This is a genomic window from Pseudomonas azerbaijanorientalis (assembly GCF_019139795.1).
In the GTDB taxonomy this organism is placed as follows: Bacteria; Pseudomonadota; Gammaproteobacteria; order Pseudomonadales; family Pseudomonadaceae; genus Aquipseudomonas; species Aquipseudomonas laurylsulfatiphila.
The window spans coordinates 4291240-4347696 of sequence record NZ_CP077078.1 but is presented as its reverse complement, the minus strand read 5'-3'; the positions used below and the strand labels follow the sequence as shown (position 1 = coordinate 4347696).

The following is a 56457-nucleotide window of genomic DNA, read 5'->3' as shown; positions in this document are numbered from 1 at the left end:
GGCCTTTTCTTCGTTGCCGAAAGGCTTGTCGTCACGTCCGCGGCTGATGCGAATGCGGCACTGGGCGCCGTCGACGGTGTTGATGTCAGCACCGAGGATGTGGAACACGTCTACAGGTTCAAGGAAATTCTTGTAGAACTCGGAATTCTGCCAGTCGTCGTTGGAGACGAATTCGGCGAGGGTCACGACCTGGCGGTTGGGCAGGTCGACAAAGGGGTCGAGGCTGAAAAAGTGTTTATTGTACGACGCGGTCGCCTCGGTCGAGGTGCCGGTGGTGTTGACCATCAACCCGTCCACATGGGCGCTGGGCGGACGCAGGATGAAAGTCACGTACTTGCTGTTCAGATGCACATTGAGCTGATTGAGGAACGTCGCCCAGGGAATGTTTTCCAGCGGACCCTGATAGAGGTTGCCGATCAAATCACTGAACGTATCGAGGCTGAGGCTCTGCTGCATAGGGAAAAACCGTTTTTATTATTAGCGTTGGCGGTGGCCGAGAATAAGCGCCGGTATCGACTCCTTGCAACGCTCGGGCTCAGGGCCTGACAGGCGGCTGCCAATCAGGCCCGGGGCGGGCGAAAAGCCGCTGGCGTCAGACCCGTTCGCTGGCGCGCACGACATACTTCTTGTGTTCGGCAACGTCTGCCGACAGCGCCTCGACGTCGGTGTAGAACTGCTCGTACCAACGGCGCAACTGATAGACCGGACCGTCGCCGTCGCACAGCAGCGGATTGTCGACGCGGGTCTTGCTGTGCCAGATGGCCACGTCTTCGTAGAAGGCTGCCTGGGCCTGTGCCACGTAGGCCTTGGCCATCGCCTGGTTCTGCTCTTCGCTGAGCCCCGGGATTTTTTTCACCAGCACGCCGTAGCGCAGGGTGAAGCTGTCCAGATCGATCGGCACGTGGCAGTTGAGCAGGATCGAATGGATCGGCTGGCCATTCATGGCGCCGTTCATTTCGGTAATCTGATAGGCCGGACCGAAGTAGGTGGCTTCGGTGGTCAACACGCTGTCGCCGGACAGGCGTTCGCTGCGGGCGCGCATGATCTGGGTGGCCAGGTGGCCTTCGAAAATGTTGATGAACTCATCGACCGGCGCGCCGTGCACTGTGCCGAAATGCGCCATGTCGGCGATGTTGTCGATCAGTTCGCGGCAGTTGGTGCCAATCTGCAACTCGGCGACTTCCCACTCGGCCCATTCGTCGCTGTAGCAGGCGTCGATGCGCGGAATGCGTTGTTCCGGCAGCGGCGGGTTGCCTTCGGGGTCATTCCAGACGAACAGCAGCTGGTTCTCTTCCATGATCGGCCAGCTCTTGATCCTGGCCCGTGGCGGAATGCGTTTGGCGTAGGGGATGTCATCGCACACGCCGTCGGCGCCCCAGCGCCAGGCGTGGAACGGGCAGCGGATCGAGTTGCCCTCAACGCAACCGGTGCTCAGGTCGGCACCCATGTGCGGGCAGTAGCCGTCAAGAATATGCAGTTCGCCGTCTTCACCCTGGAACGCCACCAAGCGGGTGCCGAACACCTCCAGGCGATGGGCCTTGCCGTCGCGGTATTGCGCAGCCAGGCCCAGGCAATGCCAGCCACGGGCGTAGCGGTCTTGAAGCAGTTTGGCTTCGATGCGGTGCAGGGTACTCATCTTATTATTCTCCCAAGGGATCACGGGGTTGGCGCATGCAAGGGATTCTGCCGCCCCTGTAAAAGCGGGCATCGTCTGAATGGACGATGGCTGCTTCAAGCCGGCCCGCTCTACTGGCGCCATTGGACCCATGGCAGGAGTTGGCGATGAGCAATGAACAAGGGCCGGTCGCGGTGATTACCGGGGCCGCCAGTGGTATTGGCCGAGGCCTGGCCGAGCACGCGGCGACACTGGGCATGCGCCTGGTGCTGGCGGATCGGGATGCGGCGGGCTTGCAAGCGCTGTGCGACGAATTGAAGGCCGGCGGTGCGCAGGCGATTGCCTGCGTCACCGATGTCGGTGAGGTGAAGCAGGTCGAGCGCTTGCGTGACCGGGCTGTCGAGCACTTTGGCGGGGTCGACCTGCTGTTCAACAACGCCGGTGTCATGCAAACCGGTTTCAGCTGGGAAATCACCGAGGCGCAATGGCAGCGCATGCTCGACGTCAACCTGGGCGGCGTGATCAACGGCATTCGCAGCTTTGTGCCGCTGTTGCTCAGCCAGGGCCGGGCGGCCCATGTGATCAACACCGCGTCCCTTGCCGGGCTGGTCAGTAGTCCGCTGATGGCACCGTACAACGTGACCAAGCAGGCCGTGGTCGCGCTCTCGGAAACCCTGCATTACGAACTCGCCATGCTCGGTGCACAGGTGTCGGTTTCGGTGCTGTGCCCGGGGCCGGTGGCCAGTGAAATCATGGCATCGAACCAGGTGGTGGACACCGCCGGATCCGACTTCAGTCAACTGCTCGACAGCACTATTCGCCAGGGCATGACCCCGGCGGAACTGGCCGCGCTAGTGTTCGCCGCCGTCGCGCAAAAACGCTTCTGGATCCTGCCCCACAAGGGATTCAAACCGGCCCTTGAGCGCCGGGTACAAAGCATCCTGGGCGAGACCAATCCGCAATTTCAAATGACCGACGTAGAGGACGATGTCCATGCCGCTCGATAAGCAGATCGCCGGGGTACTCCAGCAATTTCGCGACATCCCTGAACCCGATTTCAGCCAGGTCGATGCCGCTCAGTACCGGCAGTTCTCCGACAATATGTTGCCCGCCATTCCTGGAGATCCGATGAGCGAGGTGCGCGATCTGAAAGTGGCCGGCGCGGACGGTGATCTGGATGCACGGCTGTACCGGCCATCGCAAGCGCCCGACCTGCCGTTGCTGGTGTTTTTCCATGGCGGCGGATTTGTCATGGGCAATCTCGATACCCACGACAATCTTTGCCGTTCGCTGGCGCGCCAGACCGAGGCAGTGGTGGTGTCCGTGGCTTATCGATTGGCCCCGGAACACCCGTTCCCGGCGGCGCCCCTCGATTGCTATGCGGCCACCTGCTGGCTGGTTGAGCACGCGGCTGAACTGCGCGTCGATGGCAGCCGGCTGGCCGTGGCCGGCGACAGCGCCGGTGGCAATCTGGCGCTGGCGGTCAGCCGACTGGCGGCGCAAGGCAAGGGACCGAAGATCAGCTATCAGTGCCTGTTCTACCCGGTCACCGATGCCGGATGCGACAGTCAGTCCTTCGAGGCATTCGCCGAAAGTTACCTGCTTTCCGCCAAGGCGATGCGCTGGTTCTGGCAGCAATACCTGCAAGCGGATGGACAAGCGGATGATCCGTTGGTCTCGCCATTGCGAGCCAAAAGCCTGGCAGGCTTGCCGCCGACCACATTGTTCACCGCCGGGTTCGATCCGCTGCGGGACGAGGGCGAAGCGTTGGCCGAACGCCTGCGCGAAGCCGGTGTGGCGGTGCGTGTGCAGCGTTACGAAGGCATGATCCACGGTTTCATCAGCATGGCGCCGTTTGTTGAAGCAGCAGCACAAGCGTTGACAGACGCTTGCGCCGATTTGCGTGGAGCACTCCAATGAGCGGCCTGGCTTTCAACACGGTGCCGCAACTGATCGAGGCCATCGGCGCCGGTCAAATGGTGGTGATCACCGACGATGAGCACAACGGCGAAGGCTCGCTGCTGATGGCCGCCGAACAGGCCGGGGCCGAGGCCGTCACCTTCATGGCGGTGCAGGCACGCGGGTTGATTTGCCTGGCCTTGACCGAGCAGCGCTGCCGCGCGCTGGGCCTGGACCTGATGGTGCCCAACTCCCGGGCGCAACATGGCGTGGGGTTTACCCGCTCGATCGAAGCCGCCACCGGGGTGTCCACCGGCATCTCGGCGGCGGACCGGGCGCGGTCGATCCAGGTGGCGGTCGACCCGGCCAGCGTACCGGCGGACCTGGTGCAACCGGGGCATATCTTCCCGGTGCAAGCCTTGCCCGGTGGCGTGATGCAGCGCGCCGGACATGTCGAGGCCGCTTGCGACCTGACACGGCTGGCGGGGCGGCAACCGGCGGCCACCCTGGTGGGCATTCTCAACGAGGACGGCGAACTGGCCCGGGGCGCCGAGTTACATGAATTTGCCCAGCGTCATGACTTGCGGATCGGCACCATTGCCGACCTGATTCACTACCGCATCCTGCATGAGGGCACGATCGAGCGCGGCGGTGAGTATCCATTACAGACACGCCATGGCGAGTTCCAGGTGACGACCTATCAGGACACCTACCAGGGCGCGTTGCACCTGGCACTGGTCAAGGGCCGGATCGACAGCACGCAACCGGTGCTGGTGCGGGTGCAAAGCATCGAGACGTTGCGTGACGTGCTGGGGTGTGAAAGCGAAGGCGGGACACAGCAGTGGACCCTCGAACGCTCGCTGGCGAGCATCGCCGCCGCCGGTAACGGCGTTCTGGTGTTGCTGGCACAAAAGGAAACCGCCGACGGCGTGCTCGAACAACTGCGCCAGCGCAGTAGCGCCAAGCCGCGCACACCGCAGTTTCCGCAACGGACCCTGGGCATTGGCGCACAGATCCTGCGCGACCAGAACGTGCGAAAAATGCGTTTGATGAGCTCGCCGGTGCCCTACAAGGCCGTGTCCGGTTTCGATCTGGAAGTGACGGAGTTCGTGCCGTTTCAACCCGCAAACTAAAGCCAACACCTGAACCTGTGGGAGCGAGCCTGCTCGCGAAGGCGGTCGGTCAGTCAACATCCATGTTGAATGTGCCGGCCTCATCGCGAGCAAGCTCGCTCCCACAGTAATTTCGGTTGGTTGCGTATTTTGTGTACACCCACGAACCCTGTGGAAGCGAGCTTGCTCGCGATGACGATCTATCAGACACATCCAGTCAAAAGCTGACCCAACTCTCAAGTATCCACCGGTCTAGCCTTTCTCCTGAACTCACCATGTAGAGGGCAAAGGAATGCCGGATTTACCCGCCTCACATCGCCTGCGCACAGGCCGCTATCCTGAACCCAACAGGATTTACCTGCTGACGAGCAACACGCTGGGCCGAGAACCGGTTTTCAAGGATTTCGGTTTGGGCAGGTTGGTCGTCAAGCAATTTCAATATGCACAGGAACAATACTGGGCGAACTCTTTAGCCTGGGTCGTCATGCCCGATCATTTTCATTGGTTGATCGAACTGCAGCAGTGCTCACTCAGTCAACTGATGCAAAAAACCAAATCATTGAGTACGCGAGCCGTGAACATGTCCGTCGGACGTCAAGGCAGTCTTTGGCAGCAGGGCTATCACGATCGGGCGTTGAGGCGGGATGACGACCTGGTAAAGCTTGCTCGATATGTCGTCGCCAACCCGCTGCGCGCGGGATTGGTGGGGAAGCTGGGCGATTATCCGCTGTGGGACGCGATATGGGTTTGATCCGTAACCGCGTTGCCACCATCGCGAGCAAGCTCGCTCCCACAGTAGATTTGGTTGCCCACAGATGTTGCGTACACCCGCTAACCATGTGGGAGCGAGCTTGCTCGCGATGGCGGAGTGTCAGTCGACATCTCTTTTGAATGAGTGCGCTTAAGGCTTGATCCCTCGCAAGATTTTCTTCGCCTGATCCTGCACCGCCTCCGGTGCCGTCATGTTGCCGTCGATCACGGTGATCACTGCATGGCCTTGCCACAGTTGGTACGCATCGGCCTTTTGCTGGACGTCGGTCGGTGTCGACGGCGGGGCCAGGTTGACGTGGACCACGCCATCGGCGCCACGTTGTGAGGTGAAGTTCACCCGGTCCCAGTTGCCGATCGGGGTAAAGCTCACGCCCTTGACCTCATCGGGTTTCAGCGGTGGGTAGTTGAGGTTCAGGCCGCTGACACCCGGCAGGCCCAGCACGTTCAAATCACACTGGTGTTTGCTCCTGGCGCAGGCCTGTCTGGCTTCTGTACCGGCCAGGCTCGCCTGGTCTATCACCTTCACGGCAAAGTGCGCCGTGTCGTCCATCGCGCCGAGGGTCTTGCGGTACCCGGCCTGCTGGTCGCGGATGATCAGGTCCATGTCGATGGCCGTGGACACCGCCACCGCCGGAACCCCTTTGAACATCGCCCGCACAGCCGCGTTGAGGGTGCCGGACATCTGCGTCAGCGGGCCGACGTTTTCGCCAAAGTTGCTGCCCGAGACCACCAGGTCCGGCGGTGAATCCCTGAGGATCACGTCGAGGCCGACGTTGACCGCATCCACCGGCGTGCCGATGGCGGAAGTCTTGCCGGCAGGCGGGGTGTAGCCCTCCGGTGGTCCGACGCAATACCGACCCGGCGCCAGTTCGGTCACCGCCAGGGCCTGGCCGGGCACGACCACGCTGGCGGCACTGATGCCGCTGCTGTCATTCAACGGACCGACCAGGGTGACTGTGTGTCCGGCAGCGGTCAGGGCGCGGTACATCGCATCGATGCCGGGTGCGCGGCAGCCATCGTCGTTGGTCAGCAGGATGTTCAGGGCGCTGGCTTGCATCGACAGGCCAACGCTGGCCAAGGCAATGACGCCGGTGAGTAGTGTGTTCATGGAGACTTTTCCGTGGGAGGCGCGGATTTTACAAAGCACAACGCCCCGACCGAAGAAATCGGTCGGGGCGCGGTGAGTTTAGCGGGTGCCGAGTTTGCGCAGGTTGCCAGGGGTGAATTCGTCTTCGGTGAAGGCGGTGGCGTTGAGCTTGGCCGGTTTCTGATCGACCAGCATGCGGTCAACCAGGTAGGAGCCGGCGATCAGGTCGTGGTAGATGCCGAGGCGAGCGTGGTAGCGCTGCATCTCGTAGGCGTAGATCGAGGTCTGCATGTTGGTGCGCCACAACTGGCCACGGCTGTCGTAGTTGTCGGCCATGGTTGCCGACCAGGTGTCCTCGTCGAGGTACAGCACGCGCTTGGCGTATACGTGGCGGGCACCTTCCTTGAGGTTGGCCTGCAACACCCAGACGCGGTGTTTCTCGTAGCGCATGTACTGCGGATCGACGTGACCGGTGGTGTCCAGGATCTGGTCGGTCGTTACGCTCGGGTCATCGATCTTGTAGTTGTGGTACGGGATGTAGATCTCTTTCTTGCCGACGATGGACCAGTTGTAGCGGTCCGGCGCACCGTTGAACAGACGGTCTTCGTCGTACACGCGAAAACCTCCGGCGCCGGTCGGCGAATCGTAGCCTACGGTCGGTGCGCGACGGACCCGGCGTTGGCCCGGGCTGTACTGCCAGGCCTGGCGCGGGGAGGCGGTCGGGTTGATGAACTCGTGGCCGACCACGATCTCGCCTTTCTTGCGCACCGGCTCCAGCGTGGTGATCAGGAAGTTGGTGAGCACGCCGTTGGCGGTATCCAGGGTCTTGTCCGGGCTCGACCAGATCGAGAAGATCTTGTAGTTGACCTCTTCGAGCACCTTTTCCTTGTTGGAGTAGATCACCGCCTGGCCATAGTTGGCTTCTTCGGTGTTGGCGCGCCCTTGCAAGGTATGGTTGAACATCAACTCGCTGCCGTTCTTCGGAATCGGGAACGGCGAAGCACCCCAGGCGTTTTTCGTGTCGTTGTTGTCATTGTCGAGTTCGGCAGTGACGGCGTTTTTCTTGATCTGGTCTTCCAGGCGCTGATCGAAGCGGAAGTCGCGGTGGCTCGGGTACACCGGGATCTTGAAGGTATCAGGGTAGCGCTTGAGCAACGCTTTCTGGCCATCGGTCAGGTTGTCGGCGTACTTGTCCATGTTCTTCGAATCAATCACGAACAGCGGTTTTTCCGCGGCGTACGGGTCCGGGTACGGCGTGCCCGGGCCAGCGTATTTGAGGCCGGGCGGCAGGCCGCGCCATTTGCCGGTCCAGGCCGGGATGCTGCCGTCGGCGTTGCCGGCTTTTTCGGCACCCATCGGGGTCAGGTCCTGGCCCAGGCGGGCGGCTTCTTCGGGGCTGACCTTGGCGTAGGCCAGGCCACTGCCGAGCAGGCCGACGGTCAGCGCCGTGCTCAATAATGTTTGGGTGAATCTGGACATGCTGTGCTCCTCCGACAGGGGAATCAGAACCGGTACTTGAAGTTGAGCGCGACGTTGTCGCGGTCGGCCAACGGGCTGTTGTTGGCACTGGCGAGGTAGGCGTTGTAGCGGGCCTCGACGGTGAAGTTGCCCAGGTAGCGCCACGAACTGCCGATGCTGGCGCGGTTATCGTTCTGGCCGGCGTTGATCGAGCCGACCATCGAGCTGTCGCCGTGGGCGGCGGCGCTGAAGGTGACAGGCACCGACATGTCCCATCCGCTGAACACGTCGTTGTAGTCAAAGTTCGCCTGCACCGTGTAGCCCCAGGCATCGCGGTCATAGACCAGACTGTCGGTGCCCGGCAGCGCGAAGCCCGGCGCCAGGGTGACCGGCTGCGATTTGTCGTTGCTGACCACGGTGTTGTAGACCACCTCGCCGGTCAGGGTGGTGTTGTCGGCGAAGGCGGTCGGGCCGAGCACGTAGATCAACGATGTTTGCGCTTGCACGGTCTTGCCACGCACGGGGCTGGAGAAACCGTTGTCGACCATCACTGGCGTGCCGTCGCGGTAGCTGACTTCACCGGCCCAGCTGACGTCGCCCAGCACGGTGGCGAAGCTCGCGCCGAACAGGTCGATGTTGTCGAAGTAGCGCACCTGGTAGCGACCCAGGGTCGAGGCAAAGTCCAGCGACGGGGTCTTGTCGTGATAGCGCGAGTAGTAGATGCCGAACTCGGTGTTGTTCAACGACTCGGCGGCGTAGGTGAAGGCCAGACCGTACTGGCCGCTGTCGCTCGGCTTGTCGTCCTTGAGGCGGGTGACGAAACCGGAGGCGTCGTTGAAGCCGCCCTCATCGATGAAGTCGGTGGTGGAGAAGTAGCTACCCACGCCGAACAGCTCGGTCTTTTCCCATTTGTATTGGTAGTACGCCTGGATACCCAGGCTTTCGGTCAGGGCGAACTGGGTGAACAGTTGGCCGACCGGCAGCAGGATTTCCTTGACCTCGACGCCCGGGGTGGTCGCCTTGGTCGCATCGACCGGGCTCTGCGCTGCGGAGATACCCGGGTAGAACAGGCTTTCACCCCAGCTCACCACCTGATTACCCAGGCGTGCGTTGAAGGCGTGGCCGCTCACGTCCCAGGTGCCGTAGGCGTAGTAATCGAGCATGCGCAGTTCATTGCGGTGCTGGTCGATGGTGTCCTGGGAGAAACGGTCGGGCTGGCTGCAATGGCCACCGGCGAAGCAGTTCGAGGTGCCGGTGGTGTTGTCGTTGCCCTGATCGTAGACGTTGTCGTAGAAGCCCGTTGCGCGGACAAACACGCCGTAGTTGTCTTGCCACTTGATGTTGGCTTCGGTGAGAAAGCCGCTGCGGTTGTTGATCAGGCTGCCTTTGTCGAACGCGTTGTCGCCGTCGTTGCCGTTGGCATCGGCGGTCAGTTTGTGATCGCGAGACTCGGTCCGCCAGGCGAGGCTGTACGTCAGTGTGGTGTCCCAGTCGATGCTCAAGTCTTCGCTCGGCTGAAAGCTCATGGCGTTAACGTGAGCGCTTAATCCGCCAGCCAGCAACAGCAATGCCAGCTGTACGCGAGGGTGCTGTGTTGGTGGGGCGATTATTGTTTTTATCATGTCGTCCTCATGGTCCAGGTCAGACCTGCCCGACCTGCATTTCAGGGGGGGATTGGTGTTGTGGGCGACTATGGAGTCACGACTTGCGCGCAACATCGTCCAAGCGGACTAAGCGATTTGTACGGGGCTGTCGCAGTCCCGGCCTTAGTCCCATCGGACGATGAACACCCGGCGCGTGCGGCGAACAATCCCGAGACCGACTGCACCGGGCGAAGATCCGGCGGTGGCGGTTTCTGCCTGATGGGCGCTGAACAAGGGTGATCGCATGAACGCTGCCGGGATCAAATGGGACGAGTGCTGTGATGTGTTGGTGATTGGCTCGGGAGCCGGGGGCATGACCGCTGCGCTGCGCGCCCACGACCTGGGCTTGAATGCGCTGCTGATCGAGAAAAGCGGCGAGTACGGCGGCACATCGGCGGTGTCCGGCGGCGGTATCTGGATCCCCAACAACCACCGGATCAATGCGCTCGGCGGCAGTGATTCGGCAGCCGAAGCGATTGCCTACATCCGCGCCGTGACCCATGGCGAGATCGACGACGGGCGCATCGAAGCCTATGTCGAACATGGCCGGGAGATGGTCGAGTACCTGGAAAAACACACCCGGGTGCGCTTCGAGGCGCAACCGCGCTACGCCGATTACTACCCGGAAGTCGCGGGCGGCAAACCGGGCTATCGCTCGATGGATCCGCAACCCTTCGATGCCGCTGAGCTCGGCGAAGAATTCCTGCGCATGCGCGCACCGTCTCCCGGTACCCTGATGATGGGGCGCATGGCGATGACCATGAAAGAGGCGCAGGTGCTGCTGTGCCGTGGCCCCGGCTGGTTGCACCTGACGCTGCGGGTGATGTGGCGTTACTGGCGTGACCGCGAGGGTCGGCGCTTGTCCCGCCGCGACCGCTACCTGACCCTGGGCAATGCCTTGATCGGTGCCTTGCGCTGTTCGTTGCAGGATCGCGGCAAATCCCTGTGGCTCAACTGTGCGCTCGAAGAACTGCTGCTGGTCGGCGACCGGGTCGGCGGTGCGCGGGTCAATCGCAACGGTCAGTTGCTCCACGTCAAGGCGCGTTACGGGGTGATCGTTGCCGCCGGTGGTTTCGAGCGTAACCAGGCGATGCGCGAGCAGTACCTGCCGCAGCCGTCCCGGGCCAACTGGAGTGCCACGCCGCCGAACAATACCGGCGACGGCATCCGCGCCGGCCAGGCCATCGGCGCGCGGACCGCGTTGATGGAGCACAGCTGGTGGGCGCCGACCACTTTCGTCAAGGGCGAAGAGAAGCAGCGCGCGTTGTTCGTCGAACGAACCTTGCCGGGGTGCGTGATGGTCAACGCGGCGGGGGAGCGTTTCGTCAATGAAGCCGCGCCCTATACCGATATCGTTTATGCGATGTACGCCAACAACCGCGAAGGCAGCGAGAGCGTGCCGTGCTGGATGGTGTTCGACGCCGAGTTCCGCCGCAAATACCCGTGCGGTGCCTTGCTGCCGGGCTATGCCCAGCGCGACTGGCAATTGCCCGAGCATCTGCGTGACTACTTCCACAAGGCGTCGAGCCTGGAAAAACTGGCGACGAAAATCGGCGTCGACGCTGGCGGGCTGCTGCGCACGGTGCAGCGCTTCAATGGCATGGCCGTGCAGGGCGTCGACGAGGATTTCCACAAGGGCGACTCACTGTTCGACCGCTACTACGGCGACCCGAACGTGCAACCCAATCCGTGCCTGGCGCCGTTGCTCAAGGGGCCGTTCTACGCCGTGCGCATCGACGCTGGCGACATCGGCACCAAGGGGGGGCTGTTGACCGACGTGCACGCCCGCGTGTTGCACGAAGACGGGCAACCGATCAACGGCCTTTACGCCATCGGCAACAGCGCCGCCTCGATGATGGGCCGCACTTATCCAGGCGCCGGCTCGACCATCGGCCCGGCCATGACCTTCGGTTACCTGGCCGCCAATCACATCAAGCGCCAGAGCGAAGCCGCTTCGGCGAAAACCTCGTTAGGGAGCGTTGAATGAATCAGCCACGTCAACAGGTCGCCGTCGTGACCGGTGCCAGTCGCGGAGTGGGCCAGGGTATCGCCCTGGCCCTCGGGGCGGCCGGCATGACCGTGTACATCACTGGCCGCGCCCCGGCGCAGGGCGGCTCGAATCTGTACGGGCATGCCTTGCGCGGCTCGCTGGAGGACACCGCCGCGGCGATCACTGCCGCCGGTGGGCGTGGTATCGCGGTGGTCTGTGACCACGCCGATGACGCGCAGGTTCAGGGTTTGTTTGCCCGCGTAGAAGAAGAGTGCGGGCAGCTGGATTTGCTGGTGAACAACGCCGCCTTCATCCATGACCAGTTGATCGAACCGGGGCCGTTCTGGGCCAAACCGCTGGAGCTGGTACGGATTCTCGACGTCGGCCTGCGCTCGGCCTACATCGCCAGCTACTACGCCGCGCCGCTGTTGCTCAAAAGTGCCCAAGGGCTGATCTGCTTCACGTCGTCGTTTGGGGCCGGGTGCTACATGCACGGTCCGGCATACGGCGCGCAAAAGGCCGGCGTGGACAAACTGGCGGCGGACATGGCGATCGATTTCGAGGGGCAGGGCGTGGCGGCGTTGTCGCTGTGGCTCGGCCCGCAACTGACCGAACGCACCCGGATTGCCGGCGAGCAGCACGGAGATCAGTACCAGGCGTTTCTCGCCCATGCCGAAACCCCGCAGTTCAACGGGCGGGTAATTCATGCCTTGCTCAATGATCCGCAGTTGATGGCGTTGTCCGGACAGACCTTGATCACCGCCGAAGTCGCTCCCGGCTACGGCATCAGCGAAGCCGAAGGCCGCCAGCCGCCGTCCCACCGCGCCATGCTAGGCGACCCGCGCCAACAGCATCCGGCGAGGGTAGTCTGACTCAGTAGCAGGTAAAACATAAAATCCTGTGGGAGCGGGCTTGCTCGCGAATATGGTGTGTCAGTCAACAATAATGTTGAAGCTGATGACCCCTTCGCGAGCAAGCCCGCTCCCACAGTTGGTCTGTATCGAATGCGAAATCTGCTTACACCCTCTCACAGGGATTGGGATTAACTGACCGGCCGCAATGCCCACTCCCGCAACACATTCTTCGTCACTTTCCCCGCCGCATTGATCGGCATGCTCTGCAGCACCTGCACCCGGCGCGGCACCTTGTAGTTGGCCATCTGCTCACGGCACCAGGCGAGGAGTCGCGCCTGCTCGATTTCCATTCCGGGTGCAGGCAACAGGAACGCCATCGCCACCTCACCCATGCGTTCATCGGGAATACCGATCACCGCGGCCTGGGCCACGCCCGGATAAGTCAGCAGGCACTGTTCGATTTCCGCCGGGTACACGTTGAAGCCACCGGTGATGAACATGTCCTTGAGGCGGTCGGTGATGCGCAGGTAACCCTGTTCGTCGAGCATGCCGATGTCGCCGGTGTGCAGCCAGCCGTCGGCGTCGAGAAGCTCCTGGCTGGCTTCGGGGTTGTTGAGATAGCCCTGCATCAGGTTGTAACCGCGGATCTGCACTTCACCGGGAGTGTTCGCCGGTTGGCTGCGGCCAGTGTTGTCGACACACCGCACTTCCACCCCCGGCATCGCCCGGCCACTGGTGTTGGCGACCAGTTCCGCGGAATCACCGGAACGGCAAATCGTGGCGAAACCGCAGACTTCCGTCAGGCCATACGCGGTGACGATGGTGGCGAACCCCAGTTCGTCGCGCATGCGGTGGATCATCTCCACGGGAATCGCCGCCGCGCCGGTTACCGCTACCCGCAAGGAGCTCAGGTCGAACTCGCTGCGTTGCGGATGGGCCAGCAACGATTGATACAGCGTCGGCGGTCCGGGCAACACGGTGATGCGTTCGCGCTGCACGCATTCAAGCACGGCCTGCACGTCGAACACTTGCTGCGGCAGGAGGGTGCAGCCACGCATCAATGCAGCCAGCCAGCCGGCCTTGTAGCCGAAGGAATGGAAGAACGGATTGACGATCAGGTAGCGATCGCTTTCGCGCAGCCCGACGATGTCGCTCCAGTCGCGCACGATGCGCAGGTTCTGGCCGTGGCTGGTCATCACGCCCTTGGGCTTGCCGGTGGTACCCGAGGTGAACAGTACGTCGGACAAGGCTTGCGGGCCAACGCTCTGTTCGCGGGTGCGCAGGGCAAGATGCGGCACGTCGGCCGCCAGATCCATAAACAGCTCCCAGGCCAGGGTGCCCGAATTGGCGCCGCGCAGGCTGACGATGTGGCGCAGCGCAGGCAGATCTTCCGACACCAGCATGCCGGGGTAGTCCGCGCCGAGGAATTCGCCGATGGCAAACAGTACGCAGGTGCCGCTTTCGCGCAGGATGTAGCCAGCCTCGCTGCCCTTCATCCGGGTATTGAGCGGTACCAGGGCGGCGCCGACACTTTGCAGGGCGCCGGCGGCGACGATCCATTCCCACACGTTGGGCGCCCAGATCGCCACGCGGTCCCCGGCCTGTACGTCGAGGGCCAGCAGTGCGCGGGCAGCCTGGCGGCGCAGTTGGTCCAGTTGTCGGTAGCTGATGACGTGGCCCGCGTCCTCGATGGCCGGGCGGTCGCCGTAGGCCTGGGCAGCGTTGGCGAACAGTTGAGCGATGGTCAGTGCGGTGGCGACAGGCGGCATGGGGCCTCCCCGGTTAGAAGACAGTTGCGAAAAAGGGAGTAGGCCGGGCAGGGCACCCGGCCGGATTGCGAATTACTGGGCGGGCGGGGCGAAACGGCGACCGGCGGAGAAACCACCGTCCACGGCGATCATCTGGCCGCTGACAAAGGACGCTTCGTCCGAGGCCAGGAACAGCGCGACATTGGCCACTTCTTCCGGTTGCCCGGAGCGGCTGAGCATGTGCTGCGAGGCGAAGAAGGCGTGGAACGCATCGTTGTCACGGACCATGCTGGTCATCGGCGTTTCGATCAGGCCCGGGCACAGGCCGTTGACGCGAATGTTGGCGTAGCCGTAGTCGATGGCCATCGAGCGGGTCAGCTGGTTGATGCCGCCCTTGGACACGTTGTAGGCCACGTTGCCGTCGCAGCCTTGCAGGCCGAAGATCGAACCGACGTTGATGATCGAACCACCGCGCTGTTCCACCATCGACGCCAGCGCGTACTTGCTGGTGAGCATGCTGCCGGTGAGGTTGATGTCCATCACCCGTTGCCAGTTGGCGGTGGTGGTCTGGGTCACGCTGCCCTGGTCGGCGACGCCGGCGGCGTTGACCAGAATGTCGATGCGCCCGAAGCGGCTGATGACGTCTTGCATGACCTGCTGGACTTGCGCTTCGTCGCGCACATCGAGGGTCATGAACAGGCCGGGGAAATCCGCCGGTGCGCTGCCGATGTCCAGCCCGATCACTTGCGCGCCTTCGACAGCGAAACGGCGCACGCAGGCCAGACCGATCCCCGAAGCGCCGCCGGTGACCACCGCGACCTTGTTCTGCAAACGAGCCATAACTGTACCTCTTTATTGTTGTGGGCTAATGCTGTGGCCGAGTCTAACTGTAGACCGGGCCTGAGTGATCGTCCGTTGAGACTAAGGCGACAAAGCCCGTACGCAACCCCCTGTAGGAGCTGCCGCAGGCTGCGATCTTTTAATTTCCAAGGTCAAGATCAAAAGATCGCAGCCTGCGGCAGCTCCTACAGGGTTATGCGTAGCCTCAATCCGGGAATTTCAGGCGTACCCGGGCACCCGTCGGTCGGCTCTGGCAGGCCAGCGTCCAGCCGTCGGCCAGTTCCTTGGGGGGCAGCACATCGTTGCGCGCCAGTTGGACCTCACCTTCCTTGACCACGCACATGCAGGCCCCGCAAAAACCTTCTTCACAGGACGATGGCACGTCCAGGCCGGCAGCCTTGCAACTTTGCAGCAAGGTGTCACCGGGTTGGCAGGCGATTTCGTGTTGCTGGCCGTCGAGCTCGACGATCAGCGCCTCGCACTGCGACCCCATCGCGGCCTCGCGGGCGAGGGCTTCTTCGGCCAACAGCTCGTCGGGGTCCGGTGGCGAGACGAAACGTTCGACATGTATGCGTTCGGCCGCCTCGCCCAGTGCCAGCAGCGTGCGCTCCACGGTGTCCATGAAGGGGCCCGGCCCGCAGATGAAGTAGTCGCCGCCGGCCGATCCGCGCAGCAGATGACGGACCTGATGGTCCGTCAGGAAACCCTGCACCGAATCGAGGACGTGCACCACGTGCAGTTGATCAGGATGCGCCTTGATCAACTGGCACAGCTCGTCCTTGAAAATCACCGACGCTTCATCGCGGTTGGCGTAGATCAATTTGATCGGCCGCCGGCTGCCATGGAGCACTGATTTGAGAATGGAAAATACCGGGGTGATGCCCGAACCGCCCCCGAACAGGACCAGGGGCTTTTCGGTCTCCACCTGCGGGTCCAGGCAGAAATGCCCGGCCGGTGGCAATACTTCCAGCCAGTCGCCGACCTGGACTTCGTTCATCCAGTTCGACACCCGCCCACCGTCGACCCGTTTCACCGTGACCTTGGGCAGCGGGTCCGCGAGGGGCGAGCTGGCCATGGAGTAGCAGCGGGTCAACAGTTTGCCGGCGAAGGGCACGCGAAAACTCAGGAACTGGCCCGGTTTGTAGCGAAAGCGCTCACGCAGGGTTGGCGGTACGTCCAGCACCAGCGAGCGCGCGTCAGCGGTCTCGTCGATCACCGCGCACACTTGCAATGAGACGCTTGCCGTCGTGTGTTCGGCCGGGGTCAGGTTCTGTTGTTGCGTGCCCATGTTCACCTCGACCTCAGAGCCCGCTGATCAGTTGGGCGTTGTCGACGCGGATCTCGGCACCGTTGACGAACCGCGACTCGTCCGTGGCGAGGAACAGCACCACGTTGGCAATGTCCCGTGGCGCGGCCATGCGGTTCATCGGGTCCTGGTCCAGCGCTTCCTGCGGGATCGGCTGACCGCCGGCCAGGGCCTGGGTCATCGGCGTGTTCACGCCATCGGGGTGCACGCTGTTGCAGCGGATGCGATAGCCCTGCTGCTTGCAGTGCAGGGCGATGGAACGGGTCATCGCCGCCACCGCGCCTTTGGACGCCGAGTAGGCGCAGAACATCGGCATGGCGCCCAGGGCGGCGACTGACGACATGTTGATGATCGAGCCGCCACCGCTTTCCTTCATCGCCTGGATGGCGTACTTGCAACCGAGGAAGTAGCCGTCGCCGTTGATCTTCTGCACCTTCTGCCACAGCTCCAGGGTGGTGTCTTCGATGCTGCCCAGGGCCAGGATCGCGGCGTTGTTGACCAGTACGTCGAGGCGGCCGAAGTGCTCGACTGTGGTCTTGACCACGTGTTGCCAGTCGCTTTCGCTGGCGATGTCGTGGCGGATGAACAGCGCGTTGGCGCCGATTTCTGCAGCCGCCTGGCGACCGGCTTCTTCGTTGAGGTCGGTCAGTACCACTTTGGCGCCTTCGCGGGCCAGCAGCAGGGCGTCTTCGCGACCAATGCCGCTGGCGGCGCCGGTGATGATGCAGACTTTGCCTTCTACACGTTGCATTGTTGTTCTCCTGATCGTGCGGTTTGAAGTGCGAATTGGTCGGCCACGTGGGCGGCAGCCCGGCGACCGGAATAGATGCAATCGGCCAGGGCCAGGCCGGAGACATACAGGTTGGAGGCGACCCCGACCGCATTGCGACCGGCGCTGTACAGGCCGTTTATTGGCTGGCCGGCAGGGTCCAGTACCCGACCGCTGGCCTCGCAGACTTTCAACCCGCCCAGGGTGATGACCGGGCAGGGGAACAGTTTGCTGGCGAATGAAAGATCGAGGGCGTACCACGGGCCCTGATCGAGGTTGGCGAGCATCGCGGCGGACTTGCCGAACTCGTCGGCGACCTCGCCCCGTGCCGCGCGGGAATAGCGTTCGACACTTTGGCGCAGCAGTTCCGGCGGCAGATGGCAGCGCTTGGCCAACCCGGCCAGGCTGGTGCTGCGCTTGGCGTTGAACAGCAGGTTGAGCAGCACCGGCAGGCGCTGGAAATTCCACACTTTGCCGGGGCCGACCTGACTGAGGGCTTCTCGAACCAGCGCCCGATTGAGAATCAGAATGGCGCGCCCTTCCTGTTCTTCGACCATGGCGTGGCCGAGGGTCGCGCCGTAGATTTCTTCGTTGGCGTAACGTTGTCCGCGGGCATTGACGATCAGCCCGCGGGCCCAGGCCAGTGGCGGATTGATGAAACGCCAGGCGCTGACCTTGTCCATCCGCGCCACGCTGCCACCGGCGCTCTGGCCCAGGGCGATGCCGCTGCCATTGCACCCGGTGGCGCCCAGCGGCAGACCGGCCAGGTACTGCGGCGCGTGCTGGCGCACCAGATCGCGATTGAAGATGAAACCGCCGCTGCTCAACAGCACCGCCTGTTCGGCGCGAATCAATTGGCGGATGGCGCTGGTCTGTTCGATGCGACGCTGGCGAGCGCGCAAGCGGTCGGCCAAGGCCGGAACGTACATGTGAATGGCCGCGGCCCAGCGTGACAGGCGCGCATGTTGTTTGGCGGCGCGGCTACTCGACGGCAACTGCCAGGCTTCGACGCCTAGGACCTTGTCGTCGAGGTCGAGCACCAGCCGCCGTACTTCGCACTGGCTGCGCAGGCGTGCGCCGTGGCGCAAGGCGCTGGCCTTGAGCGGGGCGAACAGACTGGCGCCGGACATGCCCGGGCCTTTGGTGCGATGGCCGCGGGGCGCCGGCTTGGCGCTGGCGGCATAGGCCGGCACGGCTTCGTTGCCCGAGTAATAAAGGTAGTACTGGTCGCTCGGGTACGAGGTTTTGTGCGGCGGTACGCTGGCTTCGAAGGCCGCGCCTTGTTGCTCCAGCCAGGCCAGTTGCTCGCGGCTGCCTTCGCAGAACGCGCGCAATGTCTCGTGGCTGACGGCTTCGCCGACTTCCTGACGCAGGTAGTTGAACATGGCGTCGCTGGTGTCTTCATAGCCTGCCCGGCGCTGATACGGCGTGCCACCACCGGCATAGACCACGCCACCGCTGAGTGCCGTGGCGCCGCCGCCTTCGAAGCGATCCAGTGCGAGCACCGACAGGCCGCGAGTGCTGGCTTCGATGGCGGCACAGGCGCCGGCTCCGCCAAACCCGACGATCAGCAAGTCGCAGCGGTCATCCCATGGCAACTGGTCGGCGCTGTTCACTCGCAACGCCGTCAACCGGTTCAGGCTGTCCATGTTCGGGCCTCAGCCAGCGGCTGCTAGAGAAGGTGCGGGTTTGGCGGTGGTGGTGTAGCTGCCGTCGAGGTAGACCAGCGGGGTGATGGCATCAGTGGTGTGGATCTGCAGGATGCGTCCGATGAACACGGTGTGGGTGCCGTAGCTGAAGTGGCCGTCCTGGCGGCAGAGGATCGCCGACTGGGCGTCACCCAGGTAAGGAATGCCGCCGGGGCTGGTGAGCCAGTTGCCACGGTCGAAGCGTGCTTCGCCCTTGATCGCGCCGCTGCACAGGTGGGCCAGGTCTTGTTGTTCGACGCCGAGGATGTTGACGCAGAAGTCGGCGCCGGTCGCCAGTGCGGCGTGGGGGGAGGCGGTCTTGTTGACGCAGATCAGCAGCGATGGCGGCTCGGTGCTCAGGGAGTCGACCGCGGTGGCGGCCATGGCGAAGCGTTCGGAGCCATTGCTGGTGCTGATAATGGTGACGGACTTGGCCAGGCGGCGCATGGCCTGGAGCATGTCGGCTTTGAGATTGGCGTCGTTCATCGCACTGGGCCTTTTTTGTTGGGGGTGGAGTGCGATGGATTCTTGCTCCGACGTCCAGTCGTCACATCGTCCGAGGGGACTAGGCCTTGGCGGCCTCTGGGCCGACCAGGCTGGTGGTTTGGGTTGTGTACATATCCGTTTCTGCGGTAACGGCGGCTGGCTGTTTCGCCCTTACGGCGACTCCCTTTTTTACAAGCGCCTAAAAAAGGAAGCAAAAAACGCTCGCCCCTTACGTACGGCCCCTCGCTGAGGCTCGGGGTACCTTCGCTCCGGTATTCATCCGGGGGCATTGCCCTCCGGTCGGCTTCGCTTCGACCTACATGCAATGAGTTCGACTGCGTCGAACGGCGCTGCGCGCCCATCCCCGGATGAACACCTGCGCTCAGCCTGCCGAGGGGGCGGGTGGATCAAGATCAAGAGCTGCAGGCGAGCTAACGCTCGGCCTGATGAGTGGTGAGAAGCGGCGTGGTGTGGGCTGCTCTGCTTTTGCTCTTCTGTGGGAGCGAGCCTGCTCGCGATGGCGGCCTGACAGCCGACCAAGATCTTGCTGATGCCCACCGTTCAAATTGTGGGAGCGGGCTTGCCCGCGAAGGCGGCCTGCCAGCCGACCAATCTCTCGCAGGCATACCCGGATCAACTGTGGGAGCGAGCCTGCTCGCGAAGATGGCCTGCCAGCTGACCGAAATCTTGCTGATGTACTGAGTACCTGTGGGAGCGAGCTTGCTCGCGATAGCGACCTGTCAGTCGACCAGGTACATCACTTTCTGATTCACCCCCACCCAGATACCTGTTCCCCAAAACCACATGGTCCGTTTGAGGGATGCCCGCCGCTTTGCGCATTGTTTGAATGCCAGCGTAGGGGCACTACACCCGCCCCGTTGCACGCGCGCCCCGGCGGATGGGGTGAACAAAGGAGAACAATAAAAATGCTCAACCAAGACCTGATTCGCCAGCGTCTGAGCCAACGTGCCCGTGAGTTGGTGCCGATCCTGCGTGAACGCGCCCTGAATGCTGCGCAAGCCGGGCAGTTGCCTGAAGAAACCCTGAAGGATTTTCACGACGCCGGGTTCTTTCGCATCCTGCAACCGTCCCGTTGGGAAGGCTATGAGCTGGAGCCCAAGGATTTCTTCGACGTGCAGATGACCCTGGCCGAAGGCTGCATGTCATCGGCCTGGGTGCTGGGGGTGGTGGCGATCCACAACTGGCAGCTGGCGCTGTTCGACGACCGCGCCGCGCAGGATGTCTGGGGGAGCGATTCCAGCGTGCTGATCTCCTCTTCCTATATGCCGGTGGGCAAGGTCGAGCGGGTCGACGGTGGTTTCAAGTTGAGCGGGCGCTGGGGCTTTTCTTCCGGCAGCAAGCACTGCGACTGGGCGTTCCTCGGTGCGCTGGTGCCGCCGGAAGAGACGGGCGGGGCGCCGGATTACCGGACGTTCCTGGTGCCGCGCAGCGACTACCAGATTCTCGACAACTGGAACGTCATGGGCCTGGAAGCCACCGGCTCCCACGACATTCTGGTGGAAAACGCCTTCGTTCCCGAGTATCGCACCCATCGCGCGCTCGACGGTTTCATGCAGAACAGTCCGGGCAATGCGGTCAACACCGCGCCCTTGTTCCGCCTGCCGTTCGGGCAGATTTTCGTGCGTGCAGTGTCGTCGTCCGCCATCGGTGCCCTGCAAGGTGCGGTGGATCAGTTTGTCGAGCACAACCGCGCCCGGGTCGGGGTCAATGACGGTCGCAAGATGGTCCAGGACCCGGCTGCGCAATCGGCCCTGGCCAATGCCATGGTCTGCGTCGACGAGTGCAAAACCGTGCTGCATCGCAACTTCGCCTTGATGCTGGAGCGCGCGCAGAAGGGTGAGCCGTTGAGCATGCCCGAGCGGGTGAAGATGCGTTACGACTCGGCGCTGGTGGCCGACAAGTGCGCCAAGGCCGTTGGTGACCTGATGTTCAACAGCGGTGCCTCGACGATCTTCCGCAGTCACGCGATCAACCGTGCCTTCCGCGACATTCACACCGGTCGCGCCCACGTCGCCAACAGCCCGGCCAAGTACGCCTGGAACCTTGGCGGCGTGAGCATGGGGCAGGACAGCAGCGACTTTTTCCTCTGACGCTTCCCTACAGCTCTTTTTCTATGAAACGGGCTAGTCCGTTTGCGTGATTCGAGCGCCCCGTCGATGCACGAGCATTGGCGGTAAGGCGAAGGTCTACGGCGCCGACTGCGCATCCAAATAAGCACAAGGATCAACCATGAAATTTTCCCTGATTTACGAAGCCCAGACGGTGGACTCCAGCCGCGAAGGCGACCGCAAGATTTTCGAAGACACGGTCGAGCAGGCCGTGCTGGCCGACAAGCTCGGCTTCGACACCTTCTGGTGCGTAGAGCACACGGCGCTGAGCAACTACTCGCACATGTCCGCGCCGGAAACCATGCTGGCTTTCGTGGCCGGTAAAACCGAGCGCATCGGTATCGGCCACGGCGTGGTCTGCCTGCCTCCGGCGATGAACCATCCGGTGAAAGTCGCCGAGCGCATCGCCACCCTCGACCTGCTGTCCAAGGGCCGTGTGCACTTTGGCGTCGGCAAGGGCGGCACCCAGCAGGAAGCCGGCACCTTCGGCTATGACCTGGCGACCTTGCAGCCGCAGATCGACGAGATGATGTACCTGATCCCGAAAATGTTCGTGCAGGACGAGATCGAGCACAACGGCGACTTCGTGCAGATCCCCAAACGCCCGATCCATCCAAAGCCGTATCAGGACCCGCACCCGCCGATGTACCTGGCGTGCACCAACACCGAGTCGCTGAAGAATGCCGGCGGTCGTGGCATGGGCGCGTTGGTGCTGGGCTTCGGTGGCCCGGAAGAAATCGCCAAGAAGGTTGAGGTGTATCACTCGGCCTACGACAACCGCGATGAGAAGAAGCAAGTGGGCTTCCGCCCGAACCGGCACATCGCAGCCTTGTGCCCGGCCATCGTGCTGGACGACAACGAAGAAGCGCGCCGCATCGGTATCCGTGGCCAGCGTTACTTCATGGAATCCCTGGGCTACTGGTACGGCGGTGGCGAGCGCCCGGATCCGCAGAAGTGGAAGGACGACACCTTCGTCGACGGCAACGGCCAGAGCGTGATCAAGTCGCGCTTCGCCTCCGAAGAAGTCAGCGTCGACTTCTCCGACCCGACCATGGCCATGATGAACCCGAACCACGCCTACGGCACGGTCGAGGATTGCATCGGCTACGTGCAGCGGCTGATCGACGCCGGCGCCGACGAAATCCTGTTCATCTGCCAGATGGGCACCGTGCCGCAGTGGGCGCAGCTCGAGACACTGAAGAACATTGGCGAGAAGGTGATTCCGCACTTTCGCAAGGGTTGATGCCGGACGAGGCCTGTTGGTTAACGAATGCTCTCCATTCGGACCGAACCTGTGGCGAGGGGGCTTGCCCCCGTTCGGCCGCGCAGCGGTCGCAAAACAGGGTTGCACGGTTTTTCAGACATTCCGTGTCGCCTGGATTTGGGACTACTTCGTAGTCCAGCGGGGGCAAGCCCCCTCGCCACAGGATGCAGCACAAGGCTATCAATCCCATATGTTTCAGGCCTGGCACGGACGCCAGGCCAACTTTCCAACGGGTCCCCAAGGCCCGTTTTTTTATGCCTGCACTAATCCCGCAGCCACCACACCTCTGTAGGAGTTGCCGAAGGCTGCGATTTTTTGATCTTTATTTTCCATCGACTCCGAAAAAGTTGCGATCAGCGAAAACTCCTACTGTGATTTCCCGGTCTTGACGAAGAGGTCCAAACGCCCATTATTTTGTTGGCCTTTATTGAAGGTCATTGCTGCTGTAATTGTTTCAAATATATACCTGGGTGTTGTGAGTGGTTGATATCACTCCTATATTTCATCAGCTGCTCGCAGTGATTATTTTTTACGAGAGCAAAAACAACAAACAAGCGTCGCCACTAAACTCGGCAAGGAATCATTCCATGCGAAAATACAACGCAATGTTTACAGGCCTGCTCCTCGCTGGACTACTCAGTCCACTTGTCAGCCACGGAAAGCAGATGGAGGATAAGACTGATATTCAAGCACTTGCCACATCTCCTCAATGGTTGACAACCAAGGTTTACATAGAGGGAGCCCCGGAAGTAGACCTCAAGGAGAAATATCCGGGTGTTGTTGGAATATCAATGTGGGATCCCGGACGTAATCGCTATGAATTTTTTTATACCGAAACCGGGCAATCAAAGTATGACAATGGCGGCGGCGGTTACTTCCTTGTCACCGGTGATAAAACAACGCATATCCTGGTGCCTGATAAAGGAACGGTCAGAACGGTGGTCAGAAGACTGGAAAAGTTGAATGACGAAGAATTCACCTACTCACGAGAGGTGCCTCGTGACATGGTAGACACCAATGCCCCTGTCCGGATCTATGTGGTCCATGCGCCCTACAAAGGACCTTTAAAAACCTCGATGTCGCACTAAACGCCTTTCGGTAGTCATTTATTAAGTAATTATTTCGATGCTTCAAGGTGCCCGCGTTAAATGACGCCACTCTGAAATAACATCCATAAAAACCTAAAAATAAAAGGTGCAACATGAGTATGAAGTTCAGAACGCTATTGATGTCTACGCTACTGCTGGCCGGAATATACTCGGCTGGCGCCCATGCACAGCCGACAACGTCTTCGGTCGCAAAAGACGCTATCGCCACGCAAGATAATGCACTCATGCTGACTGTTTTCCTGAAGCACGATCAATCGCGCCCATTGGGAGAGTTGAAAGAGCAACTCGCCAAACAGGAATTTTACAAGGTGTTCCCTCCGGCCGGGGTGGAGGTTGTCAGCTGGAATATAACCATGGGAATAGGGCAGGTCATCGTTCTACGCCTGCCTGCCTCGCGTCTCGCAGCGGTCAACCTCGCACTTGAAAACACCGCGTGGGGAAGTTACCGGACAGAGTTCTTTCCGACCTATGATTTCAAGGAAATAGCCCTGGCAGAGCAAAAGAAAGTGCGAGAAGCCAAGTCTACCCAGTAATCACAGCGCAAATGCGCAGCGTCTTGAGCCTGTAGGATTTTCCTCGGCTGTGAACACAATTGCACTTTCCTCAAACGGGCCATTTATGGCCCGTTTTTTTATACCTGCAGTAAGCCCACAGCCACGACACCTTCGGCAGCTCCTATGGGTGTTTGTGAGGGTTGTTTAATGCCTGTCGGAATCACTTCTTGAAAGCTACAACGCCTTGCGTCGTTGCCTACAGGTACGCCAGAATCCGCCGGCTTGTGCGCCTTGGGGCCCCGCGGTAACTTGATCTGTGTCACTGATTCCCAGTGATCGGGTTTAGTAGCCCGAGGCTTAATCCAAGACGTACAACGCATCAATCAGGCTGTATGCCTGCATTTTGATGGTGGCTGTACGTAGGGCGCCCTTGGGCGCGCCGGCTTCTTGGATTCCCCGGTCTACTAACCTGCGTACAGCTGCCACCCCTTCTTTTAGTAGAGAAGTGGTTCCAGCCCACATCAGGAATCCACACTATGATCAAACCTACGCCAAATCCTCCGGACGCTGATCCGACATCTCCCTACGAAAGCCCCGATTCCAAAAAACTCAACGAAGCCGCCGAGCGAGCCCTCGCTTACCACTTCCCTTCAATCGCCGACATCAAAGCCACCCCTCGAACAATCAGCACGCTGTTCAGCGTCGACCCTGAGGCCACGACCGAAACCCTGGTGGTTTATCTGGTCGAGACGTTGGCCTCGGTGGATGTGATGGTGCATCAACTGGTGGATCATCTGGAGGGCGGTGACCGTAATGCACTGCTGGGCATTTCCAACAGCGTCATGCTCGCCGAAATCACCGCGAACCGCGTGCTCGATCAAATCGAACCGGCCGCATAAACCCGCCATACCACTGACCCCTGTGGGAGCGGGCTTGCTCGCGAAGAGGCCCGTACATTCAACATCTCTGTTGACTGACACGCCGCCTTCGCGAGCAAGCCCGCTCCCACAGTTTTGAATGCGTGTACCCCGTCATTTCCGCTAGTCCCATTGGACGATGTTGCCCCTCCCCGAACCCGTTTGAATAGCTCCTACAAATAGCCCTTACATAAAGTCTCCCCCGGCAGTCGCCGAAGGGCGGCACGGCCTGAGTAAAACGAGGAGTGCATCCATGGATATCCGTGGTCTGGGTTACGTCACCCTGTTATCCAGCGACCTGGCGCAATGGCGCCATTACGCAAGCCAGGTGCTGGGCATGATGGTCAGCGGCGACGATGAGCTTTTGTACCTGAAAATGGACGAGCGTCATTACCGCGTGCTGGTGCAGAACAGTGCCGAGAACGGCTTCGGTGCCTGCGGCTGGGAAGTGGCCGGCAAGGCGGCGCTGGAGCAGGCGGTCAGCGAGCTGCAACAGGCCGACGTGCAAGTGACCCGTGGCACCGCGTCCGAAGCCGAACTGCGCAAGGTCCAGGAGCTGGTGCACTTCAGCGATCCGGATGGCAACCGCCACGAAATTTTCTGGGGCCCGCTGCAGGACTTCGCCCGTTTTGTTTCGCCGGTGGGCGTCAAAGGCTTTGTCACCAACGACCTCGGCATGGGCCACGTGGTGTTGCCGGCGCCGGCCTTCGAACGCTGCCGCGACTTCTACGAACAAGTGATGGGATTCGGCCTGTCGGACCTGATGAAAGTCCGCTTCACCCCGGACCCGGCCGAGCCGCAAAAGCGCATCCACTTCCTGCACTGCAACAACGGCCGTCACCACTCGCTGGCGATTTTCGAGTGCCCGATGCCCCACGGCTGCGTGCACATGATGGTCGAGGTCAACGCGCTGGACGAAGTCGGTCGTGCCCTGGACCGCGTCCACGCCAACGGCGTGAAGCTGTCGGCCACCCTCGGCCAGCACACCAACGACCAGATGATTTCTTTCTATATCAAGACCCCGTCCGGTTTTGACCTGGAGTACGGCTGCGACGGCCTGGTGGTCGACTGGGACCGCCACACGCCGTTCGAAAGTACCGTGGTCAGCCACTGGGGCCACGACTTCAGTGTCGGTCGCCAATGAGGAACATGACGATGGACAAGCAAATGACCACCGCCGAGATCGTCGGCCAACTGCGTGATGGCATGACCATCGGTATCGGTGGCTGGGGCCCGCGCCGCAAGCCGATGGCGCTGGTGCGGGAGATTCTGCGCTCGGACCTCAAGGACCTGACTGTGGTGGCCTATGGCGGAGCCGATGTCGGCATGCTTTGCGCCGCCGGCAAGATCAGGAAACTGGTGTTCGCCTTCGTCTCCCTGGATTTCATTCCGCTGGAGCCGTACTTCCGCAAGGCGCGCCAGGAGGCGGCGCTGGATGTGATGGAGATCGATGAAGGCATGCTGTTGCTTGGTCTGCGGGCGGCGGCGATGAATGTGCCGTTCATTCCGACCGCCGTGGGCTTGGGCACCGATGTGCTTCGCCACAACCGCCAGATCAAGTTGATCGCCTCGCCCTACGCCGATGGCAAGGATTGGGTGGCGATGCCGGCCCTCAAGCTCGACGCAGCACTGGTGCACGTCGACCGTGCCGACAAACGCGGCGTGTGCCAGATCAGCGGCCCGGATCACTACATGGACGACCTGTTCGTGCGGGCCGCGACCCACAGCTACGTGACTTGCGATGAACTGGTCGACAGCGAGTACTTCCATCAGGACAGCGCCCATGCCCATCAAGTGTTCTGGGAACGCAACCTGACCACAGCCGTGGCCCACGTGCCGGGCGGTGCGCATCCGTCGTCCTGCGCGCCGCTGTACGGGTTCGACGTCGCGCACTTCAAGGCCTACAACGCCACGGTGCAGGCCGCCGATGGCTGGGAAGGTTACGTGCGGGAATACGTCGACTGCACCCACGAACAGTACCTGGACAAGGTTGGCGGCCTGGCTGCGATCCGTGAACTGCCGTTGCCGATTTTCTAAGGGAGCCTTGCGATGAGCACTACCACTTACAGCCTCGCCGAGCTGATGATCTGCGCCGCCTCCGAAGCCTGGCGCGAAGACGGCGAAGTGTTGGCCTCCGGCATCGGTGTGATCCCGCGCCTGGCGGCATCCTTGGCCATGCTGACCAGCAACCCGCAACTGCTGATGACCGATTCCGAAGCCTACATGGTCGCCGAGCCGGTGCCTTTGGGCGCACGCAAGGGCTATGAGCCCAAGCGCGACAGCTGGATGGGTTTCTCGCGGATTTTCGATAACGTCTGGGGCGGCAAGCGCCATGCACTGGTCGGCCCGACTCAGATCGATCGCTTTGGCCAGGCGAACATTTCCTGCATCGGCGACTACGCCAAACCCAAGGCGCAGATGCTCGGCGTGCGCGGTTTCCCCGGCAACTCGATCAGCCACGCCAACTCGTTTTGCGTGCCGAGCCACAACCGTCGGGTGTTCGTCGAAGGCGAGGTCGATATGGTCGCCTCGGTCGGCTACAACCCGGCCCGCCTGGCGCGCGGCTGGTCGCTGGACGACATCGACATCCGCCTGATCATCACCGACCTCTGCGTCCTGGATTTCCAGGGCCCGCAACGGCAGATGCGCATCCGTTCGCTGCACCCCGGCGTGACGGCGACGCAGGTCCAGGACAACACCGGCTTCGAGTTGCACGTGCCGGACGACTGCCCGACCACCGCGGCCCCGACCACCGAGCAATTGCAACTGATCCAGCGTCTGGACCCGCACAACCTGCGCGCCCTGCAGCTTAAAGACAACCCGCCAGGCCAGCGCTGAGCGCCCGCGTTTTCGGAGACAAGTGATGGCTGAACATAACGACAAGAACGAGGCCGAAGTGGTCCTGTACGAAGTGCGCGACGCGGTGGCAATCGTCACCATGAACCGCCCCGAGTACCACAACGCGCAGAACTCGCAGATGACTTATGCGCTGGACGCGGCGTTTCGCCGGGCCTGCGATGACGATGAAGTGAAGGTCATCGTGTTGCGCGGCGCCGGCAAGCATTTCTCCGCCGGGCATGACATCGGCACCCCGGGCCGCGACGTCGACAAGAGCTTCGATCGCGCCAGCCTGTGGTACGACCATGTGAACAAGCCGGGCGGCGAGTTTCTCTATGCCCGCGAACAGGAAGTCTACCTGGGCATGTGCCGGCGCTGGCGCGAGATGCCCAAGCCGACCATCGCCATGGTCCAGGGCGCGTGCATTGCCGGTGGGCTGATGCTGGCCTGGGTGTGTGACCTGATCGTCGCCAGCGAGGATGCTTACTTCGCCGATCCGGTGGTGCGCATGGGCATTCCCGGGGTCGAGTATTTCGCCCACGTGCATGAATTGAACCCGCGCATCGCCAAGGAATTCCTGTTCCTTGGCGAACGCATGCCGGCACCGCGTGCCTATCAGATGGGCATGCTCAATCGGGTGGTTGCTCGCGACGAGTTGGAGCAGCAGACCCTCGACATCGCCGGGCGCATCGCCCAGATGCCGCGCCTGGGCCTGCAATTGAGCAAGCAAGCGGTGAACAACGCCGAAGACCTGATGGGCAAGCGCGCGACCATGGACATGGTGTTCGGCCTGCATCACTTCGCCCATGCCCACAACGAACTGGTGTCCGGCGACCGCCTCGGCGGCTACGACGCCAAGGCCATGGCCAGTTCCCAGCGCAAAACGGGCGAGGCGTGAGCATGGCGATTTCGTTGAATACCCGCCTGACCGAGCTGCTCGGTTGCCGCTATCCGATCATCCAGACCGCCATGGGCTGGGTCGCCGATCCGAAACTGGTGGCGGCCACGGGCAATGCCGGTGGTTTCGGTTTTCTCGCCGGGGCCACCATCGAACCGCAGCAGATGGAAGCGGCGATCCTCGAAACCCGGCGCCTGACCGATCAGCCGTTCGGGGTGAATTTCCACATGTACCAGGCCAATGCCGGCGAGATCGTCGAGCTGGTGTTGCGCCACAAAGTCCGTGCGGTCAGCTACAGCCGTTCGCCGGGCAAGCAAATGATCAGCCGCCTTAAGGATGCCGGCGTGGTGTGCATCCCCACGGTAGGTGCGCTCAAGCATGCGCAGAAAGCCGTGGAAATGGGCGCCGATGCGGTGACCGTACAGGGCGGCGAGGGCGGTGGGCATACCGGTTCCGTACCGACCTCGATGCTGCTGGATCAAGTGGTCAACGCGGTCTCAGTGCCGGTGGTGGCGGCGGGCGGCTTCAAGGACGGCAAGGGCCTGGTTTCTGCATTGGCCTACGGTGCCGAAGGCATCGCCATGGGCACACGTTTTTTGATGTGTGCCGACAGCCCGGTGCCCCAGGCGACCCTGGCGCGTTACCTGGCAGTGAAAGACCCGGCGGCGATCATCATCAGCCGCGCCATCGACGGCATGCCGCAACGGATGATCCGCAACGAGTTGCTCAACCAGCTGGAAAACAGCGGCGGTCTCAAGCGCCTGTTGCTGGCCTTGCAGAGTGGTCTGGCCTACCGCCGCCACACGGGCATGAGCCTGACGCAACTGCTGACCAGCGCGCTGAAGATGCGCGGTGCCGGAGAGCTGACCGCCGCGCAAAGCATCATGGCCGCCAACGCGCCGATGGTGATCCAGAAAGCCATGGTCGACGGGCAACCGGCCGCGGGCGTGTTGCCCGCCGGACAGATCGCCGCATCCATCGACAGCTTGCCCAGCTGCGCCCAATTGATTGAACAGATCGTCCGCGACGCCGAAGCGCGCCTGGGCGAGCTGTGCCGCCGTGTGTCGTGAAGGGGCCATGCATTGTGAAGGAAGGAAACCATGAAACCATTTAGCGTCAGCATCGATAACGGCATTGCCGAACTGGTGTTCAACCGGCCACCGGTCAACGCCTTCAACAACCAGGGCTGGGCTGATATTGCCAGCGAGATCGAGGGCCTGGGCCGCAACGACGACGTGCGGGTGATCCTGATCCGTGCTGAAGGTCGCGGCTTCTGTGCCGGGGTCGATATCAAGGAACTGGCCGCCGACGGCAACCTGATCGTCGCGGTGAACAAGGGCAACTACGACAGCTTCAAGGCCATTCACCGCAACCCGAAACCGGTGATAGTGGCCGTGCACGGCTTCGTGCTGGGCGGCGGCATTGGTATCTGCGGCGCTGCCGACATCATTGTCGCGTCCGAGTGCGCCACCTTCGGTGTGCCGGAAGTGGATCGCGGGGCCATGGGCGGCGGCGCGCATTTGCAGCGGCTGTTCCCGGTGCAGAAGGTCCGCCACATGTACTTCACCGGCGAGCCGATCGACGCCGCCGAGGCTTACCGCCTGGGCGCAGTGGAGCAGGTGGTCAAGCGTGAAGACTTGCGTGAAGCCGCGTTGCAGATCGCCCGCACCATCGCCGCCAAGAGCCCGGGCATGATCAGCCTGGCCAAGGAAGCGCTGACCGGCATCGAAGACGGCAATCTGGAAGACAAATACCGCTGGGAGCAGGGCTTCACCCTCGAAGCCTACCGCTCACTGGACTCTCAGGAAGCACGCGACTCGTTCGTCGAGAAACGCGATGCCCGATTCAACGGCTGAAGGCATATCCATGGACCTGACCTATACCCCGGCCCAGCAGGCCTTTCGTGCCGAGGCGCGGACCTGGCTGGCGGCCAATGTACCGAGTGAACCGCTGCAATCGTTCGACACCGAACAGGGCTTTGCCGAGCACCGCGCCTGGGAAGCCAAGCTCAACGAAGGCCGTTGGGGCATGGTCACCTGGCCGACCGAACTCGGCGGGCGCGGCTGCGACCTGATCGAGTGGCTGATTTTCGAGGAGGAATACTACCGTTCCGGGGCACCGGCACGGGTCAACCAGAACGGTATCTTCCTGCTCGGCCCGACCCTGATGGAGTACGGCAGCGAAGAACAAAAGGCTCGGTTTCTGCCGCGCATGGCCACCGGCGAAGACATCTGGGCCCAGGCCTGGTCCGAGCCGGGTGCCGGTTCCGACATGGCGGCGATCCGCTCCAAGGCGGAACGGGTGGGCGACCACTACGTGATCAATGGCCAGAAGACCTGGTCGACCCGCGCGGTGTGGGCCGATTGGGTGTTCGGTATTTTCCGTACCGATGCACAGTCCCAGCGCCATCACGGCCTGACCTTCATCCTGCTGCCGCTGAATACGCCGGGCATCACCGTGCGGCCGATTCCGCAGCTCAATGGTTTGCCGGGTTTCGCCGAAATCTTCTTCGACGACGTCAAGGTGCCGGTGGAAAACGCCCTCGGCGGCGAAGGCATGGGCTGGCACGTGGCGATGTCCACCGCCGGTTTCGAGCGCGGTTTGTTGCTGCGTTCGCCGGCGCGTTTCCAGGAAACCGCCAAGCGTCTGGTGCAGCTGTACCTGGCCAACCGTGAGCAGGCCGACCGCGACCCGGCCATCGGTGAGGCGGTGATGCGCGCCTGGCTCGATGCCGAGGCGTACACCCTGAGCACCTACATGACGGCCTCGCAACTGGTGCAGGGCGGCAAGATCGGGCCGGAATCGTCGACCAACAAGATCTTCTGGTCCGAACTCGACCAGCGCATGCACGACACCGCCATGAGCATTCTTGGCCTGCGTGGTGAGCTGCTGCCGCAAGCCCCGGCCGCCGGTGACGTCGGCCATTGGCTGGAAGGTTTCCTGTTTGCCCAGGCCGGGCCGATCTACGCCGGCACCAACGAGATTCAGCGCAACATCATTGCCGAACGCATGCTCGGCATGCCGCGTGCCTGAGGAATAGACCATGGACTTTAGTTTCAGCCGCGACCAACTGCTGTTTCAGGACAACGTCCGCAGCTTCCTGATCAACGAAGTCACCCCGGAACGCATTCGCGAACTGTGGCAGAGCGATAGCGGGCGCAGTGAGCGACTCTGGGCGCAACTGGTGGAACTGGGCCTGACCGCGCTGACCGTGCCCGAGGCGCAGGACGGCATGAGCATGAATGAACTGGATTTCGTGCTGATTGCTCAGGAATGCGGTTACGCCGGTCTGCCCGAACCGCTGGTGGACACCATGCTGGTGGGCGTGCCGATGCTCGCCGCCCTCGATGAGCAACACGCGACGCTCAAGCAATACTGGTTGGCGCGAGTTGCCGAGGGCAGTGCACGTCTGACCGTTTCTGAACCGGGGAACCCGCTGGTCAGCGATGCCCATGTTGCCGATCTGCTGTTGCTGGCCCATGGCGATGAAGTGCATGCACTGGAGCGCGATGCCGTGCGCCTGACCCGCAATGAGTCGGTCGACCCGAGCCGTCAACTGTTCCAGGTCGAATGGACGCCGACTCACGCTACTTGCGTGGCCAGCGGCGAACAAGGAAGGCAACTGTGGGCGGCCGCCTTCAACCGAGGCGCTCTCGCCAGCGCCGCGCAATTACTGGGGCTGGCCAAACGCATGGTCGACCTGGCGGTGGACTACACCTTCGAGCGCAAGCAGTTCGGCAAGCCGGTCGGTTCGTTCCAGGCGGTCAAGCATTTGATGGCCAACGTCGCGGTGCAGATCGAGTTCGCCAAAGGCCCGCTGTACCGCGCCGCTTATGCGCTGGCCGAGCAGCAACCGGGGCAGGACGTGCTGGTGTCCCACGCCAAGCTGGCAACGGCGGAAGCGGCCATGCTCGCGGCGAAGAACACCATCCAGGCCCATGGTGCCATGGGTTACACCTGGGAAGTCGACCTGCATTTGTTCATGAAACGCGCCTGGGCGCTGGACAAGGTCTGGGGCGATCGTGGCCGTCACAAAGGACGGATTCGCGCGGCGCTGTTCGACGGCGAGCCGATGCTGGGTGCGGGCAGTACGTTTTAACCCGTCAGTAAGGGTGACGAAATCCCTGTGGGAGCGAGCTTGCTCGCGATGGCGGTGCGTCAGATGGCATCAATGTTGGATGTGTCGGCCTCATCGCGAGCAAGCTCGCTCCCACAGGTTTTTCGGCGCTCTCAATACCAGATTTCAATTTTTTCACCGAGGTAGACCATGCCTGAAGCCTATATCGTCGACGCCCTGCGCACGCCCACCGGGCGGCGCAAGGGTGGTCTGAGCCAGATTCACGCCGCCGATCTGGGCGCGCATGTTTTGCGCGCACTGGTCGAGCGCAATGACATTCCCGACGAGGATTACGACGACGTGATCTTCGGCTGTGTCGACACCATCGGCCCGCTGGCCGGTGACATCGCCCGCACCAGTTGGCTGGCGGCCGGCCTGTCGCAATCAGTGCCGGGCACCACCATCGATCGCCAGTGCGGTTCGTCCCAGCAAGCGGTGCACTTCGCGGCGCAAGCAGTGATGAGCGGCACCCAGGACGTGGTCATCGCCGGTGGCGTGCAGACCATGACCCAGATCCCGATTTCCTCGGCGATGATCGCTGCCGAGCCCTTGGGCTTCACTGATCCGTTCAGCGGCTCCGAAGGCTGGGTGCGGCGTTACGGCGCGCAACCGCCGACGCAGTTCCGTTCGGCGCAGATGATCGCCGAAAAGTGGGACCTGTCCCGGGCGCAGCTCGAAGCCTATTCGCTGGAGTCCCATCGACGGGCCCTGCAGGCCATCGAGCAAGGTCGCTTTAATCGCGAAATCGTGCCGTTGGCCGGTGTGCTGCACGATGAAACGCCGCGCCAGACCAGCCTGGAAAAAATGGCCGAGCTGGAATTCCTGTTCGGCTGCGACCGGGTCACCGCTGCGGTGTCGAGCCAGACCTGCGACGCGGCCAGTGCGATGCTGATCGTCTCGGAGGCGGCGCTCAAGCGTTACGGCCTGACGCCCCGGGCACGCATCCATCACCTGAGCGTGCGCGCCGAAGATCCGATCTGGATGCTCACCGCGCCTATCCCGGCCACGGCTTATGCGCTCAAGCGTGCGGGGATGAAACTGCAAGACATCGACCGGGTGGAGATCAACGAAGCCTTCGCTTCGGTGGCCATGGCCTGGTTGAAAGAGACGGGCTATCCGCACGAACAGACCAACGTCAACGGTGGCGCGATTGCCCTCGGCCATCCGCTCGGCGCCACTGGCACCCGCTTGATGTGCACCTTGCTGCATGAACTGGAGCGCAGCGGCGGACGCTTTGGCCTGCAGACCATGTGCGAAGGCGGTGGGCAGGCCAATGTGACCATCATCGAACGTTTGTAAATCAGGAAACACACCGATCCTGCAGGAGCGAGCCTGCTCGCGATGGACTCAAGAACGACGCGGTTATTCAGATACCCCGCGTATTCGTTAACGACCATCGCGAGCAGGCTCGCTCCTACAGGGGATTGTGTCGCGTAGTGATGAATTTGAAGGATCTAGAACATGAAAATCTGTGAAAACCGCGTCGTGATCATCACCGGTGCCGGCGGTGGTCTGGGCCGCGCCTACGCGATGGCCTTCGCCGCCGAAGGCGCGAAGGTGGTGGTCAACGACATCAACCGCGAAGCGGCACTGGCCGTGGTCGGCGAAATCCTCGGCCAGGGCGGCAGTGCCGTGGCCAACAGCGACGACATCACCCGCTACGACTCGGCGGGGCTGATCGTGCGCCAGGCCGTCGAAACCTTTGGCGACCTGAACGTGGTGGTCAACAACGCCGGCATCTGCCGCGACCGCATGTTCGCCAGCCTCAGCGAGTCCGACTGGGACGCCGTGGTGGCCGTGCACCTCAAAGGCCACTTCTGCATTTCCAGCCACGCCGTGAAGTACTGGCGTGAGCAGGCCAAGGGTGGTGCCAAGGTCGATGCGCGAATCATCAACACAAGTTCCGGCGCCGGTTTGCAGGGTTCCATTGGCCAGTCCAACTACGCGGCGGCCAAGGGCGGTATTGCTTCGCTGACGCTGGTGCAGGCGGCCGAACTGCGTCGTTACGGGATCACCGCCAATGCCCTGGCGCCGGCCGCGCGGACCGGGATGACCGAGCAGGTGTTCGCCGACACCATGAAAAAGCCTGAAGCGGGCTTCGATTACTTCGCCCCGGAAAACGTCGCGCCGCTGGTGGTGTGGCTGGGTTCCGAGGCGTCCGCCGAGGTGACCGGGCAGATGTTCGAAGTCGAGGGTGGCAAGTTGTCGATCGCCGATGGCTGGCGCCGTGGCCCGCAACTGGATCGCCAGGGCCGCTGGGCGGTTGGCGAGATGGGGGATGCTGTCGCGCAGCTGCTGATGCAAGCGGTCCCGGCGGCCAAAGTGTACGGCAGCTGAAAAAGACCGGTCTCAGATGGGCGGCACGCGGCTATAATCGGCCAAAATCGAACCCCTGTGGGAGCGAGCTTGCTCCGGGCGGCGTTCCGACGATGGACTCCAGCGCGACGCGTGTATTCAGACAGAACGCGTTATCGTTCACGTCCATCGCGAGCAAGCTCGCTCCCACAGGTTTCACGTGATCTTCCCATCACCACACGAGACCTGCCATGACCATTTCCCTGTACGACGCTTCCGTGCCTGTTTTCCAGCAAATGCTCAACGCCCTGAGCGATGTACTGAAAAAGGCCGAGGCTCACGCCGCCGAAAAAAACATCGACCCTAACGCCTTCCTGCAAGCGCGCCTGTTCCCGGACATGTTCCCGCTGGTGCGCCAGGTACAGATCGCCGTTGATTTCGCCAAGGGCGTTTCTTCCCGTCTGGCCGAAGTTGAAGTGCCGAAGTACGACGACACCGAAACCACTTTCGCCGAACTGCAAGCGCTGCTGAGCAAAGTTCTGGCTTACATCGGCGAGTTCACGCCTGAGCAGATCAACGGCAAGGAAGGCATCGAGATCGTCACCCGTCCGGGCACGCCTAAAGAGAAGCGCTTCAGCGGCCAGTCCTACCTGCTGACCTATGGCCTGCCGCAGTTCTTCTTCCACGTCACCACCACTTATGCACTGCTGCGCCACAACGGCGTGGAAGTGGGCAAGCGCGACTACATGGGCGCGTTCTAAACCGCCCGGGTACAAAAAAGCCCCCGCAACCTCAGGCTGCGGGGGCTTTTTCATGTGCACGCATTGTTCACTTCACCGCAAACCTGTGGGAGCGGGCTTGCTCGCGAAGAGGCCGGCACATTCAAAAATGATGTTGCCTGCCATGCCGCCTTCGCGAGCAAGCCCGCTCCCACATGGGGCGGTGGGGTCAGGCCAGACGCTCGGCCTTCTGCTCTTCACCCAGGCAAGCCGCCGCGGTGAACAGCACATCGGTGGACGAGTTCAGCGCGGTTTCCGCCGAGTCCTGCAACACGCCGATGATGAACCCGACCGCCACCACCTGCATGGCGATTTCGCTCGGGATGCCGAACAGACTACACGCCAGCGGAATCAGCAACAGCGAACCGCCGGCTACACCCGAAGCACCACAGGCGCAGATCGCCGCGACCACGCTCAGCAGGATCGCGGTGGGAATGTCCACGGTGATGCCCAGGGTGTGTACGGCGGCCAGGGTCAGCACGGTGATGGTGATCGCCGCGCCGGCCATGTTGATGGTCGCGCCCAGCGGGATCGATACCGAGTAGGTGTCTTCGTGCAGGCCCAGGCGCTTGCTCAATTCCAGGTTGACCGGAATGTTCGCCGCCGAACTGCGGGTGAAGAATGCGGTAATGCCGCTTTCGCGCAGGCAGGTCAGCACCAGCGGATACGGATTGCGGCGCAGTTTCCAGAAGACAATGATCGGGTTCATCACCAGTGCCACGAACAGCATGCAGCCCAGCAGCACGGCCAGCAGGTGCGCATAGCCGATCAAGGCGCCGAAGCCGGAGGTGGCCAGGGTCGAGGCCACCAGCCCGAAGATGCCCAGCGGAGCGAAACTGATCACCAGGCGCACGATCACGGTCACGCCATTGGACAGGTCGCCCAGCACTTCACGAGTGGTGTCGCCGGCATGGCGGATGGCGATGCCCATGCCGATGGCCCACGCCAGAATGCCGATGAAATTGGCGTTCATCAGCGCGCTGACCGGATTGTCGACCACGCTCAGCAACAGGCTTTGCAGCACTTCGCCAATCCCGCCTGGCGCTGTGACCGTGACGTCCTGGGTCGACAGCACCAGGCTGGACGGGAACGTCATGCTGGCAACCACCGCGACCACGGCGGCGGCGAAAGTGCCCAGCAGATACAGGAACAGAATCGGGCGGATGTGGGTTTCCTGACCGTGCTTGTGGTTGGCAATCGACGCCATGACCAGCACGAACACCAGAATCGGCGCGACGGCTTTCAGTGCCGAGACAAACACTTTGCCGATGAACGCCGTGGATTTCGCCACGTCGGGGGCCAACAGGGCCAGGGTAATACCGGCGATCAGGCCGACCACGATCTGTGTGACCAGGCTCAAGCGTTTAATGCGGTGTAATAGAGAAGGGGATGAAGCAGTCATAAAACAGCATCTCTGATTTTTATTAATGCATGGTTTCGCAGGTTTGCGGCAACAAACAGGGCAGGCCGCAGGCAGGAAACCGAGAAGGAAACACAGGGATCAATGTCTTTTAAGGTGTTGAACGTCGCATTTCTTGTGGGAGCGAGCTTGCTCGCGATGACGGTGGCACAGTCCATAGTTGCGTTGTCTGACAGTCCGCCATCGCGAGCAAGCTCGCTCCCACAGGTTTTGCCCTTAAATAATCGGCATTAACCACAGGGTGTACTTTTTCAGGGCGCGGACTTTATCACAGCGCAGGACCGATCTTTCAGACCTGTGACGAACTGCCGCCCTGGTCTTCAACGCGAATTGCAGGTTCGTGCAACCGCATCCGAAAACACTCTGTTAAGATTTGCCATCCTCATTTTCATGTCTGCCAGTGGGCCTTCGGGCTATCGCTGGTGTCGTCGTTTTCTGGAGTTGTGCATGCGGTTGTTGCCCATTCTTCTGTTGTCTGCCGCCGGTTTCACGGTGCTGACCACGGAATTCATCATCGTTGGCCTGTTGCCGGCTATCGCCAGGGACCTGGAGGTCAGCATCCCACAGGCCGGTTTGCTGGTGACCTTGTTCGCGTTTACCGTGGCCGCGTTCGGGCCGTTCCTGACGGCCTGGTTCGCCCGCTTCGAGCGGCGCAAGCTGTTCATCTCGGTGCTGATCCTGTTTGGCCTGGCCAATACGCTGGCGGCGCTGGCGCCGAACATCTGGGTGATGGCGTTTGCCCGGTTGATCCCGGCGCTGGGGCTACCGGTGTTCTGGGCGCTGGCCAGCGAAACGGCGGTGGACATCGTCGGGCCGGATTACGCCGGTCGCGCCATCGCCAAGATCGGCTTCGGCATTGTCTGCGCCACGGTGTTCGGCATTCCGGTGGGCACGCTGATTTCCGATGCGTTCGGCTGGCGCAGTGCCTTTGCGATTCTGGCGGTCATCGCCTTTGCCAAGGCGCTGCTGCTGTTTATCTATCTGCCCAGGACCAACCTGCACCAGCATCAGGTGAGCCTTGTGTCGCAGTTCAAGATCCTGCGCAGCCCGCTGATGCTCGGCCATGTGTTGCTGTCGGTGATTGTGTTCAGCGGCATGTTCACGGCCTATACCTATCTGGCCGACATCCTCGAGCGTCTGGCCGGCTTCAACGGCACCGTGGTCGGTTGGTGCCTGATGGGCTTCGGCGCGGTCGGGTTGATCGGCAACTCCCTGGGCGGCCGGGCGGTGGATCGGCATCCGCTGATGGCGTCGATGATGTTCTGCGCGTTCATGATTGCCGGCCTGGTGGCGCTGGTGCCGAACATCCATTCGCCGCTCGGTCTGGCGGCGGCGATGGGCATCTGGGGCGTGACTCAGGCGGCGTTGTTCCTGGTCAGCCATGTGCGCCTGATGAAAGCCGCGCCCGAAGCGCCGGCATTTGCCGCGTCGCTGAACATCGCCGGGGCCAACCTCGGTATCGGCCTGGGCGCGATGATCGGTGGTCGGGTGATCGACAGCGTCGGCCTGCAAGGCCTTGGCTTTGCCGCCGCCGCTTTCATTCTGGCTTCGATCCTGCTGGCCATCGCCCTGATGACGTTCAAGCCGCGCGAAGCGGTTACAGCGCTGTAAACAGCTCGCGTCGGGCACCTTCGGTAATGGCGACAATGCCGGGGTGCTTGACCTTGCGCTCCACTGAGATGGCATAGAACGACTCGCTCACCGCGTCGGTCTGGCCGATCACTTGCACGCCATACTGGCGTTGCACTTCATCGGCAATCACGCTCGGGCCGATGAAGATCCCGCTGCCGGATTGGCCGAAGGCCTGCATCAGGGCGCTATCGTCGAACTCACCGACAATCTGTGGCTGGATCTGCTGCTCGGCGAACCAGCGCTGCAAACGGCTGCGCACCACGGTTTCCGGACCTGGAATCAGCAGTGGCGCACCGTGCAGGTTGCGCGGGAAGTCCTGACCGAAGCGTGCCGCCAACTCAGGGGTGGCGAAGAAGCTGATCCCGCACTCACCCAGTTTCTGGCTGTAGCCCTTGATGTCCAGGTGCGACGGCATCGGGCTATCGGAGATCACCAGGTCCAGGCGCTGGATCGCCAGGTCGGCCAACAAACGTTCAAGCTTGTCTTCGCGGCAGGTGATGCGCAGCGGTTCGCTCAGCTCCATGGTCGGTGCAATCAGGCGATAGACGATGGACTTGGGCACTACGTCGGCCACCCCGACCCGAAACAGAATCTGCTGCTCGTTGGGTTGTGCCCGCAGCATCAGTTCCAGTTCGCCACCCAACTGGAACATTTGTTCGGCATAGGGCAGTGCCTGGCGACCGGCCTCGGTCAGTTCGAGTTGCCGTCCGACGCGCCGAAACAACTCGATGCCAAAGGTCTGTTCCAGCAATGAAATCTGCCCGCTGATGGTTTGCGGCGTGAGGTTCAGTTGTTCGCAGGCGCGCACGATGCTGCCGGTCTTGGCCACCACCCAGAAATAATGCAGTTGTCGATAATTCAACATAGGTACGGTCCCTACATCAAAGCAAGAAAGTATGGGTTCGTAAAAAACGAAGTATATACCGCAAAAATACGAATTTTACTGAAGTGTTTGCTTCCCTAGAATGCATCGCTATCAACGGGCCATCGTTTCGGTCCCGTTCGTTCTATCGAGGGAAGCATCATGAAAATTAAAGCCACGGCGCTGTTGATCACATCTTTACTGGTATTGGCCGGTTGCGACCAGGCCGAGAAAAGCGCTCAACAGTTGATGGGCAAGGCCGCCGAAAGCGCCAAACAGGCGATTGACGATACCCACAAGGCTGCCGAACAAGCACTCAACGATGCCACCAGCGGGTTGCTCAGCAAAAAAGAATCATCGGAAAAAGAATCGGAAAAAACCGAATCTTCCTCCCAGGAAATCTAAACCGTATTACAACGAGTCAGGACTGACCCATGGACTACCTTTTACAACTTGCCGCCAGCCCCACTGCCTGGGTTGCCCTGGCCACCCTGGTGGTGATGGAAATCGTGCTCGGCATCGATAACCTGATCTTCATTTCGATCCTGACCAACAAGCTGCCCGAGCAACACAGGCAGAAGGCGCGGCGCATCGGTATCGGCATGGCGCTGATCCTGCGATTGGGTCTGCTGAGTACCATCGCGTTCATCGTCCAGTTGACCGCTCCGGTGATCGAGATTCTCGGCCACGCGTTTTCCTGGAAAGACATGATCCTGATCGCCGGTGGCCTGTTCCTGTTGTGGAAGGCGACCACCGAGATCCATCACAGCATGGACCCGGCGCCGGATGATCCGACGTCCAAGACATCCACCGTGACCCTGGGCTTTGCTGCGGCGATCGGCCAGATCCTGATGCTGGACATGGTGTTTTCCATCGACAGCATCATTACCGCTGTCGGCATGACCGAGCATTTGCCGATCATGATCATCGCGGTGGTGGTGTCGGTGCTGGTGATGTTGTTTGCCGCTGATCCGTTGGCCAAGTTCATCAACGACAACCCGACGGTGGTGATGCTGGCCCTGGGCTTCCTGATCATGATCGGCATGACGCTGATCGCCGAAGGCTTCGGCGCCCATGTACCGAAAGGCTACGTCTATGCGGCCATGGCGTTCTCGGCTTCGATCGAGGTGTTGAACATGATGTCTCGCCGGGCCCGGCAGAAGCAGGTAAACGCTGACGCTTGACGGTAGATGAAAGCAAAACGGCCGCCTGAACCCAGGCGGCCGTTTTCGTTTGTTTGAGGAAAATATCGGTCAGTGAGCGTTGGCGTGTTGGCTGCGCGTCTCGTCCGCTTCTGGCGCCGTTGCGGGTGGGGCAGGGTGATGGTGGCGGCGAGTGATGCGCAGCACGCCCCACAGCATGGCAGCGGCTACCGCCAGCCAGCTGCAAATCAACATCGCAATGATCATGGTCAGGCTCATCTGCGCCTCCTCTTTGCCCTGCTGCGGGCACACACGCTTCACTGTCGTCTCTTTAGAACACAGTCTAGCCGTTACTGCATTTCAGACTATTGACCGAAAGTCGGCAGTCACCAACCAGTTCGCTCTATCGAATGCACGCGTCTGCCGTTTAAAGCTATACCCTGGCAGCGCGGCGACCTATGATCGACGACCGAGCCGGGAATGGGATTGCCTGGCGTCTGAACCTGAACAAGAGAGAGCTGATGGTGCGGGTATTTTCTCGAATTTTGTCGGCCATGCTGATGGCCGGTTGCGTGGCGAGTCTGGCGGGGTGTGCCGGGAGCGTTACACCCGAGATCAAGCGTTTGCCGGAGCGAGTCGAACTCAGCGGCCGATTCTACAGGGGCGATGCGTATCAAAGCGGACCGCAGGTGCTGGCCAGCATGTTGTCCCAGCAGGGCATCGTGATCACCCCAGGCTTGCTCGAAAAGCCCCTGCATTTGCCGGGGGGCGAAGCGCAGTTGCAACAGAACATGCAGAACCTGGCCCGCGAGTACGGGATGGTGGTTTATCCCCTCGACAGCAACCTTGCGGCCTTGTTGACTCAGGTCGCCGCCGGGTATCCGGTGATGGTGCGCTTCACCGAGGGCTCGGCCATGTGGGCCGAACCGCGTTACGCCATTCTGGGTGGCTACAACCGCCAGAAGCAGACGGTCCTGTTGCGCGCGGGGATGAACCGCCGCGAACTGATGAGCTTCAGCGCCTTCGAGTCGGCATTCAAGGACGCCGGTGGCTGGGCCGTGCTGATCCAGAATCCGACGCAAATCCCGTCTCAGGTCGATCAGCAGCGCTGGCTCAAGGCCGCCAACGATCTGGCTCAAGCCGGTCAGGAGCAGGCCGCCGCCAAGGCGAAAAAAGCCCTGGCCGCACACTAAGTCCGTTGGTCACCCGACGGGCACCATCGCTCGTCGCCGGCCTCTGATCTTCAAAGGCCCGGATCATTGTTCCGGGCCGAGATCAGGAGGCACCCATGGCTCACTCCACAACGCCCGTCGGTCCGCACTCGTCTGAACATTCCTCTGGCGATGAGCTGGGTTTCGACCCCGATTCCCCGGACCTTGCCGATCCTCAGGTCGACCCGATCGGGCCCGCCAAGGCACCGAGGGACGTGAAGCCGGGTGACAACCCCAAGGCTCCGGCCAAGCCCTACGATCCACTGGGTGATCTGAAACCTTAGGTTCAATGGAGGTGTGTATGTCTACCGATTCCAGTTTCGACGACAAAGGTCCGGAAACCGTCCCCACGACCCCCGAGCAAAGCACCGATCCGGTGATGGATCCGGACAGCCCGTTGAGGGATCCCATGGCGCGGCCAACGGTGGTGCCCACTGAAAAACCGAAGGGGTGGAGAGATCCAAGTACCGGCGACGGCATCCCGGATGACGACCAGATGCCGCTGCCCAATGACTGAATAACCGGGTTCACCTGTAGGAGCTGCCGAAGGCTGCGATCTTTTGATCTTTTAAAATCAAGATCAAAAGATCGCAGCCTTCGGCAGCTCCTACAGATTGAAGTGCCAAAAAAAGCCCCGAGTGATCGGGGCTTTTTTTAATGTGTTTGCAGCAAGGTTACTGCGACGCTTCAACCACGCCGCTCTGCCGCTGCTTGAGGTTCTTGTCTGCCTTGTACTGCAAGGCTACGGAAGGCACGTCTGCGCTCTTTCCGCTCTCTACCCAATTACGCATGCGCGTGGCATCGGCAAAATGGGTGTACTTGCCATAGGCGTCAAGGATCACCAGGGCCACCGGGCGATTACTCATTCGGGTCACCAGCACCAGGCAGTGGCCTGCTTCGTTGGTGAAACCGGTTTTTGTCAGCTGGATGTCCCAGTCCGGCTTGCGGACCAAATGGTCGGTGTTGCGGAAACCCAGGCTGTAGTTGGGCTTACGGAACGAAACGGTTTTTTCCTTGGTCGTGCTCAGTTCGGTCAGCAGCGGGTACTTGTGCGCGGCGATCAACAGTTTGCTCAAATCGCGAGCGGTCGAAACGTTGCGCGGGGAGAGTCCGGTCGGCTCGACGAAATGCGTGTTGGTCATGCCCAAGGCCCGGGCCTTGGCGTTCATGGCAGCAATGAACGCGGCATAGCCTCCCGGATAGTGGTGGGCCAGGCTTGCGGCGGCGCGGTTTTCGGATGACATCAGGGCAATCAGCAGCATTTCCCGGCGCGGCAGTTCGCTCTTGAGCTTGACCCGGGAGTACACGCCTTTCATTTCCGGTGTGTCGCTGATGTTGATGTTGATGTATTCATCCATGTTCTGGCGGGCTTCGACCACGACCAGGCCGGTCATCAGTTTGCTGACGGACGCGATGGGGACGACGACGTCAGGATTGCTGGCATAGATGACTTTGTTGGTCTGCATGTCCAGCAGCAGGGAACTGCCGGAAGCGAGCTTGAGTGTCTTCGTATCTCGCGGCGCTGCGGTGGTCTCGTCAGCACTGGCGATTGGCGTGAGGAAAGTCCCTGTAACTGCAAAAAATAGGCTCAGGATGGAAAGACGGATTTTCACGCTGGCAGACTCACAAAGTGTTGATAGGCCGTTCTGTAACGGGCTATTTCGTAAAAAGCGCGACATTCTGGAGTATGGCTGAATAACTGTCGATGGTTGTTCAAACAACGGGCGAAAGTCCTGAGAAACATGAAAAAAATGTCATTTTCCGTCGGGTGGTCGAGCGTGTTTCGCAGGCAAAAAGAACCCCGCCAAGGGCGGGGTTCTTCGATTCGCTGTCAGCGTCTGCGGTGAAACTCAGCTGTGCAGGGTTTCAGCGGCGTAGAGGGTGTTTTCCAGCAGGCAGGCACGGGTCATCGGGCCAACGCCGCCCGGCACCGGAGTGATCCAGCCGGCGCGGGGCAGGGCGGTTTCATAGATCACGTCACCGACCAGCTTGCCATCGTCCTGACGGTTGATGCCGACATCGATCACGATCGCGCCTTCCTTGATCCATTCGCCCTTGACCAGTCCCGGCTTGCCGGCGGCGACGACGACCAGGTCCGCACGGCCGACATGACCGGCCAGGTCCTTGGTAAAGCGGTGGGTGACCGTCACGGTGCAACCGGCCAGCAGCAACTCCATCGCCATCGGGCGGCCAACGATATTGGACGCACCGACGACGACGGCATTCATCCCGTAAAGATCGACCCCGGTGCTTTCCAGCAGGGTCATGATGCCTTTGGGGGTGCATGGGCGCAGCAGCGGGATACGCTGGGCCAGGCGGCCGACGTTATAAGGATGGAAGCCGTCGACGTCTTTGTCCGGACGAATGCGCTCCAGCAGTCTGGAGGCGTCCAGGTGTTCGGGAAGCGGAAGCTGAAGCAGGACGCCGTCGATCGCAGGATCGTCGTTCAGGCGATCGATCAGCTCGGTCAGCGCTTCTTGAGTGGTTTCGGAAGGCAGGTCATAAGCTTGGGACAGAAAGCCGACCTCTTCACAGTCTTTACGCTTGTGCGAGACATAAACCTGAGAGGCAGGATCGCTACCGACCAGGATCACCGCGAGGCCGGGCGTGCGCAGGCCTTGCTGGCGACGCTCGGTGACACGTTGGGCGATCTGCTGGCGCAGGCTGGCGGCGATCGATTTGCCGTCGATTAGTTGTGCAGTCATTGCGCGTGATTAACCATCGAGAGGGGAAAAAAAGAGAACGCATTCTCGCATGTCATGAGGTGAGGGCAAAGGCGCTTGGTCTGCAAATTCCCCTAACTCCTTTAATTAAATGAATTTTTTTTAAAAAGGATTTGACGACCTTCAGGTGGCTCTATACTATTCGTCGCACTTGTCGGGCACAGCCTAGCACTGGTTAAGAAGGTTGAGCGGGATTACGGTTCTGCGAGACTGGAAAGCACTTAGTTTGTAGTCCTCCAAGGGTACAGCTAACAAGGCGCCCGTAGCTCAGCTGGATAGAGCATCCGCCTTCTAAGCGGATGGTCGCAGGTTCGAGTCCTGCCGGGTGCGCCATTAGGCAGCTTTGGCACAAGTAGCGCGATATGGTGGGCGTAGCTCAGTTGGTAGAGCACGGGATTGTGACTCCCGTTGTCGTGGGTTCGATCCCCATCGTCCACCCCATATTTCGAAAGGCGCCAGATTAACAGTCTGGCGCCTTTGCTTTAACGGCTTCATCCGCGGATGTGGTGGAATTGGTAGACACACTGGATTTAGGTTCCAGCGCCGCGAGGCGTAAGAGTTCGAGTCTCTTCATCCGCACCAAATAAAGCTTCGATCAGGCTGTTGGCCTGGCTGGAGCTTGATAAAGAAGTTGTTTGGCTTCTTTAACAGGCAATATGGTGGGCGTAGCTCAGTTGGTAGAGCACGGGATTGTGACTCCCGTTGTCGTGGGTTCGATCCCCATCGTCCACCCCATATTTCGAAAGGCGCCAGATTGAAAAGTCTGGCGCCTTTTTTGTTTCGGCGGCCGCAAGTTCCGGGTCGCAGGGGCGGGGCGTTTCGTCGTATTTATGTTTCTCGATGATGCCGTCCTGTCCGCCGGTCCTGTTTGCGGGGCTGGCTGTCAGGGAGATGATTGGCGACCTCTTCTATATAGGAAGGGTCGGCGCAGAGCCCTGGCGTGATTGGTTGTATTTGCCATCGGGGCGAGGTGCACTCGTGCATTCGCACCTATAAATTGCCTGCTGCTTTTTTACCCGTTTTCAGTAGGGTGACTTCTTGAGTTTGACCCACTAGAATGCATGCCCTTGATTCTGGGGTCGGAAACGGCCGGCTAACGTCTGTGCAACGAGGAATATCCATGCAAGTTTCTGTTGAAAATACTACTGCTCTTGAGCGCCGCATGAGCGTCACCGTGCCGGCTGAGCGCATCGAGAGCCAGGTCAACAAGCGTCTGCAGCAGACCGCCCAAAAGGCCAAGATTGCTGGCTTCCGTCCAGGCAAAGTGCCAATGAGCGAAATCAAGCGCCGTTTCGGTGCCGATGCTCGCCAGGAAGCTGTAGGCGACGTGATCCAGTCCTCCTTCTACGAAGCTGTGGTTGAGCAGAAGCTGAACCCGGCTGGTTCGCCATCGATCGAGCCCAAGTCCCTGGAAGCTGGCAAGGACCTGGAATACGTCGCTGTTTTCGAAGTGTTCCCTGAGTTCACTGTTGCCGGTTTTGACGGCATCACCGTCGAGCGTCTGAGCGCTGACGTGACTGACGCCGATCTGGACAAGATGCTGGAAATCCTGCGCAAGCAGAACACCCGTTTCGAAGTGGCCGATCGCGCTGCTCAGAACGAAGACCAGCTGAACATCGATTTCGTCGGCAAGGTCGACGGTGAAGTGTTCGCCGGCGGCTCCGCCAAGGGTACCCAGCTGGTCCTGGGTTCCGGCCGCATGATCCCTGGTTTCGAAGATGGCCTGGTTGGCGCCAAGGCCGGTGAAGAGCGCGTTCTGAACCTGACTTTCCCAGAGGACTATCAGAACCTGGACCTGGCTGGCAAAACCGCCGAGTTCACCGTGACTGTCAACACCGTTTCCGAGCCAAAGATGCCAGAACTGACTGAAGAGTTCTTCGCTCAATTCGGTATCAAGGAAACCGGTCTGGAAGGCTTCCGTGCCGAAGTTCGCAAGAACATGGAGCGCGAGCTGCGTCAGGCGATCAAATCCAAGGTCAAGAATCAGGTAATGGATGGTCTGCTGGCCACCAACCCGATCGAAGTGCCAAAGGCTCTGCTGTCCAACGAAGTTGACCGTCTGCGCGTGCAGGCTGTCCAGCAGTTCGGCGGCAACATCAAGCCTGACCAACTGCCGGCCGAGCTGTTCGAAGAGCAAGCCAAGCGCCGCGTAGTGCTGGGCCTGATCGTGGCTGAAGTGGTCAAGCAGTTCGACCTCAAGCCGGACGAAACCCGCGTTCGCGAGATGATTCAGGAAATGGCTTCGGCCTACCAGGAGCCTGAGCAAGTTGTGTCCTGGTACTACAAAAACGACCAGCAACTGAACGAAGTTCGTTCGGTTGTGCTGGAAGAGCAAGTTGTGGATACTGTTCTGCAGAAAGCTAGCGTGACCGACAAATCGGTCTCTTACGAAGAAGCGGTCAAGCCGGTAGAAGCACCACAAGCCGACTGATCACTTTTGCGGTAAGAAGCAATCACCATAAGCCAGCCTTCGTGCTGGCTTATGCGTATTCAAGACATAACTATTTGGGAGTGACTGCAGAGCATGTTCCGTAATTCGTATATTCAGCAGAACTCTGATATCCAGGCCGCAGGCGGCCTGGTCCCGATGGTTGTCGAGCAGTCCGCTCGTGGCGAGCGCGCCTACGACATCTACTCGCGCCTGCTCAAGGAGCGAGTGATCTTTCTGGTTGGCCCGGTAGAGGACTACATGGCCAACCTGATCTGTGCGCAACTGCTGTTCCTTGAAGCGGAAAACCCGGACAAGGACATCCATCTCTATATCAACTCCCCGGGCGGTTCGGTGACGGCGGGCATGTCGATCTACGACACCATGCAGTTCATCAAGCCCAATGTGTCGACCACCTGTATCGGTCAGGCGTGCAGCATGGGCGCATTCCTGCTGACGGCCGGTGCCCAGGGCAAGCGTTACTGCCTGCCGAACTCGCGTGTGATGATTCACCAGCCACTGGGCGGTTTCCAGGGTCAGGCGTCGGATATCGAAATCCACGCCAAGGAAATCCTCTTCATTCGTGAGCGTCTCAACACGCTGATGGCCAAGCACAGCGGGCGTACGCTTGAAGAAATCGAGCGCGATACCAACCGCGATAATTTCATGAGTGCGGACGCTGCGCGTGAGTACGGGCTGATCGACGAAGTGATCAGTCAGCGCCCTGCTTAAAATAAGCAGCTCAAAATAAGGTTGGTCGGCGGGTCCGATCACCTGCGGGCTTGAAAAAGCCCGCAATAGCCTTCATCTTGTGTTGCAAGCCTATCGGATTTGGATCGAACGAATGACTGACACCCGCAACGGCGAGGACAACGGCAAGCTGCTCTATTGCTCCTTCTGTGGCAAAAGCCAGCATGAAGTACGCAAATTGATTGCCGGCCCCTCGGTCTTTATCTGCGACGAGTGCGTCGACCTGTGCAATGACATCATCCGCGAGGAGGTGCAGGAAGCACAGGCCGAAAGCAGCGCGCATAAATTGCCTTCGCCTAAAGAAATCAGCGGCATCCTTGATCAGTATGTGATTGGTCAGGAGCGTGCGAAAAAGGTTCTGGCCGTAGCGGTGTACAACCACTACAAGCGCCTGAATCAGCGTGACAAAAAGAATGACGACGTCGAACTCGGCAAGAGCAACATCCTGCTGATCGGCCCGACAGGCTCGGGTAAGACCCTGCTTGCCGAAACCCTGGCCCGCTTGCTGAACGTTCCGTTCACCATCGCCGACGCAACCACCCTCACCGAGGCGGGTTACGTGGGTGAGGATGTCGAGAACATTATTCAGAAGCTGCTGCAGAAATGCGATTACGACGTGGAAAAAGCCCAGATGGGTATTGTCTACATCGACGAAATCGACAAGATTTCGCGCAAATCCGACAACCCGTCGATCACCCGGGACGTTTCCGGTGAAGGCGTGCAGCAGGCCCTGCTCAAGTTGATCGAAGGCACGGTCGCTTCCGTTCCGCCTCAAGGTGGTCGCAAGCATCCGCAGCAGGAATTCCTTCAGGTCGACACCCGTAACATCCTGTTCATCTGCGGCGGTGCGTTCTCCGGTCTGGAAAAGGTTATTCAAAACCGTTCCACCAAGGGCGGTATCGGTTTCAACGCGGAAGTGCGCAGCAAGGAAGAAGGCAAGAAAGTCGGTGAGTCCCTGCGTGAAGTCGAGCCTGACGATCTGGTCAAGTTCGGTCTGATCCCGGAATTCGTCGGTCGTCTGCCGGTACTTGCGACGCTGGACGAGCTTGACGAGGCTGCGTTGATGCAGATCCTCACCGAGCCGAAAAATGCTCTGACCAAGCAGTATGCCAAGCTGTTCGAGATGGAAGGCGTTGATCTGGAATTCCGTTCCGACGCTCTGAAATCGGTCGCCAAGCGTGCCCTGGAGCGTAAAACCGGTGCCCGTGGCCTGCGTTCGATTCTCGAAGGTGTATTGCTCGACACTATGTATGAAATCCCCTCGCAATCCGAGGTGAGCAAAGTAGTGATCGATGAAAGCGTGATAGAAGGCAAGTCCAAGCCACTGTATATCTATGAAAACAGTGAGCCGACCGCCAAGGCTGCGCCAGACGCTTAAGTGTCACGCAGCTTGAACAAAGAAGGGGCCTTCGGGCCCCTTTTCTTTTGTGGGAGCTGGCTTGCCAGCGAAGGCGACCTGACAGCCAGCCATTTTCTCAAGCTTCTTCGGGCTGAGATCTTTTACTGCTTTTATCCGCTTGTTTTTTTCGAAACTAGACCCCATCTTGGTTTCAAGCTTACTTCCATCTGTTTACGGCCTTGCGGCCGCCGTAGAGGCGAAATCATGAAGACCACCATCGAATTGCCTCTCCTGCCATTGCGTGATGTCGTGGTTTATCCGCACATGGTTATCCCGCTGTTCGTGGGGCGCGAGAAATCCATCGAAGCCCTCGAGGCTGCGATGACGGGTGACAAGCAGATTCTTCTGCTGGCCCAGAGAAACCCGGCTGACGACGATCCCGGTGAAGAGGCTCTGTACCGCGTTGGTACGATTGCCACCGTTCTGCAGCTGCTGAAGCTGCCTGACGGCACGGTCAAGGTCCTGGTCGAAGGTGAGCAGCGGGGCGCCGTTGAGCGCTTCAGCGAAGTGGACGGCCACTGCCGTGCCGAAGTCTCCCTGATCGACGAAGTTGATGCACCAGAGCGCGAGTCGGAAGTGTTCGTTCGCAGCCTGCTGTCCCAGTTCGAGCAATACGTGCAGTTGGGCAAGAAAGTCCCGGCTGAAGTCCTCTCGTCGCTCAACAGCATCGATGAGCCAGGCCGCCTGGTGGACACCATGGCTGCGCACATGGCCCTGAAGATCGAGCAGAAGCAGGAAATACTCGAAATCATCGATCTGTCGGCCCGGGTCGAGCACGTTCTGGCGTTGCTCGATGCCGAGATCGATCTGCTGCAAGTCGAAAAACGCATTCGCGGTCGCGTCAAGAAGCAAATGGAGCGCAGTCAGCGCGAGTACTACCTGAACGAGCAGATGAAGGCCATTCAGAAAGAACTCGGTGACAGCGACGAAGGTCATAACGAAGTCGAAGAGCTGAAAAAGCGTATCGACGCCGCCGGCCTGCCGAAAGACGCGCTGGCCAAGGCGACTGCCGAACTGAACAAGCTCAAGCAGATGTCACCGATGTCCGCGGAAGCAACCGTGGTGCGTTCGTACATCGACTGGCTGGTTCAGGTGCCGTGGAAGGCCCAGAGCAAGGTGCGCCTGGATCTGGCGCGTGCCGAAGACATTCTGGATGCCGACCACTATGGTCTCGAAGAAGTCAAAGAACGCATCCTCGAATACCTCGCCGTGCAAAAACGCGTGAAGAAGATTCGTGGTCCGGTGCTGTGCCTGGTCGGTCCTCCGGGGGTGGGTAAAACATCCCTGGCGGAGTCGATTGCTCATGCCACCAACCGCAAGTTCGTACGCATGGCTCTCGGTGGCGTGCGTGACGAGGCGGAAATTCGTGGTCATCGCCGTACTTACATCGGTTCGATGCCAGGAAGATTGATTCAAAAGATGACAAAAGTGGGCGTGCGCAACCCGCTGTTCCTGCTCGATGAAATCGACAAAATGGGCAGCGACATGCGCGGCGACCCGGCATCGGCGTTGCTGGAAGTGCTCGATCCCGAGCAGAACCACAATTTCAACGATCACTATCTGGAAGTCGATTACGACCTGTCCGATGTGATGTTCCTGTGCACCTCGAACTCGATGAACATTCCGCCGGCGCTGCTGGACCGGATGGAAGTGATCCGTCTGCCTGGCTACACCGAAGACGAGAAGATCAACATCGCCGTGAAGTACCTTTCGCCGAAGCAGATCACTGCCAACGGACTGAAAAAAGGCGAGCTGGAATTCGACGCCGAAGCGATTCGCGACATCATCCGCTACTACACCCGAGAAGCCGGTGTGCGTGGCCTTGAGCGGCAGATTGCCAAGGTGTGCCGCAAGGCCGTCAAGGAACATGCGCTGGAAAAACGCTTCTCGGTGAAGGTCACCGCAGACATGTTGGAGCACTTCCTGGGCGTGCGTAAATTCCGTTATGGCCTGGCCGAGCAGCAGGATCAGATCGGCCAGGTGACCGGGCTGGCGTGGACTCAGGTGGGTGGCGAACTGCTGACCATCGAAGCCGCCGTGGTACCGGGCAAGGGCCAGTTGATCAAGACCGGTTCCCTGGGTGATGTGATGGTCGAGTCGATCACGGCCGCATTGACCGTTGTTCGCAGTCGGGCGAAGAGCCTGGGCATTCCCCTGGACTTCCATGAGAAGCGCGACACGCACATCCATATGCCTGAAGGGGCAACCCCGAAAGACGGTCCTAGCGCTGGCGTGGGCATGTGTACGGCCCTGGTTTCGGCATTGACCGGCATTCCGGTACGCGCGGATGTCGCCATGACCGGCGAAATCACTTTGCGTGGCCAGGTGCTGGCCATTGGCGGCTTGAAAGAAAAACTGCTGGCTGCCCATCGTGGCGGGATCAAGACCGTGATCATTCCTGAAGAGAATGTGCGCGATCTCAAAGAGATTCCGGACAATATCAAGCAGGATCTACAGATTAAACCGGTTAAATGGATTGACGAGGTCCTGCAAATTGCGTTGCAATACGCGCCGGAGCCCTTGCCGGACGTGGCTCCGGAGATAGTCGCGAAGGATGAGAAACGCGACGCGGATTCTAAGGAAAGAATTAGCACGCATTAGTACGTATTTGCCTGGGGGGCTTCCTTGACAGTTTTTTAGAGCCCTTGTTATAAAGCGGCTCTTAAGTGTCTGTAGGCCATTCAGCACTCGTTTTTGCTTTCACCAAAAAAACTTAGAATCATACTCAAATAGATATAAGGGGACTTAGAGTGAACAAGTCGGAACTGATTGATGCTATCGCTGCATCCGCTGATATCCCGAAAGCTGCTGCTGGCCGTGCGCTGGACGCTGTAATCGAATCCGTCACTGGCGCTCTCAAGGCTGGCGACTCTGTTGTTCTGGTAGGTTTCGGTACTTTCTCCGTAACCGATCGTCCAGCTCGCATTGGTCGTAACCCACAGACCGGTAAGACGCTGGAAATCGCAGCAGCCAAAAAACCAGGTTTCAAAGCCGGTAAAGCACTGAAAGAAGCTGTCAACTAAGTTCGATTCAGGTTTTTACCCATCCGGGTCGGGGTCATGCCTGACTTGGCAGCGGAGCGGCAGTCCTGACTGCAGGTCGCCGGTTCAAGACACCAAGGGTCGCCAGTTCGAGCCTTTGATCCGCTCCGCCAGTTACGAGAAGGCGCATCCTCGGATGCGCCTTTCTTCTATCCGGATTCTACCCACGCTCCACGGTTGCCTAATTTTGAAGTTCAACCGTTTCTGGGGGACGCATGCTGCAGAATATCAGGGACAATTCACAAGGCTGGATTGCCAAGACTATTATCGGGGTCATCGTTGCACTGATGGCCTTGACCGGTTTCGACGCCATTTTCCAGGCCACGACGAGCAAGAATGAAGCGGCGAAGGTCAACGGTGAAGAAATCAGCCAGAACGAGCTGAGCCAGGCGGTGGATATGCAACGCCGCCAGCTCATGCAACAGCTGGGCAAGGATTTCGATGCTTCCTTGCTGGATGAAAAAATGTTGCGCGAATCGGCTCTCAAGGGCCTGATCGATCGCAAGCTGCTGCTGCAAGGCGCAGAACAATCGAAATTTGCCTTTTCCGAAGCGGCACTTGATCAGGTCATCCTGCAAACACCGGAATTTCAGGTTGATGGCAAGTTCAGCTCCGAGCGTTTCGACCAGGTGATTCGCCAGCTCGGCTATAGCCGCATGCAATTCCGCCAGATGCTGGCTCAGGAAATGCTGATTGGCCAGCTGCGTGCCGGTCTGGCCGGTAGCGGCTTCGTGACCGATGCGCAGGTGCTGGCGTTTGCCCGTCTGGAAAAACAGACCCGCGATTTCGCTTCGCTGAACATCAAGGCTGATCCGTCGGCTGTGAAGCTGACCGACGAAGAGGTCAAGGCCTATTACGACGAGCACGCCAAGGAGTTCATGACGCCGGATCAGGTGGTCATCGATTACCTCGAGTTGAAGAAGTCTTCCTTCTTTGACCAGGTCAGCGTCAGCGACGAAGAACTGCAAGCGGCCTATCAGAAAGAAATCGCGAACCTGTCCGAGCAACGCCGGGCTGCGCATATTCTGATTGAAGTGAACGACAAGACCACCGAGGCGCAAGCCAAGGCGAAGATCGAAGAGATCCAGGCCCGTCTGGCCAAGGGTGAGCAGTTCGAGGCGCTGGCCAAGGAGTTCTCCCAGGATCCGGGTTCGGCGAACAACGGCGGTGACCTGGGTTATGCCGGTGCTGGCGTCTACGATCCGGCGTTCGAAAAAGCCCTGTATTCGTTGGCCAAAGACCAGGTTTCGGCGCCGGTTCGAACCGACTTCGGTTTTCACCTGATCAAGCTGTTGGGTGTGGAAGCGCCTGAAGTGCCAACTTTCGCCAGCCTGAAAGACAAGCTGACCCGCGCGCTGAAAACCCAGCAGGTCGAGCAGCGTTTCGTTGAGGCGAGCAAGCAGCTGGAAGACGCCTCGTTCGAAGCGTCCGATCTGGCTCAGCCGGCGCAGGACCTGAAGCTGACCGTACAGACGACCAAGCCGTTCGGCCGCGAAGGCGGAGAGGGTATTGCAGCCAACCGTGCCGTGATCACTGCCGCGTTCAGCCCGGAAGTCCTGGATGAGGGTGCGAACAGCACCGCCATCGAGCTCGATCCGGAAACCGTGATCGTGTTGCGTGCCAAGGAGCACCTGAAGCCTTCGCAGTTGCCGCTGGAAAGTGTTTCTGCTGCGATCCGTGTACAACTGGCCAAGGAACACGCCAGCGCCGATGCCAAGACCAAGGCTGAAGCCTTGATTGCCAGCCTGCGCGATGGCAAGACCCCGCTGGATCAGGCAGTCGACGGCCAGGCCTGGAAAGTCACCGAAGCGGCGACTCGCGCTCAGGAAGGGGTCGACCCTGCTGTGCTGCAAGCGCTGTTCCGCATGGCGAAGCCTGTGGCCAAGGACAAGCCGACCTTCACCAGCGTGACGCTGGCCGATGGCAGCCTGATGATCGTGCGCCTCAATGGCGTTAACGAAGCAGCGGCACCGACCGAAGAAGAGAAAGCGCAGTACCGTCGCTACCTCGCTTCGCGCATCGGCCAGCAAGACTTTGCGGCGTATCGCAAGCAGCTGGAAAGCCAGGCAGACATCAAGAAATACTGATGCCTTTGCAGGTTTAGCGCTACACAGAAGACCCCGGCCGAAACGCCGGGGTCTTTTTGTTGTGCCGTACGTCATTTGCCGCGGTGACTTTTGTGCAAAACCGGGGTCAATCAGCCTGTAACCGTTTTAAGACACAATCGATACTCCGCTAAGCATCGATCTGTTGCACAATATGCCCCGAACCGTTTTCCTCAGGATGTTCAATGTTTAAATCATTTCCCATGCGGATTGTCGGCGTGGCTGCCGTGCTGGCCGTTGCAGCCGGCTGTTCATCGAACAAGGCTGCCATCTACGAGCATGAGAACTTCGACGATTCCGGCACCTTTTCCCGAAACTATCCGGTCACCGATATCCAGACCTGTGAAGCCGCCCGCCGCGCCTTGCTCAGCCAGGGTTACATCATCACCAGCAACGATCCGAAGCTGGTCAGCGGTCACAAGAGCTTCCAGCAGACCGGCGAGAACCACATGGAGATCAGCTTCAATGTGGTGTGTGCCGATGACGGTAGTGAAGGGCACCACGCGACCGTGTTCGCCAACGCCCTGCAGGATCGTTATGCGCTGAAGAAAACCAACAACTCCGCCAGTCTTGGTGTGGGTGTGCTGGGCTCGGTGTCGATGCCGATCGGTTCTTCTGACGACTCGATGGTCAAGGTCGCCAGTGAAACCGTATCGTCTGCCAAGTTCTACGAGCGTTTCTTTGCACTGGTCGAACTGTTCCTGCCGCCAGAAGCGAAAAAGGCTGCGCATATCCCGGAAAAGCCGAAAACAGATCTGGGGATGCCTGAAGCCAAGGCAGTACCGGCTCCCCTGGCGCCTGCAGCGACCACTGCGCCGATCGCAGAGCCAGCCCCGGTAATCCCGGCACCGGCTCCAGTGGAACCCGCTCCAGCGGCCTCTGAGCCGGTCATGCCGCCGCCTGAAGCGGCACCGATCACCCCGGTGCAGAGCATGGATCCGGCACCGTCGGTAGAAACCATCACGCCACCGACAAATCCGACAGACATGCCGCCGCCGAGCGAGGCGATTCCGGCGATGCCTGTCACCGGTCAGTGATTGTTCGCGTTACGGGATCGGCCAGCGAGTAACGATCCCGTAGCGAGCGCATCGATTGATCCGCGTCAAACAAAGCCGCTGTCCTGCGGCCTCCCGCGAAAAAACCCCATGATAAATTCCTGACCAGCTGCTACGTTTTATTCAGTAGCGACGGGGTTTCGTGTCCGCGTCATTTTTCTTTCACGCGGGCACTTTATGCTCAAGCGGCTGGTCATTTATTCAAGCGTTTTCAATGTATTTCGGGGGATTCAATAATGGACGATTATCAAGAAGAACTGCTCGAGTATCAGGCTTTCGAACTGGACCCGCTGGAGCCGGCGGAAGACGCCACCGAGCTTTAAAGCTCCAACTTGTCGCTTGCAGCCAGAGGCTTCAGGCTGTTTTTCTACGACTGCGGCGAAACTCGCCGGGAGTCTGCCCGTTCCAGCGTTTGAATGCGCGTTGAAAGGCTTCGGCTGAGGCAAAGCCCAGCAGGTAGGCGATTTCCCCGAACGCCAGTTCGGTGTCGCGTATGTAGGTCATGGCCAGGTCGCGACGGGTTTCATTGAGGATTGCGCGAAATTGCGTGCCTTCCTCGGCAAGTTTGCGGCGCAGGGTCCAG

52 protein-coding genes and 4 tRNA genes (2 of these 56 cut by a window edge) are annotated in these 56457 nt (G+C 60.6%); 39 read left to right on the top strand and 17 right to left on the bottom strand.

Features of this window, described 5'->3' with window-relative positions; genetic code table 11:
• Window positions 1–456, bottom strand: the beginning of a protein-coding gene (locus KSS91_RS19270; RefSeq protein WP_007986294.1) for a helix-turn-helix transcriptional regulator. It extends 675 nt beyond the left edge of the window; the window shows 456 of its 1131 coding nt (coding positions 1–456); it begins with the start codon at window positions 454–456; the stop codon falls past the left edge of the window.
• Between the two features lie 136 nt (window positions 457–592).
• Entirely contained in the window at window positions 593–1636 is a 1044-nt protein-coding gene (locus KSS91_RS19265; protein WP_217835793.1) for a 3-ketosteroid-9-alpha-monooxygenase, oxygenase component, read from the bottom strand.
• 146 nt (window positions 1637–1782) lie between these two features.
• Here KSS91_RS19265 and KSS91_RS19260 point away from each other — a divergent pair, with 146 nt between their 5' ends.
• The 4 genes from KSS91_RS19260 (at window position 1783) to KSS91_RS19245 (ending at window position 5377) form a co-directional block, all read left to right on the top strand.
• Window positions 1783–2622 (top strand): SDR family NAD(P)-dependent oxidoreductase, encoded by an 840-nt coding sequence (locus tag KSS91_RS19260; protein ID WP_217835792.1) that lies wholly within the window; start codon window positions 1783–1785, stop codon window positions 2620–2622.
• The gene (lipP1, locus tag KSS91_RS19255; RefSeq protein ID WP_217835791.1) at window positions 2609–3535 is read left to right on the top strand and encodes a LipP1 family hormone-sensitive lipase; all 927 of its coding nucleotides are present in this window, start codon (window positions 2609–2611) and stop codon (window positions 3533–3535) included. The genes KSS91_RS19260 and lipP1 overlap by 14 nt, the downstream gene beginning before the upstream one ends.
• Window positions 3532–4647: a 3,4-dihydroxy-2-butanone-4-phosphate synthase gene (locus tag KSS91_RS19250; RefSeq protein ID WP_217835790.1), complete on the top strand. Its 1116-nt coding sequence runs from the start codon at window positions 3532–3534 to the stop codon at window positions 4645–4647. Before lipP1 ends, KSS91_RS19250 begins: the two co-directional genes overlap by 4 nt.
• A gap of 271 nt (window positions 4648–4918) precedes the next feature.
• The gene (locus tag KSS91_RS19245; RefSeq protein WP_217835789.1) at window positions 4919–5377 is read left to right on the top strand and encodes an REP-associated tyrosine transposase; all 459 of its coding nucleotides are present in this window, start codon (window positions 4919–4921) and stop codon (window positions 5375–5377) included.
• A 150-nt stretch (window positions 5378–5527) separates the two neighbouring features.
• On the opposite strand, the gene surE is transcribed toward KSS91_RS19245, so the two are convergent.
• The 3 genes from surE to KSS91_RS19230 form a co-directional block, all read right to left on the bottom strand.
• On the bottom strand, window positions 5528–6505 hold the full coding sequence (gene surE / locus KSS91_RS19240) for a 5'/3'-nucleotidase SurE (protein ID WP_217835788.1): 978 nt from the start codon (window positions 6503–6505) through the stop codon (window positions 5528–5530).
• A gap of 78 nt (window positions 6506–6583) precedes the next feature.
• Window positions 6584–7963: a DUF1329 domain-containing protein gene (locus KSS91_RS19235; protein ID WP_217835787.1), complete on the bottom strand. Its 1380-nt coding sequence runs from the start codon at window positions 7961–7963 to the stop codon at window positions 6584–6586.
• 23 nt (window positions 7964–7986) lie between these two features.
• Entirely contained in the window at window positions 7987–9564 is a 1578-nt protein-coding gene (locus KSS91_RS19230) for a DUF1302 domain-containing protein (RefSeq protein ID WP_217835786.1), read from the bottom strand.
• 265 nt (window positions 9565–9829) lie between these two features.
• On the opposite strand from KSS91_RS19230, the gene KSS91_RS19225 reads away from it, so the two are divergent.
• Window positions 9830–11572 (top strand): FAD-binding protein, encoded by a 1743-nt coding sequence (locus KSS91_RS19225; protein ID WP_217835785.1) that lies wholly within the window; start codon window positions 9830–9832, stop codon window positions 11570–11572.
• The gene (locus tag KSS91_RS19220; protein ID WP_217835784.1) at window positions 11569–12447 is read left to right on the top strand and encodes an SDR family NAD(P)-dependent oxidoreductase; all 879 of its coding nucleotides are present in this window, start codon (window positions 11569–11571) and stop codon (window positions 12445–12447) included. Before KSS91_RS19225 ends, KSS91_RS19220 begins: the two co-directional genes overlap by 4 nt.
• Window positions 12448–12617: 170 nt before the next feature.
• On the opposite strand, the gene KSS91_RS19215 is transcribed toward KSS91_RS19220, so the two are convergent.
• From KSS91_RS19215 to KSS91_RS19190, 6 genes are all read right to left on the bottom strand, one after another.
• The gene (locus KSS91_RS19215; RefSeq protein WP_217835783.1) at window positions 12618–14198 is read right to left on the bottom strand and encodes a FadD3 family acyl-CoA ligase; all 1581 of its coding nucleotides are present in this window, start codon (window positions 14196–14198) and stop codon (window positions 12618–12620) included.
• A 72-nt stretch (window positions 14199–14270) separates the two neighbouring features.
• Entirely contained in the window at window positions 14271–15017 is a 747-nt protein-coding gene (locus KSS91_RS19210) for an SDR family NAD(P)-dependent oxidoreductase (RefSeq protein WP_217835782.1), read from the bottom strand.
• 205 nt (window positions 15018–15222) lie between these two features.
• Window positions 15223–16305, bottom strand: a complete 1083-nt coding sequence (locus tag KSS91_RS19205) for a ferredoxin--NADP reductase (protein WP_217835781.1) — start codon at window positions 16303–16305, stop codon at window positions 15223–15225.
• Window positions 16306–16318: 13 nt separating this feature from the next.
• Window positions 16319–17074: a glucose 1-dehydrogenase gene (locus tag KSS91_RS19200; RefSeq protein ID WP_015094272.1), complete on the bottom strand. Its 756-nt coding sequence runs from the start codon at window positions 17072–17074 to the stop codon at window positions 16319–16321.
• Window positions 17062–18741, bottom strand: a complete 1680-nt coding sequence (locus KSS91_RS19195) for an FAD-binding protein (RefSeq protein WP_217835780.1) — start codon at window positions 18739–18741, stop codon at window positions 17062–17064. Before KSS91_RS19195 ends, KSS91_RS19200 begins: the two co-directional genes overlap by 13 nt.
• 9 nt (window positions 18742–18750) lie before the next feature.
• Window positions 18751–19266: a flavin reductase family protein gene (locus tag KSS91_RS19190; protein WP_217835779.1), complete on the bottom strand. Its 516-nt coding sequence runs from the start codon at window positions 19264–19266 to the stop codon at window positions 18751–18753.
• 926 nt (window positions 19267–20192) lie between these two features.
• On the opposite strand from KSS91_RS19190, the gene KSS91_RS19185 reads away from it, so the two are divergent.
• The 16 genes from KSS91_RS19185 (at window position 20193) to KSS91_RS19110 (ending at window position 36088) form a co-directional block, all read left to right on the top strand.
• Window positions 20193–21377 carry an acyl-CoA dehydrogenase family protein gene (locus KSS91_RS19185; protein ID WP_217835778.1) on the top strand — a complete coding sequence of 395 codons (1185 nt, stop codon included), beginning with the start codon at window positions 20193–20195 and terminating at the stop codon, window positions 21375–21377.
• A 139-nt stretch (window positions 21378–21516) separates the two neighbouring features.
• Window positions 21517–22638 carry an LLM class flavin-dependent oxidoreductase gene (locus KSS91_RS19180; RefSeq protein WP_217835777.1) on the top strand — a complete coding sequence of 374 codons (1122 nt, stop codon included), beginning with the start codon at window positions 21517–21519 and terminating at the stop codon, window positions 22636–22638.
• Window positions 22639–23246: 608 nt separating this feature from the next.
• Window positions 23247–23747, top strand: coding sequence for a DUF4822 domain-containing protein (locus KSS91_RS19175; protein WP_217838449.1), 501 nt, complete (start codon window positions 23247–23249; stop codon window positions 23745–23747).
• A 119-nt stretch (window positions 23748–23866) separates the two neighbouring features.
• Window positions 23867–24301, top strand: a complete 435-nt coding sequence (locus tag KSS91_RS19170) for a hypothetical protein (RefSeq protein ID WP_217838448.1) — start codon at window positions 23867–23869, stop codon at window positions 24299–24301.
• Window positions 24302–24798: 497 nt separating this feature from the next.
• Window positions 24799–25161, top strand: coding sequence for a DUF6124 family protein (locus tag KSS91_RS19165; RefSeq protein WP_217835776.1), 363 nt, complete (start codon window positions 24799–24801; stop codon window positions 25159–25161).
• A gap of 271 nt (window positions 25162–25432) precedes the next feature.
• The gene (locus KSS91_RS19160; RefSeq protein ID WP_126050365.1) at window positions 25433–26323 is read left to right on the top strand and encodes a VOC family protein; all 891 of its coding nucleotides are present in this window, start codon (window positions 25433–25435) and stop codon (window positions 26321–26323) included.
• 11 nt (window positions 26324–26334) lie between these two features.
• Window positions 26335–27216, top strand: coding sequence for a CoA transferase subunit A (locus KSS91_RS19155; RefSeq protein ID WP_217835775.1), 882 nt, complete (start codon window positions 26335–26337; stop codon window positions 27214–27216).
• A 12-nt stretch (window positions 27217–27228) separates the two neighbouring features.
• A complete protein-coding gene (locus tag KSS91_RS19150) occupies window positions 27229–28017 on the top strand; it encodes a CoA-transferase subunit beta (protein WP_217835774.1) in 789 nt (262 codons plus the stop codon).
• Between the two features lie 25 nt (window positions 28018–28042).
• The gene (locus KSS91_RS19145; protein ID WP_217835773.1) at window positions 28043–28915 is read left to right on the top strand and encodes an enoyl-CoA hydratase; all 873 of its coding nucleotides are present in this window, start codon (window positions 28043–28045) and stop codon (window positions 28913–28915) included.
• 2 nt (window positions 28916–28917) lie between these two features.
• A complete protein-coding gene (locus tag KSS91_RS19140; RefSeq protein WP_217835772.1) occupies window positions 28918–29985 on the top strand; it encodes an NAD(P)H-dependent flavin oxidoreductase in 1068 nt (355 codons plus the stop codon).
• A 30-nt stretch (window positions 29986–30015) separates the two neighbouring features.
• On the top strand, window positions 30016–30771 hold the full coding sequence (locus KSS91_RS19135) for an enoyl-CoA hydratase family protein (RefSeq protein ID WP_217835771.1): 756 nt from the start codon (window positions 30016–30018) through the stop codon (window positions 30769–30771).
• 10 nt (window positions 30772–30781) lie between these two features.
• The gene (locus KSS91_RS19130) at window positions 30782–31948 is read left to right on the top strand and encodes an acyl-CoA dehydrogenase family protein (RefSeq protein WP_217838447.1); all 1167 of its coding nucleotides are present in this window, start codon (window positions 30782–30784) and stop codon (window positions 31946–31948) included.
• A gap of 10 nt (window positions 31949–31958) precedes the next feature.
• Window positions 31959–33014 (top strand): acyl-CoA dehydrogenase family protein, encoded by a 1056-nt coding sequence (locus KSS91_RS19125; protein WP_217835770.1) that lies wholly within the window; start codon window positions 31959–31961, stop codon window positions 33012–33014.
• 168 nt (window positions 33015–33182) lie between these two features.
• Window positions 33183–34331, top strand: a complete 1149-nt coding sequence (locus KSS91_RS19120; protein WP_217835769.1) for an acetyl-CoA C-acetyltransferase — start codon at window positions 33183–33185, stop codon at window positions 34329–34331.
• Window positions 34332–34493: 162 nt separating this feature from the next.
• Entirely contained in the window at window positions 34494–35369 is an 876-nt protein-coding gene (locus KSS91_RS19115) for an SDR family oxidoreductase (RefSeq protein WP_217835768.1), read from the top strand.
• 209 nt (window positions 35370–35578) lie between these two features.
• On the top strand, window positions 35579–36088 hold the full coding sequence (locus tag KSS91_RS19110; protein ID WP_217835767.1) for a DUF1993 domain-containing protein: 510 nt from the start codon (window positions 35579–35581) through the stop codon (window positions 36086–36088).
• Between the two features lie 187 nt (window positions 36089–36275).
• Here the strand turns inward: KSS91_RS19110 and sstT are convergent, their stop codons facing one another.
• Complete coding sequence (sstT, locus tag KSS91_RS19105) at window positions 36276–37508, bottom strand: serine/threonine transporter SstT (RefSeq protein ID WP_217835766.1); 1233 nt, start codon at window positions 37506–37508, stop codon at window positions 36276–36278.
• 465 nt (window positions 37509–37973) lie between these two features.
• On the opposite strand from sstT, the gene KSS91_RS19100 reads away from it, so the two are divergent.
• Window positions 37974–39137, top strand: a complete 1164-nt coding sequence (locus tag KSS91_RS19100; protein WP_217835765.1) for an MFS transporter — start codon at window positions 37974–37976, stop codon at window positions 39135–39137.
• Here the strand turns inward: KSS91_RS19100 and nhaR are convergent.
• The gene (gene nhaR / locus KSS91_RS19095) at window positions 39124–40023 is read right to left on the bottom strand and encodes a transcriptional activator NhaR (RefSeq protein ID WP_007977140.1); all 900 of its coding nucleotides are present in this window, start codon (window positions 40021–40023) and stop codon (window positions 39124–39126) included. The two genes, KSS91_RS19100 and nhaR, sit on opposite strands and share 14 nt — an antisense overlap.
• Window positions 40024–40182: 159 nt before the next feature.
• Here nhaR and KSS91_RS19090 point away from each other — a divergent pair, with 159 nt between their 5' ends.
• Complete coding sequence (locus tag KSS91_RS19090) at window positions 40183–40425, top strand: hypothetical protein (protein WP_217835764.1); 243 nt, start codon at window positions 40183–40185, stop codon at window positions 40423–40425.
• A gap of 29 nt (window positions 40426–40454) precedes the next feature.
• The gene (locus KSS91_RS19085) at window positions 40455–41204 is read left to right on the top strand and encodes a TerC family protein (protein ID WP_007977136.1); all 750 of its coding nucleotides are present in this window, start codon (window positions 40455–40457) and stop codon (window positions 41202–41204) included.
• A gap of 69 nt (window positions 41205–41273) precedes the next feature.
• Here the strand turns inward: KSS91_RS19085 and KSS91_RS19080 are convergent, their stop codons facing one another.
• Window positions 41274–41441, bottom strand: a complete 168-nt coding sequence (locus tag KSS91_RS19080; protein WP_217835763.1) for a hypothetical protein — start codon at window positions 41439–41441, stop codon at window positions 41274–41276.
• Window positions 41442–41620: 179 nt separating this feature from the next.
• Here KSS91_RS19080 and KSS91_RS19075 point away from each other — a divergent pair, with 179 nt between their 5' ends.
• The 3 genes from KSS91_RS19075 to KSS91_RS19065 all read left to right on the top strand — a co-directional run bounded on the left by KSS91_RS19075 (window position 41621) and on the right by KSS91_RS19065 (window position 42890).
• Entirely contained in the window at window positions 41621–42355 is a 735-nt protein-coding gene (locus tag KSS91_RS19075) for a C39 family peptidase (RefSeq protein ID WP_217835762.1), read from the top strand.
• Window positions 42356–42450: 95 nt separating this feature from the next.
• On the top strand, window positions 42451–42657 hold the full coding sequence (locus KSS91_RS19070; protein WP_015094297.1) for a DUF6021 family protein: 207 nt from the start codon (window positions 42451–42453) through the stop codon (window positions 42655–42657).
• 17 nt (window positions 42658–42674) lie between these two features.
• On the top strand, window positions 42675–42890 hold the full coding sequence (locus KSS91_RS19065) for a hypothetical protein (protein WP_217835761.1): 216 nt from the start codon (window positions 42675–42677) through the stop codon (window positions 42888–42890).
• Between the two features lie 157 nt (window positions 42891–43047).
• On the opposite strand, the gene pbpG is transcribed toward KSS91_RS19065, so the two are convergent.
• Both pbpG and folD read right to left on the bottom strand, forming a co-directional pair.
• Window positions 43048–43986: a D-alanyl-D-alanine endopeptidase gene (gene pbpG / locus KSS91_RS19060; protein ID WP_015094299.1), complete on the bottom strand. Its 939-nt coding sequence runs from the start codon at window positions 43984–43986 to the stop codon at window positions 43048–43050.
• 237 nt (window positions 43987–44223) lie between these two features.
• Window positions 44224–45078 (bottom strand): bifunctional methylenetetrahydrofolate dehydrogenase/methenyltetrahydrofolate cyclohydrolase FolD, encoded by an 855-nt coding sequence (gene folD, locus KSS91_RS19055; protein WP_008001570.1) that lies wholly within the window; start codon window positions 45076–45078, stop codon window positions 44224–44226.
• A 274-nt stretch (window positions 45079–45352) separates the two neighbouring features.
• Here folD and KSS91_RS19050 point away from each other — a divergent pair.
• The 11 genes from KSS91_RS19050 (at window position 45353) to KSS91_RS19000 (ending at window position 55856) form a co-directional block, all read left to right on the top strand.
• Window positions 45353–45429 (top strand) — tRNA-Arg (locus KSS91_RS19050).
• Between the two features lie 32 nt (window positions 45430–45461).
• A tRNA-His gene (locus KSS91_RS19045) sits at window positions 45462–45537 on the top strand.
• A 56-nt stretch (window positions 45538–45593) separates the two neighbouring features.
• Window positions 45594–45678, top strand: a tRNA-Leu gene (locus tag KSS91_RS19040).
• Window positions 45679–45755: 77 nt separating this feature from the next.
• A tRNA-His gene (locus tag KSS91_RS19035) sits at window positions 45756–45831 on the top strand.
• A 385-nt stretch (window positions 45832–46216) separates the two neighbouring features.
• Window positions 46217–47527: a trigger factor gene (gene tig, locus KSS91_RS19030; protein WP_217835760.1), complete on the top strand. Its 1311-nt coding sequence runs from the start codon at window positions 46217–46219 to the stop codon at window positions 47525–47527.
• Between the two features lie 93 nt (window positions 47528–47620).
• Window positions 47621–48256: an ATP-dependent Clp endopeptidase proteolytic subunit ClpP gene (gene clpP / locus KSS91_RS19025; RefSeq protein ID WP_015094302.1), complete on the top strand. Its 636-nt coding sequence runs from the start codon at window positions 47621–47623 to the stop codon at window positions 48254–48256.
• A 112-nt stretch (window positions 48257–48368) separates the two neighbouring features.
• Window positions 48369–49652: an ATP-dependent Clp protease ATP-binding subunit ClpX gene (clpX, locus tag KSS91_RS19020; RefSeq protein ID WP_007982210.1), complete on the top strand. Its 1284-nt coding sequence runs from the start codon at window positions 48369–48371 to the stop codon at window positions 49650–49652.
• 225 nt (window positions 49653–49877) lie between these two features.
• Entirely contained in the window at window positions 49878–52274 is a 2397-nt protein-coding gene (gene lon, locus KSS91_RS19015; RefSeq protein WP_015094303.1) for an endopeptidase La, read from the top strand.
• A 149-nt stretch (window positions 52275–52423) separates the two neighbouring features.
• Window positions 52424–52696: an HU family DNA-binding protein gene (locus KSS91_RS19010; protein WP_002552737.1), complete on the top strand. Its 273-nt coding sequence runs from the start codon at window positions 52424–52426 to the stop codon at window positions 52694–52696.
• A gap of 233 nt (window positions 52697–52929) precedes the next feature.
• A complete protein-coding gene (locus tag KSS91_RS19005; RefSeq protein ID WP_217835759.1) occupies window positions 52930–54801 on the top strand; it encodes a SurA N-terminal domain-containing protein in 1872 nt (623 codons plus the stop codon).
• A 203-nt stretch (window positions 54802–55004) separates the two neighbouring features.
• Window positions 55005–55856: a DUF2242 domain-containing protein gene (locus KSS91_RS19000; RefSeq protein ID WP_015094305.1), complete on the top strand. Its 852-nt coding sequence runs from the start codon at window positions 55005–55007 to the stop codon at window positions 55854–55856.
• Window positions 55857–56228: 372 nt separating this feature from the next.
• On the opposite strand, the gene KSS91_RS18995 is transcribed toward KSS91_RS19000, so the two are convergent.
• Window positions 56229–56457, bottom strand: partial view of an AraC family transcriptional regulator gene (locus tag KSS91_RS18995; RefSeq protein ID WP_217835758.1) — the final stretch only. Its footprint extends 812 nt past the window's final position; 229 of the gene's 1041 nt are visible here — the last part of the coding sequence; its start codon lies beyond the right edge, outside the window — the gene reads right to left on this strand; its stop codon occupies window positions 56229–56231.

What these genes read in the sequence shown, in the direction of transcription:
- KSS91_RS19215 (WP_217835783.1), bottom strand. Translation starts at nt 14,198, where the DNA reads ATGCCGCCTGTCGCCACCGCACTGACCATCGCTCAACTGTTCGCCAAC.
- KSS91_RS19225 (WP_217835785.1), top strand. Translation starts at nt 9,830, where the DNA reads ATGAACGCTGCCGGGATCAAATGGGACGAGTGCTGTGATGTGTTGGTG.
- KSS91_RS19090 (WP_217835764.1), top strand. Translation starts at nt 40,183, where the DNA reads ATGAAAATTAAAGCCACGGCGCTGTTGATCACATCTTTACTGGTATTG.
- KSS91_RS19065 (WP_217835761.1), top strand. Translation starts at nt 42,675, where the DNA reads ATGTCTACCGATTCCAGTTTCGACGACAAAGGTCCGGAAACCGTCCCC.
- KSS91_RS19075 (WP_217835762.1), top strand. Translation starts at nt 41,621, where the DNA reads ATGATCGACGACCGAGCCGGGAATGGGATTGCCTGGCGTCTGAACCTG.
- KSS91_RS19230 (WP_217835786.1), bottom strand. Translation starts at nt 9,564, where the DNA reads ATGATAAAAACAATAATCGCCCCACCAACACAGCACCCTCGCGTACAG.
- KSS91_RS19210 (WP_217835782.1), bottom strand. Translation starts at nt 15,017, where the DNA reads ATGGCTCGTTTGCAGAACAAGGTCGCGGTGGTCACCGGCGGCGCTTCG.
- lon (WP_015094303.1), top strand. Translation starts at nt 49,878, where the DNA reads ATGAAGACCACCATCGAATTGCCTCTCCTGCCATTGCGTGATGTCGTG.
- sstT (WP_217835766.1), bottom strand. Translation starts at nt 37,508, where the DNA reads ATGACTGCTTCATCCCCTTCTCTATTACACCGCATTAAACGCTTGAGC.
- KSS91_RS19190 (WP_217835779.1), bottom strand. Translation starts at nt 19,266, where the DNA reads ATGAACGACGCCAATCTCAAAGCCGACATGCTCCAGGCCATGCGCCGC.
- KSS91_RS19005 (WP_217835759.1), top strand. Translation starts at nt 52,930, where the DNA reads ATGCTGCAGAATATCAGGGACAATTCACAAGGCTGGATTGCCAAGACT.
- KSS91_RS19185 (WP_217835778.1), top strand. Translation starts at nt 20,193, where the DNA reads ATGCTCAACCAAGACCTGATTCGCCAGCGTCTGAGCCAACGTGCCCGT.
- KSS91_RS19125 (WP_217835770.1), top strand. Translation starts at nt 31,959, where the DNA reads ATGGACTTTAGTTTCAGCCGCGACCAACTGCTGTTTCAGGACAACGTC.
- KSS91_RS19155 (WP_217835775.1), top strand. Translation starts at nt 26,335, where the DNA reads ATGGACAAGCAAATGACCACCGCCGAGATCGTCGGCCAACTGCGTGAT.
- KSS91_RS19205 (WP_217835781.1), bottom strand. Translation starts at nt 16,305, where the DNA reads ATGGGCACGCAACAACAGAACCTGACCCCGGCCGAACACACGACGGCA.
- KSS91_RS19265 (WP_217835793.1), bottom strand. Translation starts at nt 1,636, where the DNA reads ATGAGTACCCTGCACCGCATCGAAGCCAAACTGCTTCAAGACCGCTAC.
- tig (WP_217835760.1), top strand. Translation starts at nt 46,217, where the DNA reads ATGCAAGTTTCTGTTGAAAATACTACTGCTCTTGAGCGCCGCATGAGC.
- KSS91_RS19260 (WP_217835792.1), top strand. Translation starts at nt 1,783, where the DNA reads ATGAGCAATGAACAAGGGCCGGTCGCGGTGATTACCGGGGCCGCCAGT.
- KSS91_RS19070 (WP_015094297.1), top strand. Translation starts at nt 42,451, where the DNA reads ATGGCTCACTCCACAACGCCCGTCGGTCCGCACTCGTCTGAACATTCC.
- surE (WP_217835788.1), bottom strand. Translation starts at nt 6,505, where the DNA reads ATGAACACACTACTCACCGGCGTCATTGCCTTGGCCAGCGTTGGCCTG.
- clpX (WP_007982210.1), top strand. Translation starts at nt 48,369, where the DNA reads ATGACTGACACCCGCAACGGCGAGGACAACGGCAAGCTGCTCTATTGC.
- KSS91_RS19170 (WP_217838448.1), top strand. Translation starts at nt 23,867, where the DNA reads ATGAAGTTCAGAACGCTATTGATGTCTACGCTACTGCTGGCCGGAATA.
- KSS91_RS19120 (WP_217835769.1), top strand. Translation starts at nt 33,183, where the DNA reads ATGCCTGAAGCCTATATCGTCGACGCCCTGCGCACGCCCACCGGGCGG.
- KSS91_RS19250 (WP_217835790.1), top strand. Translation starts at nt 3,532, where the DNA reads ATGAGCGGCCTGGCTTTCAACACGGTGCCGCAACTGATCGAGGCCATC.
- KSS91_RS19115 (WP_217835768.1), top strand. Translation starts at nt 34,494, where the DNA reads ATGAAAATCTGTGAAAACCGCGTCGTGATCATCACCGGTGCCGGCGGT.
- folD (WP_008001570.1), bottom strand. Translation starts at nt 45,078, where the DNA reads ATGACTGCACAACTAATCGACGGCAAATCGATCGCCGCCAGCCTGCGC.
- lipP1 (WP_217835791.1), top strand. Translation starts at nt 2,609, where the DNA reads ATGCCGCTCGATAAGCAGATCGCCGGGGTACTCCAGCAATTTCGCGAC.
- KSS91_RS19165 (WP_217835776.1), top strand. Translation starts at nt 24,799, where the DNA reads ATGATCAAACCTACGCCAAATCCTCCGGACGCTGATCCGACATCTCCC.
- KSS91_RS19175 (WP_217838449.1), top strand. Translation starts at nt 23,247, where the DNA reads ATGCGAAAATACAACGCAATGTTTACAGGCCTGCTCCTCGCTGGACTA.
- KSS91_RS19140 (WP_217835772.1), top strand. Translation starts at nt 28,918, where the DNA reads ATGGCGATTTCGTTGAATACCCGCCTGACCGAGCTGCTCGGTTGCCGC.
- KSS91_RS19200 (WP_015094272.1), bottom strand. Translation starts at nt 17,074, where the DNA reads ATGCAACGTGTAGAAGGCAAAGTCTGCATCATCACCGGCGCCGCCAGC.
- KSS91_RS19160 (WP_126050365.1), top strand. Translation starts at nt 25,433, where the DNA reads ATGGATATCCGTGGTCTGGGTTACGTCACCCTGTTATCCAGCGACCTG.
- KSS91_RS19195 (WP_217835780.1), bottom strand. Translation starts at nt 18,741, where the DNA reads ATGGACAGCCTGAACCGGTTGACGGCGTTGCGAGTGAACAGCGCCGAC.
- clpP (WP_015094302.1), top strand. Translation starts at nt 47,621, where the DNA reads ATGTTCCGTAATTCGTATATTCAGCAGAACTCTGATATCCAGGCCGCA.
- KSS91_RS19130 (WP_217838447.1), top strand. Translation starts at nt 30,782, where the DNA reads ATGGACCTGACCTATACCCCGGCCCAGCAGGCCTTTCGTGCCGAGGCG.
- KSS91_RS19135 (WP_217835771.1), top strand. Translation starts at nt 30,016, where the DNA reads ATGAAACCATTTAGCGTCAGCATCGATAACGGCATTGCCGAACTGGTG.
- KSS91_RS19110 (WP_217835767.1), top strand. Translation starts at nt 35,579, where the DNA reads ATGACCATTTCCCTGTACGACGCTTCCGTGCCTGTTTTCCAGCAAATG.
- KSS91_RS19080 (WP_217835763.1), bottom strand. Translation starts at nt 41,441, where the DNA reads ATGAGCCTGACCATGATCATTGCGATGTTGATTTGCAGCTGGCTGGCG.
- KSS91_RS19150 (WP_217835774.1), top strand. Translation starts at nt 27,229, where the DNA reads ATGAGCACTACCACTTACAGCCTCGCCGAGCTGATGATCTGCGCCGCC.
- KSS91_RS19100 (WP_217835765.1), top strand. Translation starts at nt 37,974, where the DNA reads ATGCGGTTGTTGCCCATTCTTCTGTTGTCTGCCGCCGGTTTCACGGTG.
- KSS91_RS19235 (WP_217835787.1), bottom strand. Translation starts at nt 7,963, where the DNA reads ATGTCCAGATTCACCCAAACATTATTGAGCACGGCGCTGACCGTCGGC.
- KSS91_RS19000 (WP_015094305.1), top strand. Translation starts at nt 55,005, where the DNA reads ATGTTTAAATCATTTCCCATGCGGATTGTCGGCGTGGCTGCCGTGCTG.
- KSS91_RS19180 (WP_217835777.1), top strand. Translation starts at nt 21,517, where the DNA reads ATGAAATTTTCCCTGATTTACGAAGCCCAGACGGTGGACTCCAGCCGC.
- KSS91_RS19145 (WP_217835773.1), top strand. Translation starts at nt 28,043, where the DNA reads ATGGCTGAACATAACGACAAGAACGAGGCCGAAGTGGTCCTGTACGAA.
- KSS91_RS19220 (WP_217835784.1), top strand. Translation starts at nt 11,569, where the DNA reads ATGAATCAGCCACGTCAACAGGTCGCCGTCGTGACCGGTGCCAGTCGC.
- nhaR (WP_007977140.1), bottom strand. Translation starts at nt 40,023, where the DNA reads ATGTTGAATTATCGACAACTGCATTATTTCTGGGTGGTGGCCAAGACC.
- KSS91_RS19085 (WP_007977136.1), top strand. Translation starts at nt 40,455, where the DNA reads ATGGACTACCTTTTACAACTTGCCGCCAGCCCCACTGCCTGGGTTGCC.
- KSS91_RS19245 (WP_217835789.1), top strand. Translation starts at nt 4,919, where the DNA reads ATGCCGGATTTACCCGCCTCACATCGCCTGCGCACAGGCCGCTATCCT.